The 57,671-nt window shown below is 41.0% G+C and carries 57 protein-coding genes; 46 read left to right on the top strand and 11 right to left on the bottom strand.

Going from position 1 to position 57,671, the window contains the following annotated elements; translation table 11 throughout:
• The first annotated feature begins 287 nt into the window (after positions 1-287).
• From AOG26_RS18265 to AOG26_RS18275, 3 genes are all read left to right on the top strand, one after another.
• Positions 288-896, top strand: a complete 609-nt coding sequence (locus AOG26_RS18265) for a potassium channel family protein (RefSeq protein WP_054563789.1) — start codon at positions 288-290, stop codon at positions 894-896.
• A 115-nt stretch (positions 897-1,011) separates the two neighbouring features.
• A complete protein-coding gene (locus AOG26_RS18270; RefSeq protein WP_054563790.1) occupies positions 1,012-1,473 on the top strand; it encodes a hypothetical protein in 462 nt (153 codons plus the stop codon).
• A 121-nt stretch (positions 1,474-1,594) separates the two neighbouring features.
• Positions 1,595-2,422, top strand: coding sequence for a hypothetical protein (locus tag AOG26_RS18275; RefSeq protein WP_200907877.1), 828 nt, complete (start codon positions 1,595-1,597; stop codon positions 2,420-2,422).
• A 127-nt stretch (positions 2,423-2,549) separates the two neighbouring features.
• On the opposite strand, the gene AOG26_RS18280 is transcribed toward AOG26_RS18275, so the two are convergent.
• Positions 2,550-4,961 (bottom strand): TonB-dependent receptor, encoded by a 2,412-nt coding sequence (locus tag AOG26_RS18280; RefSeq protein WP_054563791.1) that lies wholly within the window; start codon positions 4,959-4,961, stop codon positions 2,550-2,552.
• 195 nt (positions 4,962-5,156) lie between these two features.
• Positions 5,157-6,425: a Xaa-Pro dipeptidase gene (locus AOG26_RS18285; protein ID WP_054563792.1), complete on the bottom strand. Its 1,269-nt coding sequence runs from the start codon at positions 6,423-6,425 to the stop codon at positions 5,157-5,159.
• A 147-nt stretch (positions 6,426-6,572) separates the two neighbouring features.
• On the opposite strand from AOG26_RS18285, the gene AOG26_RS18290 reads away from it, so the two are divergent.
• The 3 genes from AOG26_RS18290 (at position 6,573) to AOG26_RS18300 (ending at position 9,482) form a co-directional block, all read left to right on the top strand.
• Positions 6,573-8,396, top strand: coding sequence for a DUF885 domain-containing protein (locus tag AOG26_RS18290; RefSeq protein ID WP_054563793.1), 1,824 nt, complete (start codon positions 6,573-6,575; stop codon positions 8,394-8,396).
• A gap of 64 nt (positions 8,397-8,460) precedes the next feature.
• Positions 8,461-8,958 carry a YcgN family cysteine cluster protein gene (locus tag AOG26_RS18295; RefSeq protein ID WP_054552059.1) on the top strand — a complete coding sequence of 166 codons (498 nt, stop codon included), beginning with the start codon at positions 8,461-8,463 and terminating at the stop codon, positions 8,956-8,958.
• Complete coding sequence (locus AOG26_RS18300; RefSeq protein WP_054563794.1) at positions 8,958-9,482, top strand: RNA methyltransferase; 525 nt, start codon at positions 8,958-8,960, stop codon at positions 9,480-9,482. Before AOG26_RS18295 ends, AOG26_RS18300 begins: the two co-directional genes overlap by 1 nt.
• Before the next feature lie 27 nt (positions 9,483-9,509).
• Here AOG26_RS18300 and AOG26_RS18305 read toward each other — a convergent pair whose 3' ends face one another.
• The 3 genes from AOG26_RS18305 to AOG26_RS18315 all read right to left on the bottom strand — a co-directional run bounded on the left by AOG26_RS18305 (position 9,510) and on the right by AOG26_RS18315 (position 13,517).
• Entirely contained in the window at positions 9,510-11,246 is a 1,737-nt protein-coding gene (locus AOG26_RS18305) for a hypothetical protein (RefSeq protein WP_054563795.1), read from the bottom strand.
• A gap of 100 nt (positions 11,247-11,346) precedes the next feature.
• Positions 11,347-12,300 carry a carbohydrate kinase family protein gene (locus tag AOG26_RS18310; protein WP_054563796.1) on the bottom strand — a complete coding sequence of 318 codons (954 nt, stop codon included), beginning with the start codon at positions 12,298-12,300 and terminating at the stop codon, positions 11,347-11,349.
• Positions 12,300-13,517, bottom strand: coding sequence for an AGE family epimerase/isomerase (locus AOG26_RS18315; protein WP_054563797.1), 1,218 nt, complete (start codon positions 13,515-13,517; stop codon positions 12,300-12,302). Before AOG26_RS18315 ends, AOG26_RS18310 begins: the two co-directional genes overlap by 1 nt.
• A gap of 137 nt (positions 13,518-13,654) precedes the next feature.
• Between AOG26_RS18315 and fucP the strand changes: the two genes are divergently transcribed.
• The 21 genes from fucP to AOG26_RS20805 all read left to right on the top strand — a co-directional run bounded on the left by fucP (position 13,655) and on the right by AOG26_RS20805 (position 38,666).
• Positions 13,655-14,926, top strand: a complete 1,272-nt coding sequence (gene fucP, locus AOG26_RS18320) for an L-fucose:H+ symporter permease (RefSeq protein WP_054563798.1) — start codon at positions 13,655-13,657, stop codon at positions 14,924-14,926.
• 346 nt (positions 14,927-15,272) lie between these two features.
• A complete protein-coding gene (locus tag AOG26_RS18325; protein WP_054563799.1) occupies positions 15,273-17,162 on the top strand; it encodes a methyl-accepting chemotaxis protein in 1,890 nt (629 codons plus the stop codon).
• A gap of 19 nt (positions 17,163-17,181) precedes the next feature.
• The gene (locus AOG26_RS18330; protein WP_235575516.1) at positions 17,182-18,261 is read left to right on the top strand and encodes a diguanylate cyclase; all 1,080 of its coding nucleotides are present in this window, start codon (positions 17,182-17,184) and stop codon (positions 18,259-18,261) included.
• The gene (locus AOG26_RS18335; protein WP_054563801.1) at positions 18,262-18,867 is read left to right on the top strand and encodes a DsbA family protein; all 606 of its coding nucleotides are present in this window, start codon (positions 18,262-18,264) and stop codon (positions 18,865-18,867) included. It begins immediately after the preceding gene.
• Positions 18,868-19,043: 176 nt separating this feature from the next.
• The gene (locus tag AOG26_RS18340) at positions 19,044-19,796 is read left to right on the top strand and encodes a DUF3450 domain-containing protein (RefSeq protein WP_054552068.1); all 753 of its coding nucleotides are present in this window, start codon (positions 19,044-19,046) and stop codon (positions 19,794-19,796) included.
• A 10-nt stretch (positions 19,797-19,806) separates the two neighbouring features.
• On the top strand, positions 19,807-21,174 hold the full coding sequence (locus AOG26_RS18345; RefSeq protein ID WP_054563802.1) for a MotA/TolQ/ExbB proton channel family protein: 1,368 nt from the start codon (positions 19,807-19,809) through the stop codon (positions 21,172-21,174).
• Positions 21,175-21,177: 3 nt separating this feature from the next.
• Positions 21,178-21,705: a MotA/TolQ/ExbB proton channel family protein gene (locus tag AOG26_RS18350; protein WP_054563803.1), complete on the top strand. Its 528-nt coding sequence runs from the start codon at positions 21,178-21,180 to the stop codon at positions 21,703-21,705.
• Between the two features lie 45 nt (positions 21,706-21,750).
• Positions 21,751-22,164, top strand: a complete 414-nt coding sequence (locus AOG26_RS18355; RefSeq protein ID WP_036971869.1) for an ExbD/TolR family protein — start codon at positions 21,751-21,753, stop codon at positions 22,162-22,164.
• A 12-nt stretch (positions 22,165-22,176) separates the two neighbouring features.
• Entirely contained in the window at positions 22,177-22,782 is a 606-nt protein-coding gene (locus tag AOG26_RS18360) for an energy transducer TonB (protein WP_054552071.1), read from the top strand.
• Between the two features lie 17 nt (positions 22,783-22,799).
• Complete coding sequence (locus AOG26_RS18365) at positions 22,800-24,107, top strand: tetratricopeptide repeat protein (protein ID WP_054563804.1); 1,308 nt, start codon at positions 22,800-22,802, stop codon at positions 24,105-24,107.
• Between the two features lie 290 nt (positions 24,108-24,397).
• The gene (locus AOG26_RS18370) at positions 24,398-27,151 is read left to right on the top strand and encodes a hypothetical protein (protein WP_054563805.1); all 2,754 of its coding nucleotides are present in this window, start codon (positions 24,398-24,400) and stop codon (positions 27,149-27,151) included.
• A gap of 78 nt (positions 27,152-27,229) precedes the next feature.
• A complete protein-coding gene (locus tag AOG26_RS18375; protein WP_054563806.1) occupies positions 27,230-29,863 on the top strand; it encodes a TonB-dependent receptor domain-containing protein in 2,634 nt (877 codons plus the stop codon).
• A gap of 137 nt (positions 29,864-30,000) precedes the next feature.
• On the top strand, positions 30,001-30,897 hold the full coding sequence (gene yegS / locus AOG26_RS18380; RefSeq protein ID WP_054563807.1) for a lipid kinase YegS: 897 nt from the start codon (positions 30,001-30,003) through the stop codon (positions 30,895-30,897).
• 119 nt (positions 30,898-31,016) lie between these two features.
• On the top strand, positions 31,017-32,159 hold the full coding sequence (asd, locus tag AOG26_RS18385; RefSeq protein WP_054563808.1) for an aspartate-semialdehyde dehydrogenase: 1,143 nt from the start codon (positions 31,017-31,019) through the stop codon (positions 32,157-32,159).
• Between the two features lie 61 nt (positions 32,160-32,220).
• On the top strand, positions 32,221-32,832 hold the full coding sequence (locus tag AOG26_RS18390) for an FMN-binding negative transcriptional regulator (protein ID WP_054563809.1): 612 nt from the start codon (positions 32,221-32,223) through the stop codon (positions 32,830-32,832).
• Positions 32,833-33,117: 285 nt separating this feature from the next.
• On the top strand, positions 33,118-35,076 hold the full coding sequence (locus AOG26_RS18395) for a methyl-accepting chemotaxis protein (protein ID WP_054563810.1): 1,959 nt from the start codon (positions 33,118-33,120) through the stop codon (positions 35,074-35,076).
• A gap of 123 nt (positions 35,077-35,199) precedes the next feature.
• On the top strand, positions 35,200-35,634 hold the full coding sequence (locus AOG26_RS18400) for a GNAT family N-acetyltransferase (RefSeq protein ID WP_054563811.1): 435 nt from the start codon (positions 35,200-35,202) through the stop codon (positions 35,632-35,634).
• Positions 35,635-36,333: 699 nt separating this feature from the next.
• Positions 36,334-37,017 carry a hypothetical protein gene (locus AOG26_RS18405; RefSeq protein ID WP_054563812.1) on the top strand — a complete coding sequence of 228 codons (684 nt, stop codon included), beginning with the start codon at positions 36,334-36,336 and terminating at the stop codon, positions 37,015-37,017.
• 476 nt (positions 37,018-37,493) lie between these two features.
• Positions 37,494-37,874 carry a VOC family protein gene (locus AOG26_RS18410; protein WP_054563813.1) on the top strand — a complete coding sequence of 127 codons (381 nt, stop codon included), beginning with the start codon at positions 37,494-37,496 and terminating at the stop codon, positions 37,872-37,874.
• 6 nt (positions 37,875-37,880) lie between these two features.
• Positions 37,881-38,168, top strand: coding sequence for a hypothetical protein (locus AOG26_RS18415; RefSeq protein ID WP_054563814.1), 288 nt, complete (start codon positions 37,881-37,883; stop codon positions 38,166-38,168).
• 324 nt (positions 38,169-38,492) lie between these two features.
• On the top strand, positions 38,493-38,666 hold the full coding sequence (locus tag AOG26_RS20805) for a hypothetical protein (protein ID WP_160316776.1): 174 nt from the start codon (positions 38,493-38,495) through the stop codon (positions 38,664-38,666).
• 103 nt (positions 38,667-38,769) lie between these two features.
• Here AOG26_RS20805 and AOG26_RS18425 read toward each other — a convergent pair whose 3' ends face one another.
• On the bottom strand, positions 38,770-39,573 hold the full coding sequence (locus AOG26_RS18425) for an ion transporter (protein ID WP_200907879.1): 804 nt from the start codon (positions 39,571-39,573) through the stop codon (positions 38,770-38,772).
• An 88-nt stretch (positions 39,574-39,661) separates the two neighbouring features.
• Here AOG26_RS18425 and AOG26_RS18430 point away from each other — a divergent pair, with 88 nt between their 5' ends.
• The 10 genes from AOG26_RS18430 (at position 39,662) to AOG26_RS18475 (ending at position 43,659) form a co-directional block, all read left to right on the top strand.
• A complete protein-coding gene (locus AOG26_RS18430) occupies positions 39,662-39,868 on the top strand; it encodes a hypothetical protein (protein WP_054563817.1) in 207 nt (68 codons plus the stop codon).
• Positions 39,861-40,133: a hypothetical protein gene (locus AOG26_RS18435; protein WP_054563818.1), complete on the top strand. Its 273-nt coding sequence runs from the start codon at positions 39,861-39,863 to the stop codon at positions 40,131-40,133. Before AOG26_RS18430 ends, AOG26_RS18435 begins: the two co-directional genes overlap by 8 nt.
• A gap of 2 nt (positions 40,134-40,135) precedes the next feature.
• Complete coding sequence (locus AOG26_RS18440) at positions 40,136-40,582, top strand: hypothetical protein (protein ID WP_054563819.1); 447 nt, start codon at positions 40,136-40,138, stop codon at positions 40,580-40,582.
• A 59-nt stretch (positions 40,583-40,641) separates the two neighbouring features.
• Complete coding sequence (locus AOG26_RS18445) at positions 40,642-40,836, top strand: YwbE family protein (RefSeq protein ID WP_036971837.1); 195 nt, start codon at positions 40,642-40,644, stop codon at positions 40,834-40,836.
• Positions 40,833-41,360: a DUF4240 domain-containing protein gene (locus tag AOG26_RS18450; RefSeq protein ID WP_054563820.1), complete on the top strand. Its 528-nt coding sequence runs from the start codon at positions 40,833-40,835 to the stop codon at positions 41,358-41,360. Before AOG26_RS18445 ends, AOG26_RS18450 begins: the two co-directional genes overlap by 4 nt.
• 102 nt (positions 41,361-41,462) lie before the next feature.
• Complete coding sequence (locus AOG26_RS18455) at positions 41,463-41,705, top strand: hypothetical protein (protein WP_054563821.1); 243 nt, start codon at positions 41,463-41,465, stop codon at positions 41,703-41,705.
• A 15-nt stretch (positions 41,706-41,720) separates the two neighbouring features.
• On the top strand, positions 41,721-42,179 hold the full coding sequence (locus AOG26_RS18460) for a hypothetical protein (protein ID WP_054563822.1): 459 nt from the start codon (positions 41,721-41,723) through the stop codon (positions 42,177-42,179).
• Positions 42,180-42,316: 137 nt separating this feature from the next.
• Complete coding sequence (locus AOG26_RS18465) at positions 42,317-42,733, top strand: DUF805 domain-containing protein (RefSeq protein WP_082401739.1); 417 nt, start codon at positions 42,317-42,319, stop codon at positions 42,731-42,733.
• Positions 42,734-42,780: 47 nt separating this feature from the next.
• Positions 42,781-43,170, top strand: a complete 390-nt coding sequence (locus AOG26_RS18470) for a DoxX-like family protein (protein ID WP_054563824.1) — start codon at positions 42,781-42,783, stop codon at positions 43,168-43,170.
• Between the two features lie 210 nt (positions 43,171-43,380).
• Positions 43,381-43,659, top strand: coding sequence for a hypothetical protein (locus AOG26_RS18475; protein WP_152966988.1), 279 nt, complete (start codon positions 43,381-43,383; stop codon positions 43,657-43,659).
• On the opposite strand, the gene AOG26_RS18480 is transcribed toward AOG26_RS18475, so the two are convergent.
• Complete coding sequence (locus AOG26_RS18480) at positions 43,637-44,533, bottom strand: LysR family transcriptional regulator (RefSeq protein WP_054563826.1); 897 nt, start codon at positions 44,531-44,533, stop codon at positions 43,637-43,639. The two genes, AOG26_RS18475 and AOG26_RS18480, sit on opposite strands and share 23 nt — an antisense overlap.
• A gap of 120 nt (positions 44,534-44,653) precedes the next feature.
• Here AOG26_RS18480 and hutH point away from each other — a divergent pair, with 120 nt between their 5' ends.
• From hutH to AOG26_RS18520, 8 genes are all read left to right on the top strand, one after another.
• Positions 44,654-46,147: a histidine ammonia-lyase gene (hutH, locus tag AOG26_RS18485; RefSeq protein WP_054563827.1), complete on the top strand. Its 1,494-nt coding sequence runs from the start codon at positions 44,654-44,656 to the stop codon at positions 46,145-46,147.
• Between the two features lie 11 nt (positions 46,148-46,158).
• Entirely contained in the window at positions 46,159-48,159 is a 2,001-nt protein-coding gene (locus AOG26_RS18490) for a urocanate hydratase (protein WP_054563828.1), read from the top strand.
• Between the two features lie 121 nt (positions 48,160-48,280).
• Positions 48,281-48,691 carry a GFA family protein gene (locus tag AOG26_RS18495; RefSeq protein ID WP_054563829.1) on the top strand — a complete coding sequence of 137 codons (411 nt, stop codon included), beginning with the start codon at positions 48,281-48,283 and terminating at the stop codon, positions 48,689-48,691.
• Between the two features lie 513 nt (positions 48,692-49,204).
• The gene (locus tag AOG26_RS18500) at positions 49,205-49,570 is read left to right on the top strand and encodes a hypothetical protein (RefSeq protein ID WP_054563830.1); all 366 of its coding nucleotides are present in this window, start codon (positions 49,205-49,207) and stop codon (positions 49,568-49,570) included.
• A gap of 58 nt (positions 49,571-49,628) precedes the next feature.
• The gene (locus AOG26_RS18505) at positions 49,629-50,099 is read left to right on the top strand and encodes a DUF4262 domain-containing protein (RefSeq protein WP_054563831.1); all 471 of its coding nucleotides are present in this window, start codon (positions 49,629-49,631) and stop codon (positions 50,097-50,099) included.
• A gap of 227 nt (positions 50,100-50,326) precedes the next feature.
• Positions 50,327-50,713, top strand: a complete 387-nt coding sequence (locus tag AOG26_RS18510) for a hypothetical protein (RefSeq protein WP_054563832.1) — start codon at positions 50,327-50,329, stop codon at positions 50,711-50,713.
• Between the two features lie 248 nt (positions 50,714-50,961).
• Positions 50,962-51,750, top strand: a complete 789-nt coding sequence (locus tag AOG26_RS18515) for a helix-turn-helix transcriptional regulator (protein ID WP_235575518.1) — start codon at positions 50,962-50,964, stop codon at positions 51,748-51,750.
• 75 nt (positions 51,751-51,825) lie between these two features.
• The gene (locus AOG26_RS18520) at positions 51,826-52,383 is read left to right on the top strand and encodes a YbhB/YbcL family Raf kinase inhibitor-like protein (RefSeq protein ID WP_054563834.1); all 558 of its coding nucleotides are present in this window, start codon (positions 51,826-51,828) and stop codon (positions 52,381-52,383) included.
• A gap of 687 nt (positions 52,384-53,070) precedes the next feature.
• Here the strand turns inward: AOG26_RS18520 and AOG26_RS18525 are convergent.
• The gene (locus tag AOG26_RS18525; protein ID WP_054563835.1) at positions 53,071-53,502 is read right to left on the bottom strand and encodes a hypothetical protein; all 432 of its coding nucleotides are present in this window, start codon (positions 53,500-53,502) and stop codon (positions 53,071-53,073) included.
• Positions 53,503-53,686: 184 nt separating this feature from the next.
• On the opposite strand from AOG26_RS18525, the gene AOG26_RS18530 reads away from it, so the two are divergent.
• On the top strand, positions 53,687-54,142 hold the full coding sequence (locus tag AOG26_RS18530; RefSeq protein WP_152966989.1) for a hypothetical protein: 456 nt from the start codon (positions 53,687-53,689) through the stop codon (positions 54,140-54,142).
• Between the two features lie 105 nt (positions 54,143-54,247).
• On the opposite strand, the gene bfr (AOG26_RS18535) is transcribed toward AOG26_RS18530, so the two are convergent.
• From bfr (AOG26_RS18535) to AOG26_RS18545, 3 genes are all read right to left on the bottom strand, one after another.
• Positions 54,248-54,712, bottom strand: coding sequence for a bacterioferritin (gene bfr, locus AOG26_RS18535; RefSeq protein WP_054552095.1), 465 nt, complete (start codon positions 54,710-54,712; stop codon positions 54,248-54,250).
• A gap of 11 nt (positions 54,713-54,723) precedes the next feature.
• Positions 54,724-55,197: a bacterioferritin gene (gene bfr / locus AOG26_RS18540; protein ID WP_054552096.1), complete on the bottom strand. Its 474-nt coding sequence runs from the start codon at positions 55,195-55,197 to the stop codon at positions 54,724-54,726.
• 210 nt (positions 55,198-55,407) lie between these two features.
• On the bottom strand, positions 55,408-57,543 hold the full coding sequence (locus AOG26_RS18545; protein ID WP_054563837.1) for a TonB-dependent receptor: 2,136 nt from the start codon (positions 57,541-57,543) through the stop codon (positions 55,408-55,410).
• Positions 57,544-57,671: the final 128 nt, after the last annotated feature.

The raw sequence follows: 57,671 nt of genomic DNA on the forward strand, positions 1-57,671 counted from the left end.
CGTAAAAATATAATTGCTTCTTAAGGCAAATTTAGGTGTAATGGAAGCATAATAAACGCTGAGTAAAGCAGGGATAGCTTAGATGCGATAGGCTCGCCAGTAACGTTGGCTTGATATCGCTTAGGCCAGAAAAAGCAAATTCCCATAGCATAAACAACACCAACTCTGACACACCGAGCAGGTAGCGGCTCAGTCCAACAAGCGATTATGCAACACAAACTGCGTGTCGCATAAATACTAAAATGTTAGGGCTATTGAACATCGATGGTGCATGAGTTAAGGAATATATGAAAGCGATGATGTTGCTATCTCCAACACTTGGGATAGCTAGATTTTTCAAAACAAAATACGATAGAACCAAAGTAATTAAATCGTTGAATTCAATTTACCTAGGTATTGCGATTGTAAGCTTTATTGGTTTGCTCATTTATCAAGAGTACACCACGCCAATTGGCAAACTTGAACTGAATAACGAGTTGAGTTATTCGCTCATATTCCTTTGGTCTTATTTTTTACTGTCTCGGTGTAATGAGATTTTCTGGGCGTTTCTAAAAGATGCTTTCGATAAAATGGATAAGGATAAAGAATCTGATAGTAATTTATCTCCAAGCGACAGAATAAAGTTATCCCTTAAAAGCTATCTGGAGTTAATTGTAAATTTTGCAGTGCTCTTTTTGTTACTTCCTCAGACAGAGAAAGTATGGAATTCGGGAAACGCCCCAAGCAATATAGCTGAGGCACTGTACTTCAGTGGCGTGACAATCACAACTCTTGGATATGGGGATATTAGCCCAAGTCATTGGTGGCCTCAATTTTTAACGGTTTATGAAGTGTTTTGCGGCTTTATATTATTAATAGTGTGCTTTGCAATTTACGCAGGCAGATTGGATAAATAGCCCTAACAAGCGAATCAACGAAAGGACTAAAAAAGCTTGGCTTAGTTCGTTCCTCACTAATTATAGCCAAGCTCTTTTAGCTTGTTATTCGGGCGTTAGGTGAAAGGAAGATTCAGTGGATAATCAAATAGCATTTGCACTAAATGATGGAGCATTTTGGCTTTCGATATTTTTCGGGGTTCTTGGAATTATTGTAATTGCAGGCGTCATTTGGTTTGGAAAACAAATCTATACCGCTACATTGTGGGATGCGTTAAGAGTTAAAGAAAGCAGACTTATAGATATGCTGTTGGGAAACTCCCAGCATAACAGTGCAAACGAACTTAAAGCACTAGTTGACTCATATGCAGATCATCGTGATAAAAGAAATGAATTTTGGTCTATCTATGGGCAAACAGTTTTAGCTGTTTTTATCGTTATTACTCTGGCTATTTTGATGATTACTAAAACAATTAGCGCAGAAGCTGGATTACCAATACTTTCAGCTGTTTCAGGCTTTGCAATTGCTAAAGGCACTAGTTCAGGTAAAGGTTCAACCAATAACATTTCACCAGATGATAATGAGCAAAGACGCTAATTTCACCTAACAAGCCATTAAAGCGGGACTGCTAAAGCTTGGCTCGATTCCGCTTCGCTTAACATTTTAGCCAAGCATTTATCAGCCCCTTAATGGGGCGTTATATCTCTAAAGGGAATTCATGAGCAAAGTTAAGATTAAGCTAGTTTCTATTGGTCATTTACCTTTGGAGTTTGATCCAAAGAAACTCAAAAATTTTTCTTCTTCATTATTTGAAGTAGTTGGGAACGTTGATAATCACGAGTTGCGGTGCAATTCTGATGGCATTGATTGGGAGTTTTCTGATGACTTAGTTATAAAACAAATGCCTCATCTAAATAACGCAGACTTTATGATTGCAATTGTAAATGTCCCACTGGAAGGCAATTGGTATTCTCGAAGACTAGGCAATAATCAAGTTGTTTTCACATTTTACGAAATTAAAGACGTCTTAAACTTTTCTAATATTCCTTTGGAAAACGTTATATACCGACTGCTAACTGCTTATACCTTTGCTTACAAAAGAAACAGTAACAAAATTCCAGAATTTCATGAAATGACCGATTTTACTCACGACGAAACGCGTGGCTGTATTTTCGATATGAACGGCATTAAATCCGATTTAGTCGCTTCATGCCATAATCCTATTATCTGTGGTGAATGCAAAGAAAAACTTAGGCGAGATCGTGTGTCAAACGATGACATAGAGTCAGCGGAAAAAGATATTAAAAAGATCCGAAAAGACCTTTATTTTCGCATCTTGGAAAAGGTAAAGCGTCACCCAATTTGGGCTCTATTTCTTTCAAGTTTATTTGCGTTCTTGCTAGGAGTTGCTGGCTCAATTACTGGTTCTTTTGTATTCGAATATTTAAAAAGTGACGAAAGTCAGCAACGAGATATAACAAGTGGTTCAATAGGACAGCCTGCTGCTACGGTTGAAAAAACACCTTCGCAACAGTCTGCCAATTAACCAAGCGTTACTGACTAAATACTCTAACTTGCTTTTGTCCAAAAACAAGTTACTAATCAAAATCTCGCACTAAAAAAACAAAAAAGCGCGACCCAACTAAGCCGCGCTTTTTGCTATCAATTCACAATTAAAGTGTGTAGCTAAAAGTTAATTTAGCATTACGCTCTTCACCTGGCATACCGCCTAAGAACATTGCTTTTGAGTAATAGGTTTTGTTAAACAAGTTATTTAGGTTTAACTGTAGTTTCCAATCATCTGTTTGGTATTGAATTGCGGCGTCGTAAACCGTGTAACTCGGTACGTAGCCATCAGGAATACCAAACGAGGTTGAGTTTGTGCTGCGGTCATCAACATATTGTACGCCTGCGCTAATTGTCAGTGACTCGGCTAAATCAAACCATTTAGCGTCATAGCTTAACCAGCTGCTTGCTGTTACATAAGGCACACCTTTTTGGCGAGTATCGAAAGATGATGAGTTAGGGTTTTTCTTATCGCGGGCGTCTTGATAAACCGCGTTTACGTTAAGTTTCCACTGCTCATTTAAATCGGCATTTAAATCAAGTTCAACACCTTTGGTTTGCTCTTCACCATCGTAAAAGCTTTTTGGTACTGAGGCATCAGATACACCGGCTTCGTAATCTGGGTTGGCATACTCAAGGTTTGTACGAGCACTATCAAATACCACAAGTGATGCTAGTAGTTGATCATCAAAGGCTTTTACACGCATACCAATGTCGTTACTGACTGACTCGGCGTCATCGCGGTCTGCTTCGTTACCCGACACACTACCAAGTACGCTGTAGGCTGTGCGACCTTTGGAGTGGTTTACAAAGAACGAAATATCATCGCTAAGTTTGTATGTTGCACCTAGGTTGTAGGTCATACCGCTGTCTGATGTATCTGCTTCTGGCGTTGGCTCGGCGGCACTAGCGCGGTAGCGCGCATCAACGCCAAAGTGTTCGTAGCTTTGTTTAATACGATTAAAGGCAACACCTACTCGGGTTGTGAAAGTGTCGTGAATATAGGCAACATGTTGAATACCTACACCCCAAGCTTGAACTTTTTTGTTGTAATCGCTGGTTTTTAGCGGGTCGTAATCAAAAAAGCTGCCTTCGCCCCAGTTCGGCTTACGAATATCAAAAATGTAAGGTAATTGACCTTGGTAAATAACCTCTCCATCTTTGTTTTTAATAACCTTGTCGGCATCGTAAATTGAGTATTGTTTAAAACGAATATCGCGGTCTTCGTAGTTGGCGTTTACCAGTAGTTCGTTATCGATTCCGGCAAAGCTAAAGTCATAACGCAAGTCAGCAAAGTATTGCCATGATTTTTCGTCAGCTTCTACTTGGCGGTACTCTTGGCGACGAGCAGCAAATGGGTAAAGTACGTCATCAACCACTAAAGGAGCGCGCGGATCAGCATTGATCACGCCTCTGCGGTTCCAATAAACATAGTTATAAGCACCCGTTTGGCGGGCAAAGCTTGATTCGTAATTACGGTATTGTAGTTGCTGATTTAAAAATAAATTATCAGTAATAAAATAGTTATGGGTTAACTTAAAGCGCAGCTCTTCGCCTTCGTTATCATTCGCCATTGGCGAGATAATACCGTTATGACCAAAGGTATAAGGTGTTAAACCATCATTTGCTGCCAGTGAATCTGCTAATTGCTGACGTTGCTGATCGGTTAGTTGCAGGCCTTTTGCCGTTGCATCGTTAATTAAATCGGCAGCGGTTACTTCACCTGCGGTTTTACCATTCACTGAGTCGCTGTTAAAAATACGAATAGGGTGGCCAATTGAATCAACGGCAATGGCATCTTTGATATAAGCGGCCGAAATCATGATGTCTTGTTTGTCGCTTAATACGTATTTTAACGCACCATAAATTTCATCACGGTCGTCTTTTAAGTCGCGGTAACCATCGCTGCGAGCGGTTTTTGCGTTAACGCGATAAGCAAGGTTGTCGGTTAATGCTGCTGTGCTATCAAAGCCTAATGAGTAGCTATCCCATTGACCAAGCTCGGCATTAACAGTGTGTTTTTCAGTAAATTGTGGTTTCTTTTCAATAAGGTTGATAACACCACCTGCGCTACCCATACCATATAAGCCTGTAGCAGGGCCTTTAAGTACTTCTACAGATTCAACATTGGTCATTGAGCGTGTTGGGTTAAAGGTGTTACCTAGGCCTGCACCGCCGTACATGCCATCGTAAGTATAGTTTGCACCTAAACCGCGGATCACTAAGTTATCGCCAATACCGTAGTTATTACCGGCTTGGGTTACACCACTGATGTTGCGTACTAAGTCTTGTAAGTTTGTTGCGCCTTGCGAGTTGATAAGCTCTTGATCAACAACTACAACCGGGGCTGGCGTTTCCATTAGGGTCATATTTGATTTAGTGGCAAGGCCAGATTCAAGTACTACACGGTTTTGTTTGTCGTAAACGGTAATACGTTCAACTGAATCTAAATCGTTGGCGGTTGCATTGAATGCGCTTAAGCAGGCTAGGGCTAAAATTGAGTATTTATGTGTCGTCATTATAGGTAATTTGTCGAGATTTTTCGGCAATGATAATGCGAGCCATTTTCATTTCAAGTTTTATTTATCTATTTTGGGTAATTTCTTTATTTAGATACAAGTTGCTAACAACTGATTTGTGATTGGTAATTTTGTTTACGATATAGATACAAAGAAGGGTTGCTGACTTCACTCATGCAAAGCCAGCATAATAGCTTATTTAAAAACTTTACCGTCTTTCATAACAAATTGTACATCTTCTAGTACTGCAATGTTTTCAAGCGGGTTGCCTTTAACGGCGATAATATCGGCTAAGAAACCGCTTTTGATTTGGCCAAGTTGATCATCAGCTTTAAGTAGTTTGGCACTATTGATGGTGGCAGACTGCAATGCTTGCAGCGGTGTCATACCAAACTCAACCATACGCGAAAACTGCTTCGCGTTATCGCCATGAGGGTAAATCGCTGCATCAGTACCAAACACCATGTTTACGCCTGCTTTTACTGCACGGCTAAAGCTATCGCGTTGCTTTTTAGATACTTGGCGTTCTTTATTTAGGTTTTCTTCTGCAACCCCGTTTTGTTCGCCAAAGGCAAGGGTGTACTCAGTATTGTAAATATCCATTGAGAACCAAGTACCGTGTTTTTTCGCAAGTTTAATGGCTTCGTCATCGACAAAACTAACGTGCTCAACACTGTCTACACCAGCAACAATGGCTGCTTTAATACCACTGGTACCGTGCGCATGGGCTGCAACGGTGAGGCCACGTAAATGAGCCTCGTCAACGATGGCGTTCATTTCGTCTTGGCTATATTGTTGAATACCGACTTTTGTGCCTTTTGAAAATACCCCGCCTGTAGCGCAAAACTTAATGGCATTAGCACCGTACTTAATGTTTTCACGTACTTTAGCGCGCACAGCCCATGGGCCATCAGCAACGCCTTCGGCGGTGTATTTCATTTCTGGTGGTAAACGGTTGTTATCGCAGTGACCGCCAGTAACACCTAAAGACGGGCCAGCCGCCCAAATACGTGGGCCAACAATATCGCCTGCGTTAATGCCATCTCGTACTGCAATCACGCTGTAGCCTTCTGCGCCTAAGTTACGCAGCGTTGTAAAACCTGCATACAGTGTTTTTTCGGCAAAATGCGCCGCTTTAATTGCTTTGCGCGGAATCGATTGACCAATTCGCTCACTGCGCGGCACGGTAGGGTCGCTCGTTAAATGCACATGCATATCCATTAAACCTGGCACCAGAGTCAATTCTGGTAATTGAATATGCTTATCGCCACCTTTTAAGCTAGGCTGTTTATTGCTTTGTACAGCTGTAATTTGACCATTATCTATACTAACAAGTGGCGATTTAATCAGTTTACCTGAATTTACATCTACCATGGATTTTGCCGATAAGTAGGTGGTTGCGTAGGTATTTAAAGAGGTTAGGCAGGCTAGGCCTAAGCTAATAGCAAGAGCTGTCTTTTTCATTTTTATTCAAAATTGGTAAGTCGAGCCGCCACTCTAGCAATCAGCTTACAAAGTGTAAATAAACTGCGATAAGTTGCAGCGATACTTGCTAAATAGGGAACTAAACCCTCATAATTTACGCGTACTTAATATAAGGGCAGGGAAAGAATGAAAAACGTAAAACTAGCACTACTTAGTTCAGCGGTGATGTTTGCATTACTTGGTTGTAATGAATCAACGCCAAGCAACGAAAAACCAACTCAAGAAGTAAGCAAACAAGCACCAAGCGCAACGTCAGCCACAGAGCAACTTGATACATTACTAGCAGACTACTTTGAAGTAGGCTTAAAGTTTAATCCAATTGGTGGTACTTACATTGGCCGTAGCGAATATAACGACCAATTTATTGCACCTATTAGTAAAGCAAACCGCGATGAGCAGCTTAACTTTGTTAAAGAATACAAAAACAAACTAGCAAATATCGACAAGGCGCAATTAACAGGTCAATCATTATTGAGCTACGAAATTCTAGCCCGCGATTTAGACCTTGCGATTGAAGGCGCTCAGTTTCCAAGTTACTTAATGCCAATTAACCAAATGGGCGGGGCGCACAATACCTTTGCTGCGTTAGGTTCTGGGCAAAGTGCACAGCCTTTTAACACGGTTGAAGATTATCAAGCATTTGAAAAACGTGCTGATGGTTTCATCGCGTGGTTAGACAGTGTTGAGCAATCAATGCGCCAAGGCATGAAAGACAAAGTGGTTCTTCCTAAGCCGCTTGCTGAAAAATTATTACCGCAATTTCAAACTCATATCGTAGAAAAACCAGAAGAGTCATTATTCTGGGGGCCAATTGCTCAGTTACCTGAGTCTTTCAGCGACAAGCAAAAAGCACAGCTAACAAGCGCGTACACGGCGATGATCAGCGAGCGTTTAGTGCCTGCGTATCAAAAAATGGCTGACTTTTTAGCGAATGAATACATTCCAAATGCCCGTGAAAGCATTGGTTACAGCGACCTGCCAAATGGTAAAGCATGGTATGAGTATCAAATTAAACAGCATACTACGCTGAGCCTAAACGCCGATGAAATTCATGACATTGGCTTAAGCGAAGTATCGCGCATCTTATCTGAGATGAAAAAAGTCAAAGAGACAGTCGGTTTTGAAGGCGATTTAAAAGCGTTTTTTGAACACCTAAGAACCTCAGATGAGTTTTACTACGATACGCCTGAAGAGCTAATTGCTGCGTACGAAGCAGTAAAAGAAAAGATTGATGCTAAGCTGCCGCAAATGTTCGATATTGCGCCAAAAGCGCCATACGTTGTAAAAGCAGTTGAAGATTTCCGCGCTGAATCTGCTGCGGGTGCATCTTACCAGTCGCCAGCGCCAGATGGCTCACGCCCAGGTATTTTCTATATCAATACCTTTAATCTAAAAGCGCAGCCTAAGTTTTTACTTGAAACCTTATCTATTCACGAAGCCGCGCCGGGTCATCACTTTCAAATTGCCTTGCAGCAAGAAATTGAAGGATTACCGCTGTTCCGTAAATTCGGTGGCTACACGGTATTTGCAGAAGGTTGGGCATTGTATGCAGAAAGCTTAGGTAAAGAGCTTGGCTTATTTACCGACCCTTACATGTGGTACGGCCGTTTATCAGATGAGCAATTACGTGCAATGCGCTTAGTGCTTGATACTGGTTTCCACGCAAAAGGCTGGACACGTCAACAAGGTATTGATTACATGTTGGCTAACTCATCAATGGCCGAAAGCGACATTATTGCTGAAGTTGAGCGTTACATTGCATGGCCGGGCCAAGCGCTGTCGTACAAGTTAGGTCAGTTCAAAATTCAAGAACTACGTGACTTCGCGAGCAAAGAGCTAGGCGATAAGTTCGACATTAAAGCTTTCCATACGCAAGTTCTGATTGATGGCGCATTACCTATGCCAATTCTTGAAGAGAAAATTAAGCGTTGGGTTAACGAGCAAAAATAGCACCTTTGCGCGCATGCTGGCTTTACGCTAGAATGCGCGCTGTTTAGGGGCTTTGAGTAATACCATGTTAGAAGATCAATTTTGGCTTAAGCGCTCGCTTGAGCAAATGTCACAACCCGAATGGGAAGCCATTTGTGACGGCTGTGGTAAATGTTGTTTAAACACATTTATCGACAGTGAAGACGAAGATGAATTTACCGCAACGGATCAACTTCGCGAGGGTGAAGAACTGATCTTCACTAATATTGTTTGCCAATACCTAGACAACGACACCTGTGGGTGCAGCGAATATGCGAACCGCCAAACCTTGGTGCCTTCATGTGTAAAGCTCACTAAAGAAAACCTCAAAGATATCTTTTTTATGCCGCAAAGCTGTAGCTACCGCCGCCTTTACGAAGGCCGTGGCCTTGCGTCTTGGCACCCGCTACTGAACGGTGGCAGTAAAGATATGATGCATGAGTTAGGTATTTCTGTGCGTGACAAAACAGTGAAAGACTGTGATGTAGACCTTGATGACTTTGATCTGTACGTGGCCGAATGGCCAACCAGAGACATTGATTAATGAGCACACTTAAAGCAAGCATTGGCTTATTAAACCCAAAAAGCCCAACGAATGTGGGTGGGGTATTACGTGCCGCGGGTTGTTACAATGCTAAGCAGGTGTTTTTTACTGGTAGCCGCTATTTACGCGCTAATAAGTATCACACCGATACCAAAAATGTACTTGAGCATATTCCGCTAACGCAAGTCGAAAGCCTAGAGCAAGCAAAGCCTGAGGGTGCCACAACGGTGGTGATTGAGCTTGTTGAAGGTGCAACGCCGCTGCCTGAATTTAAGCACCCTGAAAACGCATTTTATGTATTTGGCCCTGAAGATGGTTCGGTCAGTAAAGACGTGCTGAAATGGTGTGATGAAGTAGTGTATGTGCCAACTATAGGCTGTATGAACCTAGCCGCAACCTGCAATGTGGTGCTATACGACCGACTTGCCAAACTCGGTGGTATTGAGAGTTCAAACGACACCATTTGTAATAGCCGTGACACCAACAACTCACTAAAATGGCAACAAAAAAAGAGCGCTAAATAGCGCTCTTTTTAGATTCAAATTCAAAAGCTACTTTTTAGTAATTTGTACGTTACTTTCAAGGCCAATGCCGTTGTCAGTAATGTCTGTGGCAAAATAAACACCGACAGGTTGCTCGCGTAGGGAATCAAGCTCAGCCATTTCTTCATCACTTAATTGACCCGTTGATGCAATCGTATCAAGTAAAGGTAATAAGATTTTTTGAACGTCGAATGCCATGTTCACAAAACCATTTTTAGTGACACTTTGCGACTCTAAAGTCTCGGCAATCTGCGCTGACTTATCACCCGTAAAAATCACAATATGATTGCCTTTAAGGGCCATTTTAATATCAAAGTTAAGTGGCACAGGCGATGGAATGTATTCATTGATCAACACTGCATCACCATTGGCTGGTAGTTTTATGTTAGCAAGCGGCGGTACAAAACCTTGCGCAATTGAATACAAGCCATGGGCATCGGTCGCCGATAGAGTAACAATGGCATCAAGCTTATCAATTTGTGGGCCGTTGTAGTCATCAATGGTCAATGCAGCATCTTGAACGCTTACACTCATGCCTTGTACGCCATTTGCAAAACCCGACACCATAGCAAGGCCAGCAGTGCTCACTTCTTGCATTTCATTTTGTAGTGCGACAATTGGGCCACAGTTAAACTCAGCTGATTTAATTGCACCCGTTAATGTGTTGGCTAGCGGCAGGACTTTTGCTACATCAATACCATAAGCAACACTCATCATTTGCCCGTCAAGCCCAGTGGTATGTTTTGGTACAAAGCCACGTACGGCTTGAAGAGTATTAAGTAAGTCTTGATCTGTGCTTTGCAGTACTGCTTTTACGTCAAAGTCAGCGTAGTCGGCTGTAATACGTGTTTTTGTTGTGCCTGATACAGTCGCAGGCCATTTAGCGGCAATGGCAGCAATATCATCTTGGCACTCAGGAGTTGAAATCATTGCTAACGCATTTGCTTGCTGGGCTTTATCAAGTAGCTCTTTGAGCATCTGGTGTAAGCGAGAGTCTTCTTTGCCTGTTACAGCATTGGCGATACGTTGGTGATCAACAAAGCCAACCGAGTTACCATCAAGCGAGAAAGTTTTAATAAGCTCAGGTAGCTTTTTAGTTTCAGCTAGTGATTGAGCCGGTTTTTCTACGCCAAGGGCAATACGTAAATCTTGTTCATTAGAAAGCGCAGTGGTTAGCGTGATGGTAGCCCAATTGTTGTGAGTTGATGCAATTAGGTTGAAGTTATCTAAGCCTTCAAGCTCAATCGCAAAGCGCGTGTAACTTACGCCTTCAAGGCTTTCAGTTGTATAAGCAATACCGGCTTCATCAGCTGATTGTTTAATGCTATTGATAATGCTGCTTTGATCTGCGACCTGAAAGCGCACAATCGGCATTAAACCTTGCGCATACATCATGCCTTTGTAGTCATCACCAAAACCCCAAACCGATTTAAAGGCATCGTAAGAGCTCAGTGATTGCTGGTATTTTTCCATCAGTGATGCAAGGAATAGGGCATTCTTATCATCAACAGTTTTAAGCTCAGCAATGATGGGCGTTAAATCGCTAGTACCTTTCATTGCATCTGGCATAAGCGCAAAATACTTGCTATACGGAAAGGGTTTAAGTTGACCATAAAAAACCGCCGTATCGGCAGGTACGTATGCAAGCTCTGGTAAATCTACATCAACACTGGCTTTATTTTGTGAGTACAACAACGCACCTGCAACAATGGCAATCGCGCCCCCAGCAAGAAGCTTATTATTCATAGGATGAATTCCTTTTTCTTTAATTAGTTAAAAAACATACCATGAAATTTAAGCACTCTCCACTAGAGTGCTTAATAGATTTGTAAGCAATTATGAGCTGTTATAAAAGATCTTCGGCGCTAGGTAATGATGCAAATGCACCATAACGGCTTACAGCAAAAGCGCCGGCCTTCGCTGCGTAAGCAATGGTTTGTTCGATATTATCTGGAGTTTGACAAAACGCTTTAAAGCTTTGTTTGTTTTCACAGTGCTGACCAATCTTTGAGAGCATGCCGCCAATGAACGCATCGCCTGCGGCTGTGGTATCAACCACTTTTGTAGCTGGTGGGCTAACTTGGCCTTTAAAGTCTGCGTGGTAAAAGCTGATTGCTTCGCCGCCATTAGTAACTAGCAAACAGGTTACACCCGCCTTTAAAATGGCATCAATAGTATGCTCAAGTGGCATTTCTTGATGGCTTTTTTGATTTAAAAACTCAAGCTCTTCAAATGACAGTTTCACGATATCTGAAAGTGATATAACGTGCCACATTCTATCAAGCGTATGGCGCATACTTGGCCAAAGGTTTTCGCGCAGATTCATATCAAAGCTACAAATTGCACCGGCTTTTTTCGCCTGAGTTAAACCATAAATTGTGGTTTGATAGATGTTGTGCTCAGTTAAACTGTTGCTGCATACATGCATGATGGCGTGATTTGCAAACATTGCATGGTCAAAGTCGTCCACTCGATACAGTAAATCTGCGGCTGGTGGGCGATAAAAGCTAAATGAGCGTTCGCCACTGTCATCAAGTGATACAAACGCCAATGCTGTTTTAGCCGCATCGGTGAATGTACAGTACTGGGTGTTTACTGCATGCTGGTCAAGCTCTTGTTTAATAAAGTGACCGAACATATCATCGCCTAACATACCGCAAAAACTGGTGTTTAGGCCTAGTTTTGCTGCTGCAACAGCCACATTAGCTGGTGCGCCACCTGCGTATTTGGTAAATGATTCTGGTTGTTTACCATCAGATAAAAAGTCGATTAATGCTTCGCCAAAACACACTAAACTCATTATGCATTCCTCAAGGTTAAGGTTCTTAATACTTCGTAGCAGGCACCCATAGTATGGTAGTCGGTTTTGCCTGCTGGCGATTTTTCGTCACTGTATGGTTGGTTTTGTGCTGATAAAATGCGATACCACGCACCATATTGGTGATCTACCATATGTTGCCAACTGTACTGCCAAATTTTTTCGTACCACTGCCAATAGCTTTCGTCATTTGTGGCATCAGCGAGTAGGGCTGCTGCGGCTAATGATTCGGCCTGCACCCAAAAGTATTTATCGCTATCACAAATTTGTTTATTTGGTGCAAAGCCATAGAAAATGCCCCCATGTTGCTGATCCCACGCGATGCTCAGGGTTTCATCAAACAGGCTTTTAGCGCGCGTTACCAGCCAAGGTTCATCAATATGGCGGTTTAAAATAAGTAATAGTTTTGCCCACTCAGTTTGATGACCTGGTTGAAATCCCCAAGGTCTAAATAAATGCTGCGGGTCATCTTTGTTGTAATCTAAATCGATTTGCCAATTTTTAGAGTAGTGCTCCCACACCAACTGCTGGCTGTGGGCTGCCAGTTTTACGGTAAAAGTTTCGGCAAGTTGTTTAGCGCGTTTTAAATAACGGGTCTCGTTAGTTGCTTCAAAACACATGAGTAAGGCTTCGCATAAATGCATATTGGCATTTTGGCCGCGATAGTCATCTGCACAGCTAAAATCGGCATTTTGCTCATCTAAATAGGCATTATGCTGTGGTTCAAAGTAGTGCTGCTCTAATAAATCCCATACCTGTGAAATAGTTTTTTTGCAGTCGTTCACCCCTGCTTTTAAAGCAACCGCGTTTGCAAGCATAACAAAGGCAAGCCCATAGCAATGGTTGGTGTCGTCTAACACTGTTACTGTGCCGTTATCATCTTGCTCAATAAGCCAAGCATAACCACCAGATGCTTGTTTATGCGCATGTTCAAGGTGGGCTAAACCATGTTTAGTGAGGCTTAAATATTCTGGATCTTTAAACTCGATATACGCCATCGCGTAATTAAAAACAAAGCGGGTACTCGATACTAAATGGCGAGTGTGTTTATCGTAAACCGCGCCATTATTTTTAAAGAACTGATAAAAGCCCGCTAAGCCATGGGCTGAATGATCAACACAATGGGGGTGATAAAAAGCAAGAGTATCTTGGATATGCTGCTTAAGAAAATCAGGGCTTTTAAAGTCAGCTGTGGCCATGGGTTATTAATAAATCTGTGTTCATCTTGCAACTATAGCAGGAAATAAAAATATTGGAACGTTCCTAGTAAATCTTTGTGCTATTTTTACTTCAATGTGTAGAATCAAAGGTAACTTGTTAACGGAGTGAAAACCACGTGAGTGAAATAAATACAAACCAATCGTTTGTCGCCGATGGTTCGCAGCAAAATAAAAACTACCTGCTACCACTGACAGCAATGACAACCTTGTTCTTTTTATGGGGTTTCATTACAGTTTTAAATGACGTGTTGATCCCGCGCTTAAAAGGGGTATTCGATTTAACCTACACAGAGGCAATGCTTGTTCAGTTTTGTTTCTTTGGTGCTTACTTTATTGTTTCGCTACCTGCGGGTATGTTGGTTAAAAAAATGGGCTACAAAAATGGCGTACTAACCGGCTTAGTCGTAGCATCAATTGGCTGTATGTTATTCTACCCAGCAGTTGTTGTGCATGAGTACTGGTTATTCTTAGGTGCGTTATTTGTTCTAGCCGCTGGTATTACCGTATTACAGGTATCTGCTAACCCTTATGTTGTAGCGTTAGGTCCTGAAAAAACGGCGTCGTCACGTTTAAATTTAGCACAAGCACTTAACTCACTAGGTACCACAGTTGGTCCATATGTGGGTGGTATTTTATTCTTTGGTACAGCAAGCACATTAGCTGCAAACGCAGCAACTGCAGAATCTGTAAAAGTGCCTTACCTTATGCTTGCAGCAGCACTACTGACCATTGCTGTAGTATTTGCTTTCTTTAAATTACCAGTGATTGCAGAGCATACAGAAGAGCAAGACTGTAAAGCGAAAGGCCACAGCCTTGCCGAAGCACCTCATTTAATGATGGGTGTTATAGGTATCTTCTGTTACGTAGGTGCAGAGGTTTCAATTGGTAGCTTCTTAGTAAACTATTTTGGTGAAGAACACATCGCTGGCCTTGAAGAGCATGCGGCTGCAAGCCTAATTGCTTATTACTGGGGCGGTGCAATGGTGGGTCGTTTCATTGGCTCTGCAGCTCTGCAAAAGATTGCGCCTTCAAAAGCGTTATTCTTTAATGCCATGATGGTTATTGTATTGCTGTTAGTGACTATTTTCACTGAAGGTGATGTGGCGCTTTACTCTGTACTTGCGATTGGTTTATTTAACTCAATTATGTTCCCGACTATTTTCTCTGTTGCTATTGAAGGTTTAGGCTCACTAACTAGTAAAGGTTCGGGTTGGTTATGTTTAGCAATCGTTGGTGGTGCCTTAGTACCATTAGTACAAGGTGTAGTCGCTGATACAGTAAACATCCAACAAAGCTTCTTCGTACCAGTGATTTGTTATGCATTTATCGCTTGGTATGGCTTAAATGTTGTACGTTTAGCTGATAGCTGGAAAAAACGCATCGGCTAAAAATAACAATTAATAAAAACCCCGCACTGAGTTGCGGGGTTTTTTTGTGCCATTTTTTTGCTATACCGAAAAAACTAGATGACAAAATGATTTAATGAATACGTATTCAGGGACGGTTTAAGTAATAATTAACAGGAACGTTCCAATTGGTTTTTGCTGCTTTTTTATTAATGTGACTTAAGAAGTGGAATTGGCTGCCGTTAACAAAGTAATTGAATTTCAAAGAAAGCGTACTTTAATAAAAGGAACGTTTTTCTAGTTTTAGCTTAATTTTATAAGACAAAGAGCTTTAAATTTGTTAAATATAATGAGGCTAACAACGAAAAAAATAACAAACAGGTTTGTCATGCAAAGCACTCTTAAATTTACCACCAAGGTAACTGTGGCTGCATCACTGGTTTTAGTGATAGTGCTCGGTTTATTCACCATTAATAACTTCATCTCTATGCGCAGCCAAACGCAGGAGCAGCTTTCGCTCGTTCTTCAAGAGATTTCTCAGTCAGTGTCGCAAAACATAGCTAACTGGTTAAATGCTAAATTAGCGATTGTTTCGTCAGTTGCTGATACCTATCAACTTGGTGATAGCAAAGAACTTACACTTACGCAGCTGAATACAGCCGACAAAGCGGGGAGTTTTAAGAATACCTATATTGGTATCACGGATGGCACCTTTGTATTGAATGACCAATCTGTTGTCTTACCGCCAGACTACGATGCAACAACACGCCCGTGGTACAAGCTTGTTGAAAACAAAACAAACACTGCCTTTACTGCTCCTTATATTGACGTAACCACCAATGAACTGACTATTTCAGCTGTAGCGCCTATGCAAGCCAACGGTGTGTTTAGTGGGGTTGCAGGTGCCGACATCGACATGAAAACCATTACTAAAATCGTCAACGAAATTGACTTTTTAGGCTTTGGTTATGGTTTTTTACTAGATAGTGAAGGCCGCATTTTAAGCCACCCAGAAACTAAATTTAACGACAAAAACATGAGTGACTTATTTGGTAAAAGCTTGTCGTTACAATCTGAGTTTGTTGAAGTACAGGTAGGTGGCTTAGACAAATTGGTATCGTTTACCAAAATCAAAGGAATTCAAAACGTTGATTGGTATTTAGGTGTGGTGATCAACGAAGAAATTGCTTACTCATCAGTTGCCTCATTTAGAAATATGGCGGCTATTTACATGCTAATGGGTATAGTGGCGATTGTATTAATGATGCAGTTTTTACTTCGCTATTTAATGCGTCCAATGCAGCGCTTAAACGATGCAATTAAAGATATTGCCCAAGGTGAGGGGGATTTAACTCGCCGTCTTGAGGTTGAAAACAATGACGAGTTTGGCGAGTTAAGCCATTACTTTAATGCGTTCATCGAGAAAATTCATACATCAATCGAGCAAGTTAAAAATACCACCGTTGAGCTTGAACGCTTAGTTGAGAGTTTAGTTAACCAAACTCAAGGCACGCTCGACATGTATGCTGACCAAACAAAACGTACTGATAACGTGGCAACGGCAATCAATGAACTGACATCGAGTGCGGTAGAAATCTCAAATAGTGCAAGTAATGCGTCAACGTTAGCAACCAGTGCTAACAGCCAATCGTTACAAAGCCAATCTGCATTAGCTGACAACTTATCCGCGATTAATGCTTTATCTCGTAATATGGAGCAGGCGCAAAAAACCATTAATAGTTTAGATGCACACACTGTAAGCATTGGCCAAGTGCTTGAAGTGATCAAAGGTGTGAGTGAACAAACTAACTTGCTCGCTCTTAATGCGGCGATAGAGGCGGCCCGTGCCGGTGAAGCAGGTCGTGGTTTTGCGGTTGTAGCTGACGAAGTACGCCAACTTGCGCACCGTACACAACAATCAACACAAGAAATCGAAGACACCATTTCTCAGTTACAACAAGGTTCTGCGACTGCCGTTGAAGTTATGACGGCCAGTATTCGCGACAGTGAAAAGAGTGTTGAGCAAGCTCATGTAGCAGGCGATAAAATGGCTGAGGTAACCCGTGCCATTGAGTCAATCGATGAGGTGAACCACAGTGTTGCTAATGCCACGACTGAGCAAAACCAAGTGATTCAAAGCCTAGACAGTGATATACACTCAATTAGTGAGCTTTCAAATCAAGGTCAAAGCAATCTTAATAATACATTGAATGAGTGCACTAAATTGAAAGCCCAGTTCTATGAGCTTGAGCAATTGGTACTTAAATTTAAAGTTTAGTTGTTAAGAGACTGCAATTTTGGATCAAAATTGGCTTAATGCCATTACGTTAAACAGTGTCGACACGGCGGATAAACAGCGTCGTGCCTTCACGTTATTTGCCATGGCTTTTTTTGCCATCGTATTAATCACTTCGTTAGTGTTATCTAACTATCAAATTTACGCCTTACCGCTCACTATTATGTTAGTGGTGAGCGATATAACTATTGTGCTGTGCATGCTCTATTACTTTCGCACTGGTGCTTTAGTCTCTGTAAGCTGCATTATTTTATCGATTATTTTGCTTCTCTGTGTGGCCTTGGTGTACACCGGCGGCAAAGAAAACACCGCTTTATATTGGCTCATGTTTTACCCTATTGTGGCTTATGTCACTTTAGGGTTAAAAGTGGGCAGTGTGTTGGTTGGTATTATGTACGCTAGTGCAGTTGCACTGCTGTTCAGCCCCAACTTTGGGCAAGCGCATTACGGGCAAGTTGAAACCTCACGGTTTTTAGCCTCTTTCACTATGGTAATTTTGTTTTCTGGGATCAGTGAATACTTTAGGCAAAAAAGCCATCAAAAAATTGCTGATATTACCTTAATAGAAAAACGCGATGCATTAACAGACCCACTAACAGGCCTTGCCAATCGTCGTTACATTTATGAGCATATTCAGCCGCGCCTTGAAGCTGAAGCGGCTAATTATTTACCTATGTCGGTATTATTAATTGATTTAGATAACTTTAAATCACTTAACGATACTTATGGTCATGACTTTGGCGATCAGGCATTAATAGCCTTTACCTCTATGCTGCACGATAAATTACGTGGCACAGATATAAAAGCCCGTTATGGCGGCGAAGAGTTTATTATTTTGCTGCCAAAAGCCGGGCTTAACATTGCCCATGCGGTGGCTGAAAAACTGCGTAGTTATGTCGCCGAAAAACAGATCCCTTATGATGTTGGGCAGTCTGTAACCATTACCTGTAGTATTGGCATTGCCAGCCTAGAACGTGGTAGCCAATTTAGTAAAGCGATTAAACAAGCCGACGACAACCTCTATAAAGCCAAAGCGAAAGGGCGTAATGTAGTGGTCTCTGATTTAACTGAGATAAGCTAAATGGCCAAGCTAATTTATGTATACGACCCAATGTGTAGTTGGTGCTGGGGCTACAGAGAAACCTGGTTAAAACTAAAAGCTGCCCTTGACGATAAACTGGCTATTGAATATAAAGTGGGTGGCCTTGCGCCTGATTCAGATGAGCTAATGCCAATAGATATGCAGCAGTTTTTACAGCAAACATGGCAACGTATAGAACAGCAGCTTGGCACTCCATTTAATCATGAGTTTTGGCATACCGCGCAACCACGTCGCTCTACTTACCCTGCATGCCGTGCTGTGCTTGTTGCAAGGCAGCACAATAAAGAATGTGAAATGCTTTACGCCATTCAAAAAGCCTACTACTTAAATGCACAAAATCCATCTGACATCAGCACTCTTGCAAGCCTTGCTGAGCAAATAGGGTTAGAAAAAAACGCATTTATAAACGAAATTGAAAGTGAAAAAATAAATTCATTACTCATGGCCGAAATAAACCAAGCCAGAAGCTTACCTATTCAAGGATTTCCATCTTTAGTCCTTGAAAATAAAGGGCTATACACTGCTATCCCGGTTAATTATCAAGACTGGCAAAGCACTTATCAGCAAATAACATCTCATATTTAGTTCCCGAAACCCTCCAACTTTTGCCTTATCTTTGCGCAATATAAACTAATTGTTACAGCTGTCATATTTTTGTATTTTTTGCGCAACATGCTTGTCATTTTTCATCGTTATCCTTTCGCACAATAAAACAACCCAACTAGCAAATTAAGCTAACTTAACGAGTAAAGGTGTATGCGATGAAAGGCGTTAAACCACTGATTTTAGCAGGTATTGTAGCGGCATCTGCAGCAGTACATGCAAACGATCTAGATAAAGTAATTGATAAAAGCAGCGAGATAAACAAATCTGCAGCGCAATCACAAACTAAAATCGACAAGATTGCAGATTCAATGCAAGGTCGTTTACAACAATTCAAAGCCCTTAATAAAGAAATTGACGGCTTAACTGTTTATAACGCGCAACTTACTAAGCAATTGAATAACCAAATTGCAGAAATGGACGCGTTAAACGAGTCAATGGATCAGGTATCGGTTATCGAGCGTCAAATTACGCCGTTAATGATGCGTATGATCACAGGTCTTGAACAATTCGTTGCACTAGACGTGCCTTTCTTAACTGAAGAACGTAGCAAGCGTATTGCATCATTAAAAGAAATGATGGATCGCGCAGACATCACTTCAAGTGAAAAATTCCGCCGCTTACTTGAAGCTTACCAAGTAGAAGTTGATTACGGTCGCACTATCGAAGCGTATACATCATTACTGAATGTAGATGGCCAAGAGCGCGAAGTAGATTTCTTACGCATCGGTCGTTTAGAACTTATTTATTTAACACGCGATGGCAAAAAAGCAGGCAGCTGGGATAAAGAAACAAAATCGTTTGTTGAATTACCAGATTCTGCAATCAGCCAAATCAACAAAGGCTTACGCATTGCACGTAAGCAACTTGCCCCAGATATGTTAACACTGCCAGTCCACGCTGCTGAATAAGAGGTTTGAGATGAAATTATTTACGAAAATGACAAAAATGGCCGTGTTTGCAGCTGGCCTTGGTTTTGCTGGTAGCAGCCTAGCGGCTGAGCCAATGGATTTAGACTCATTACTAAAAACATTAGAGCAAGGTAAAGCACAGCAAAGCGCCGAAAATAAACAACGTGAACAAGAGTTCATGGCACGTCAAAACGAACAAGTACAAATGCTTAAAGATACACAAGCAAAACGTACTGCAATGCTTAACGAATCAGAGCGTTTAGAAACTCAGTTTGAAGAAAACGAAGTAAAGCTAGCTAACTTAACAGACACACTTTCTAACCGCATGGGTTCACTTAAAGAACTATTCGGTGTGTTACAACAAGTTGCGGGCGATTCAAGCAACAAATTCATGACGTCAGTTGTTTCTGCAGAGCTTCCTGGTCGTAGTAACTTCATGGATGAACTAGCACAAAAAATGGGTTCAACGTCAAAGCTTGCTTCTATCGATGATATCGAAAAAGTTTGGTTTGAATTACAACGCGAAATGACTGAGCAAGGTAAAGTATCTCGCTTTACAACAGATGTAATCGTTGAAGGTGGCAGCAAAGCACAAAAAGAAGTGGTGCGTGTTGGTGCATTTAACTTAATCGCAGACGGTAAATACCTTGAGTACACACCGGCTACAAATACAATCAGCCAGCTTACGCGTCAGCCTAGCAGCCGTTACACAGCAACTGCAGCTGATTTACAGCAAGCAAATTCAGGTGTTGTACCGTTCGCACTTGACCCTACAGGTGGTTCAATCTTAGGCCTTTTAGTACAAGCACCAGATACTGAAGAGCAAGTTCACCAAGGTGGTACGGTTGGTTACATCATCTTAGGTGTTGGTTTAATCGCTTTACTAATTGCACTTGAGCGTTTTGTATCTCTGATGATTATGGGTAGCAAAATCCGTCGTCAGCTTAAAGACACAGTGGCACGTGATGACAATCCACTTGGTCGCGTAATGAAAGTGAAAGATCAGTACCCAGATGTAGCGTACGACACGCTTGAGCTTAAATTAAGCGAAGCAATCATTCGTGAAATGCCAAAAATTACTCGTAACCTGACGCTAATTAAGATTATCTCTGTGGTAGCACCACTACTTGGTCTACTAGGTACGGTAACCGGTATGATTAACACCTTCCAAGCAATTACCTTGTTCGGTACAGGTGACCCTAAACTAATGGCGGGTGGTATTTCTCAGGCACTTGTAACAACGGTACTTGGTCTGGTTGTGGCTATCCCAACAGTATTCTTATACACACTTCTTAACACGCGTTCTAAAAATATGCTGTTGATTTTACAAGAGCAAAGCGCAGGTATCATCGCAGAGCGAAGCGAGAAAGGAGCATAAATCATGGTGCTATTGATTGATGCAATCAATGCTCTACGTGATTTCCTCGACACAGGTGGCCAAGTTCTCTTGGTCATCGGTGTCCTCATCTTCGCGATGTGGTTATTGATACTTGAGCGTTTTATGTATTTCTTTGGTGGCTTTAAACGCTACAAGAAAGACGTAAAAAGTACTTGGAGCAATAGAGCAGAGCGTAACAGCTGGAACGCAGAGCAAATTCGCCAAACGATGATTTCACGCGCTGGCATGCAACTAAATAATAACCTTGCGCTAATCAACGTAATGGTTGCGTTATGTCCACTTTTAGGTCTGTTAGGTACCGTAACCGGCATGATCGAAGTATTTGATGTAATGGCAATCACAGGCACAGGCAGTGCACGTTCGATGGCATCAGGGGTGTCTAAAGCCACTATCCCAACAATGGCCGGCATGGTGGGTGCACTTTCAGGGGTTTTCGCATCAACGTTCTTACAACGTCGTGCAAAACGCGAAGTGCAATTACTTGAAGACAACATGGTCTTAGACCACTAAACGAATTTTAGGGTGATGTGAGCATCACCCACTAGGAGACTAACAATGAGAGCGCCACTAGGTAACTTATTTCAAGAAGACGACGCTGAAGAAATCAACATGACGCCAATGCTAGACGTTGTTTTCATCATGCTTATCTTCTTTATCGTAACAGCATCATTCGTAAAAGAAGCCGGTATTGATGTAAACCGCCCAGAAGCGGCAACGGCAGTGAAAAAAGAGCGTGCCAACATCTTAGTTGCTATTTCTGACAAAGGTGAAATTTGGATCAACAAACGCCAAGTAGATGTTCGTGCAGTACAAGCAAATATCGAGCGCTTAAAAGCTGAAAATCCACAAGGTAGTGTGGTTATTCAAGCTGATAAGAAAGCCACAACCGATGTACTTATTAAAGTAATGGATGCATCACGTGCTGCAGGCGCATTTGATGTGTCGATTGCTGCGCAAGAAGCATCATAAGGAATGTGAGCGATGCGTTATATAGTTGCATTAATCATCGCTGGTATCGTGACTGTCATGCTGTTTTTAGGCATGCAGGCACTGATCACCGGTGGTGAAGGGGCCATGTCTGAGCCCGTAAAAGGAAACGTACTTGATTTTGTTCGTCTGAAAAAAGAAGAGACAGTGCAAAAGAAAGAACGTAAACCGCAAAAGCCACCAACGCCAAAAGAGCCACCTCCGCCAATGGAATCACCGCAAATGCAAAACAGTGATCCTAACGCGAGCAATGCCAACTTTGACTTTGGTGCCAGTGTTGAAGCCGACGTTAACTTAGCTGGCGGCTTAGCCCTTGAATCAAGCGACGGTGAATACTTACCGATTGTAAAAGTAGCGCCTGTTTATCCGCGCCGAGCTTTATCGCGTGGGATCGAAGGCTATGTGATTGTTGAGTTTACAGTAACCAAGCAAGGCACAGTACGTGACCCGAAAGTTATTAAAGCTGAACCAGAGTCTTTGTTTGACCGCGCTGCGATGGATGCAGCACTTAAATTTAAATATAAACCGCGCGTTGTTAACGGTGAAGCTGTTGAAGTAGCGGGCGTACAGAACAAAATTTCTTTCCAAATTAACGGTTAGAAAAGAGGAATGCGATTATGAAACCTTTAAAAGTTGCCGTGATTTGCGCGGCTGCTTTCACAAGCAGCCTTGTAGTCCCAAGCGTTGTTAGCATGTTACCAGGTGTCACACTGGCAACGGCTTACGCACAAGAACAAAAAACTAAACGGGTACCTGCACTGCGCGAAAAAGTGTATAGCCAATTAGCACGAGCACAAAAGCTGGCTGATGATGGAGATGCAAAAGCAGGGTTAGAAGCTCTTGATAGTATTCAAGAGCGCTCTTCGAGCATGAACTCGTATGAAATTGCCATGATGCATAATTTCTACGGTTTTATTTACTACAACGAAAACGACCTTGATAAAGCAATTGCATCGTTTGAAAAAGTAGTAAACGAAGATGCGATTCCAGAAACCTTACGTGTAAGCACCACGTTTAGTTTAGCGCAACTTGCAATGGCTAATAGCGATTACGAAAAGGTAATCAAATATTTAGCACAGTGGGATGTGATTAACGACAAGCCTAAAACAGATGCTTATTATGTATTGAAATCTCAAGCGTATTATCAGCTTAAAGATTACCAAAAAGGCATTGAAAACATTAACCTAGCTATCGCAGAAGCCGACAGCAAAGGTGAAATGCCAAAAGAAAACTGGTTAATCTTACAGCGTGCAATGTACTACTCACTTAATCAGTCTGACAAAGTGGTCGAGGTACTTGAACGTTTAGTTAAGCTTTACAACAAGCCAGAGTACTGGGTTCAGTTAGGCGGCATGTACGGTGAAACGGGCGCAGAGAAAAAGCAATTAGCGGTTTTAGAAGCGGCATATCAACAAGGTTTCATGAAATCTAAATCAGATCTACGTCAATTATCACAAGTGTATTTATACAACGGCCTGGCTTTTAAAGCGGCAAATGTTATGAGTAAAGCTATGCAAGACGGTGTCGCTGAAAAATCAGCGAAAAACTATGCCTTTGTTGCAGAAGCGATGGTACAAGCAAAAGAAGCTGAAAAGTCACTTGCTTACTTTGCAAAAGCCGCTGATTTAGTAACGCATGGTCAGTACGAACAACGTATTGCAGAGGTAAGCATCAATCTTGAAAAATACGAAGAAGCAGCGGATGCAGCACGTAAAGCCCTAGATAAAGGCGGCTTAGAGTTTGAATCGAATGTGTATGTTGCCTTAGGTATGGCGCAATACAATTTACAAAACTTTGATGCCTCGATTTTAGCGTTTGAACAAGCGGAAAAACACAAAAAGTCGCAGCGTTTAGCTGAGCAATGGATCAAGTATGTGAAGCGTGAAAAAGTGCACGCCGAAACATTACGTACCGCTTTACTCTAAATCGTATTCAACAGGTAAGCGTACAAAAGAACTAATTTATAATCGCAACACCAAAGCTGCCTTCGGGCGGCTTTTTTCAGTTCCTAAAATAAACTAACTTACTCTTTTTTATATAATTAATATTGTCATTTTATGTTTATTAAAGTGTAACTAGTTTGTCATACAGCTCCCGTAAGGTAGTCGCAGTTTAAAACTCAAGTGACCCAAAAGCATTAAGTTTCAGTGCTTTTTGGTGACTTGAGTTTATGCGCTAACACAATAATTAAATATCTATCTTAACGGAGTGAACAATGAAATTATCTGGCTTATTCAAGGTTAGTCTTGTAGCTACAGCAATCTCACTAGCAGGTTGTGGCGGTGGTGATATCAACATCAACGTAGAAGAAACAGTTGAGCAACCAACTACACCTACTAACCCAACTACACCACCAACAACTGAAGAGTTACCGGGTGTATACAGCCAAAGTCTTTCGAACGAAGTGTCTGCTGCATTAGGTCGTGATGTGACAGTACAAGTTCTTTCAGGCGTAATCACTGAAGATACAACATTATCAACAGACGCATTTTGGGCGCTTGATGGTGCTGTATTCGTTGGTAACGATAAAGCAGACAGTGCAACGTTAACAATTGAAGCGGGTGCGGTAGTATTCGGTAACAGCGGTTCTGATTACCTAGTTGTTAGCCGTGACTCTAAAATTGAAGCTACAGGTACTAAAAACGACCCTATCATCTTTACTTCTAAGCAAGACGTAGTTGGTGAAGAAACATCTGCAGGCCAATGGGGCGGTATGGTGCTTCTTGGTAACGGTATCTCTAATAAGTGTCCTGCTGAAGGCGATTGTGCTCTTCAAGTTGAAGGTGTTGAATCTGGTGCTGTATTCGGCGGTACAGACAATACAGATAGTTCTGGTACTTTAAAGTACGTTGTTGTTAAAAATGCTGGTTATGAAATTGCCCCAGATAATGAACTAAATGGTATTACATTTGGTGCTGTTGGTTCTGGTACAACGGTTGAGTACTTACAAGTTCACAACAACTCAGATGATGGTGTTGAATTCTTCGGTGGTGCGGTAAATCTGAAGCACGTTGTATTAACAAGCATCGACGACGATAGCATCGACTGGGACAATGGTTACCAAGGTAAAATGCAATTCGTTTACGTTGAACAAGATCCAGATTCAACAGATGCAAACCGTGGTATCGAAGCAGATAACGACGGTAGCACACCTTCTAAAGAACCAAAATCATTACCAATCATCTCTAACTTAACAATCATCGGCAACAACTTCGACGGTGAAGACGATGCTGAGGGTATCTACCTTCGTGAAGGTACAGGTTTACACCTTTACAACTCTGTGATCACTGGCTCTGACGAAATGGGTGAGTGTTTAGAAATTGAAGGTGCTGAAGACGGTGTAAGCGAAACAGTTAATAACGCTAACGATGGTACTATCTTAATTCAAAACACATTCATGTCGTGTACTAATGGCGAAAACTTCAAAAACCCAGTTGATGGTAGCGGCAATTCATTACTAGAGCTTGAAACGTGGTTTACAGCACAATCTGGTAACGTAATCAATGATAAGCCAATGCTTGGTGCAAACGGTCAACCAATTGCAGGTTCTCCATTACTAGGCGCGGGCCAAGATGTAGCAAATACTGTTGATGCGTTCTTCGATACAGTTGACTTTGTTGGTGCACTGAATGATTCAGATGACTGGCGTGAAGGTTGGGCATTTGGTTACGGTGGCGGTGAAGTAACTGCACCACCAGCAGTAGCAGGTTGTCCATCAGGTACAACGTCAATTTCTCCAGTTGATGGCAGCACAACAACATGTGAAGTGTCTGGTCGTATCACCGCTGATTTAACTCTTACTGCGGGTAACTACTACGCATTAAGCGGCGCAGTATTTGTAGGTGAAGATAATGCAGATTCAGCTACTTTAACAATCGAGCCAGGCGTAACAGTATATGGCCGTACAGGTGATGATTACTTAGTAATTAGCCGTGGTTCAAAAATTAATGCTAACGGTACTAAAGATGAGCCAATCTCGTTCACTTCAAGCCAAGATGTGATGGGTGGTACTACAGCCGCTGGTCAATGGGGTGGTTTAGTACTTCTTGGTAACGCACCATCAAACAAGTGTCCAGCAGAAGGTGATTGTGCACTTCAAGTTGAAGGTGTTGAGTCAGGTGCGGTGTTCGGTGGTACTGATACAACGGATAACTCAGGTACACTGCGTTATGTTCGTGTGATGAATGGTGGGTACGAAATCGCACCAGATAACGAATTAAACGGTATCACGTTCGGTGGTGTTGGTTCTGGTACAACTGTTGAGTATGTACAAGTACACCAAAATGCGGATGACGGTGTTGAGTTCTTCGGTGGTAACGTTCAAGCGAAGTACTTAGTACTAACAAGCATTCAAGATGACAGCATCGACTGGGACAATGGTTTCCAAGGTAAAATGCAGCACATTCTTGTTAAGCAAGCAGCTGATAACTCAGACGCGAACCGTGGTATTGAAGCAGACAACGATGGTTCTACACCGTCTAAAACACCTAAGTCAAACCCAACAATTGCTAACTTAACAATCATCGGTAATACCTTTGATGGTGAAGATGACTCAGAAGGTATGTACTTCCGTGAAGGTACGGGTGCGCAAATCTATAACGCAATCGTAACGGGCCCTGAAGGTATGGGCGAATGTCTAGAGATTGAAGGTGCTGCTTCAGGTGAAAGTGAAACAGTTAAGAATGCTCAAGATGGTACCTTAATGATTAAATCATCAGTGATTGCATGTTCTGAAAACTTCAAAGACCCAAGTGGTGTAGATTTCAGTGTTGAAAACTGGTGGACAAACACATTAGGTAACTTAGTTGCTACAGGTCAAACGCAAGTTGTAAATGGTATCTTCACTATCGATACAACAACAGCGACAGACGTTAAAGCAATCGACGGTTTCTTCGATACAACAACGCACATTGGTGCAGTATCTGCTGATAACAACTGGACTGAAGGTTGGACAGTAGGTCTGGAATAACACAGTAAGCGAGGTGCTAAACAACGTGTTTAGCACCTTTAAACAACTTTCTGTAACTTATTTCAGATAGAGGTAAACATGAAACAATATTCAAAACAGTTCAGCTTAACAGCACTAAGCGCAGCTATCTTATGCGGATTGAGTGTCTCAGCACACGCAGCTGAAGCAGACGAAGAAGCTGTTCTTGAAGAAGTTGTTGTAAGTGCAAGTCGTTTAAAAGGCACTGCAACAGCTGTTCTAGAAGAGCGTAAACAGCAAGCATTCGTTGCTGATATTATGGGTGCAGAGCAAATTTCACGTAGTGGTGATAGTGACGCTGCTGCAGCGCTACGCCGTGTAACAGGTTTAACACTTGTTGATGGTAAGTTTATTTATGTACGTGGTCTAGGTGAACGATATTCAAGTACACAGTTAAATAATTCTGCTGTACCAAGCCCAGATCCAACGCGTTCTGTATTACCACTGGATTTATTTCCATCAGGTATTATCGAAAGCTTATCAGTACAAAAATCATATTCACCGTCAATGCCAGCATCTTTTGGTGGTGGTAACGTTGATATTCGCTTGAAATCAATTCCTGATCAGTTTGTATTTGATGTGACGGGTCAGCTTGGTTATAACAACAATAACTTTGATGATGGTCTTGAATACAACGGTGGTTCGGATGACTGGTACGGTGTTGACGATGGCACACGCGAAATTCCGCGTCCTATCCTTGATGTATACCAAAGTGGTCAATCGCTTGATGATTTAACACCTGAGCAAAGCCGTGCTTTAGCACTGTCGTTAAATCGCGATTATGATCCAAAATCAGCAAAGGTTGATCCAAATACAAAGTTCACTGCCACGTTAGGTAACAGCTTTGAATCGGATAAATGGCGCTACGGTTTCTTATCGTCGCTTAGCTACGATAATAAACACGTTGTTTCAGATGAGTATCAAGGTCAAGGTTTCTTGATTGGTGAAAACTCAACAACCATGATCCGTGGTTATGACCAAGTACTAAGTACAGAACACACGGTTAAGACATCAGGAATGGTTACGGTTGGTGTTGAGTATGACAAAGCGCATAAAATTGACTACACAGCATTAATCCTACGTGATACTGAAGATAAAATTTCAGACCGTTTAGGTATTGACCAAAACAACAATACCTCAGACAACAAGCGTGTACGCTCGTACGATGTTCGTTATGAAGAGCGTGAGCTGATCGTTAATCAGTTAAAAGGTATGCATACTTTTGATTGGTTGAATTACGCGGGTTTTGACTGGAAGTATTCAATTGGTCGCTCAAACCGTTACGCACCAGGTAACATGGAAACTCGTTTCATTGTTACTGATGCTAACGAAGATGGGTTTTACGATACAGTAAACGAAAGCGCATTAACCAATGCAACAACAGCTGCACGTTACACTTTCCAAGATTTGGATGATGAAGTAGAGAACTACGGTTTTAACTTTACGTTGCCTATTATGCTAGATGGCGTGGATGTTGAGCTTAAATCAGGTGCCGACTTTATCTCTAAAGAGCGTTCAGCAACTAACCGTCGTTTTGATATCAATACACGTGCATTCTCAGATGTTGACTTAAACGGAAATGAGTTAAACACCATTTTATCTGATGATGTACTTACAAACGCGTCACTAACGCAGCCAATCTTAAACGACACAACGGTTTCAGGCGATGACTATAAGTCAGCGCAGAAAGTGGATGCATACTACTTCGAAGCTGATTTCTTCTTCAATAACACATGGCGTATTACCGGTGGTTTACGTTGGGAAGATTTCCGTCAAGTATCTGTTCCTCTTGACCCATTTACTGGTGGCCTTGCATCTTCTATCGATTATGATGAGTTAGATCAGCTCGCATTCCGTGAAGACGACGTTTATAGCGCACTTGCATTAACTTATGTACAAAGTGACGAAACGCAATGGCGCTTAAGCTATGGTGAAACTGTTGTTCGCCCAGATTTACGTGAGATTTCTGACGCAACTTACATCGATCCGCTTACAGAATACCCTGTAGGTGGTACGCCAGGTCTACGTACAACCCAAATCAAAAACTATGATTTCCGCTGGGAAAACTATTTTGATACGGGCGAGAACTTCTCTGTTGGTGTGTTCTATAAAGACATGGTTGACCCAATTGAGTCTGTTCAATCACCTGCACAAGATGGTCCACCTCTGGTACGTATTGCTAATGCAGAAGATGGCTATGTTGCTGGTGTTGAATTTGAATACCTGAAAGATTTCGCTTTCTTAGGTGGATTCTGGCAAGACGTATTCATGACAGGTAACGTGACTTTAAGTGACTCAGAAATCAACATGGACCGTCAGGCGATTGTTGAACAAACAGGGGTTTCTGCAGCGGTTACAAATACAACACGTCGCATGACGGGTCACTCAAAATATGTTGTAAACATGCAGTTAGGCTATGACGCACCTAGTGGGCAACATGCTTCAACGCTAATCTATAACGTATTTGGTGAGCGGATTATAATTCCTGGCATTGAAGGTCAAGAAGATTGGATGGAGCAACCTTTCCACTCTCTAGACTTTAACTACACCTATTTCCCTGATTTCAACTCAAGCTTGAAGTTTAAAGTGACGAATATTTTGGGCGCAAAATCTGAAATAGAGTCAGCGGGTACCTTAACTCGCTCTAAAGAGAAAGGCACTGAGTTCTCAATTGAGTACAAATATCAGTTTTAAATCTCTGACCAAGGAAGGATACAATAATAAATCCTAACGTTGATTTAGCCCTGCACTAGCAGGGCTTTTTTGTTTCTGTATTGTCTATAAACCATTGCGTGTTATGGTAGTTCTAAGTGTTAAAACAGGGATTTAAAATGGACTTACGGTTAATTATAAATGGCAAAAAAGCGGCTGATGAGCAGCTTCGTGACGCCATCGGTCAATTTCGAACTAGTCAGCAACTTGCGGTGCGTGTTACCTATGAAGGCGGTGACATTGAGCGCTTTATCAATGAAGCCGTGGCAGAGGGTGTAAAACGTGTTGTAGTAGCTGGTGGTGATGGCACCGTTAATGAAGCCGTTAATGCATTAATGAAACTGGAAAAGTCACAACGTTTAGAGCTTGCAATTTTACCTATGGGCACAGCAAATGATTTTGCAACAGCCGCTAATATTCCTCACGGGTACTTGCCAGCGCTGAAACTTGCCGCACAGGGTCAGCCGTATGCAATTGATACGGTAGAGGTTGATAAGCGCTATTTTGTGAATGTAGCCAGTGCTGGCTTTGGGGCAAAAATTACCGCAACCACACCGCCTGCACTGAAAAACTTACTCGGTGGTGGCGCGTATACCTTGGCTGGTCTTGTACAAGCGCTGAGTTTTGTACCTTACAGTGGCGAGTTAACGCTGCCTGATGGTGAACGTACTTCGGGAGATATTATTGCCGCCGCCGTATGTAATGGCCGCCAAGCGGGCGGTGGCCAGCCACTTGCGCCACATGCGTACATAAATGATGGCTTGGTTGATTTAGTGGCGTTTACATCATTTGCAATTTCAGATGTACCAGCGGTTATCGAAGAGCTCAGCAATTACCCTAATTCATCGCAACAATGGGTAAAACGCTTTCAAGTGCCTTGGCTTGAATGGCAAACACAAACAGAAATGCCAATAAACTTAGATGGCGAGCCAATCACCTCAAAACAACAGCGTTTTGAAGTGCATGCTGGCGCGCTAAACATGGTGCTACCAGACGCTTGCCCGATGCTAAGATGAAAAATTTTGATGTTACTCGGTTAGCGCTGGTTTTGCTAAGGCCGCAATGCTAGATTACTTCTGTAAAAATTAAACTCTCACGCAATGGACTTTAATTTTTAACAGTTTAGGTAATTTGAATGAATCAAACAGTGGAACAAACAATGAAAAAAGTAGGATTAGTCGGTTGGCGGGGCATGGTTGGCTCTGTGTTATTAGAACGTATGCAGCAAGAAAATGATTTTTCTAATATCGACACGACTTTTTTCACCACCTCACAAACCGGTCAATTAGGTCCTGATCTTGCGGGTCCTGCTAAACCGCTTTTAGATGCCAATGATATCGCTGAGCTTGCGAAGATGGATATTATTGTTACTTGCCAAGGCGGTGACTATACCAAAGCCGTTTACCCGCAATTACGCGAATCAGGTTGGCAAGGTTACTGGATTGATGCGGCATCGGCACTGCGTATGAGTGACGACAGTATTATTGTGCTAGACCCAGTAAACAAAGACGTTATCAGTGCAGGCTTAGAGCAAGGTGTTAAAACCTATGTGGGCGGCAACTGTACCGTATCACTTATGCTATTAGCGCTAGGCGGTTTATTTGAACAAGACTTGATTGAATGGGTAAGCCCAATGACATATCAAGCGGCTTCTGGTGCAGGCGCACGCAACATGAAAGAGTTAATTGCGCAAATGGGTGCAATTCACGAAACTGTGGCAGACAAGCTTGCAGATCCAAATGCTGCGATTCTTGAGATTGATAAGTTAGTCACCGAAAAAATTGCCTCAAGCGATTTACCGCAAGACCAGTTTGGTGTGCCTCTAGCTGGTAGCCTTATCCCTTGGATTGATGTACCAATGCCAAGCGGTCAAAGTAAAGAAGAGTGGAAAGCGCAAGTTGAAGCAAACAAAATTTTAGGTAGCAGCGAACAACCTGTCCCTGTTGATGGTTTATGTGTTCGCATTGGCGCAATGCGTTGTCACTCACAAGCGATGACAATTAAGCTGCGCAAAGACATTAGCGTTGAGAAAATTGAAGAAATTCTTGCTTCTCACAATGAGTGGGTAAAAGTGATCCCGAATGATCGTGACATTTCAGCTACAGATTTAACCCCTGTAAAAGTAACTGGCACGTTGTCTATTCCGGTAGGTCGTATTCGTAAATTAGCGATGGGCCCAGAGTATATCAGTGCGTTTACGGTTGGTGACCAATTGTTATGGGGTGCAGCTGAGCCACTTCGTCGCATGTTACGCATTATTGTTGATGGCCAACATTAATCACACATCTCAATATTAAGGCTAGCAGTTTGCTGGCCTTTTTTAGCACTAAAGGAAAGTAATGCACACCCCTAATAAATGGAAAATGACACCAGAGCGAGTATCGCAGTTTATCAAAACCTACAGCTTTGCTCTGATGGTTGATAGTGAGTTTGAGGCAACTCATTTACCTTTAGTTTATAAACCCGATGAGGGCGAGTTTGGTACTTTATATGGTCATGTGTCTCGGGCTAATCGTCACGGCAAAAGCTTGCAAGGTACCCGTGTATTAGTGGTTTTTAATGGGCCGCATAGTTATATTTCACCCACTTGGTATAGTGAGAAGCCAGCTGTATCGACCTGGAACTACGCTGCGGTGCATGCCAAGGGCAAAGTAGAATACCTCAATGATGAAAACACCTTAGCCTGCCTAGATGAGTTAATTAGCCAATACGAGCCAAGTATTTTAAACGACACCAGCTTATTGCCAGCTGATTATCAAGCCAAGTTACTTCGTGGCATTGTTGGTATTAAAATCGAACTTGATTCAATTCAGGCAAAAGAGAAGTTAGGCCAGCATAAATCGGCAGCGGATCAACAAGGTGTTGTAACAGGGTTAAAATCAGATAAACACCCAGATGCCCAAGCCTTACTTAGCTATATGCTTAAACATGAAGTAGGAATAGGCAGCTAATTTGCATCCCGCAAATGCTGCCAATTGGTTGGAAAGTATCAAGCACTGCTTTGTTAAAAGCATGTTAACTACTAAAGCTAAAGTTAGTACATTCCATGTATCTGTCAACTAAATGTCATATTTAGAGACGGTAAGTTTCGAGTTAAAGCAATCTTAGAAGATATGTAAAACTGATTGATTTTATTTATCCTAATCTACTTTGCACCGAAAAAATAAACACTTAATTATTTGCCGAACTTCCAAGCCCTCACTATATTTTCTTAAGTGCTTAGTTGGAAGTTGGCTATGAACATTTCAAAAAAATTAAAACTCGCCTTTGCGTCAGCCATTGCGCTGCCACTCATTATCATTGCTGTGCTTGTAATTACACAAACAAGACAGCAAGCCCTCGATAGTTTTGCCGAGCTTAGTGAAAGAGAAGCAAGACAAGTCGATAATGGTATCAGTATGTTTTTTGCCGAAATCGAAAAAAACGTCGATTACCTTGCTTCCCATGCCGCTATCTTAGATGCCAAGCAAGGTGTTAAAACCCATATGCAGTCACCTAGTGCAGAAAAGCTTGATCATTTAAGTGGTAGTAACATCGAACAAAACGCCTTTAGTTTGTTTGATCACTTTGGCGCCACCCACCCGGGACTTGCATATATTTATATGGGTAATGAGCAAGGCGGTTATATTCAATGGCCAGAGGGTGAAGTTACAGCGAATTATGACCCTAGAGTGAGGCCTTGGTACGAAACAGGCAAAGCAGCAGATGGTAAAACGGTAAGAACCAATGCCTATTATTGGGCAGCCGATGACATGGTAATTGTTTCTACTGTTAAAGCGATTAAACAAGCAGGAGAGTTTATTGGTGTGCAGGGCATGGATGTATCCTTGCAGGGCCTTACCGATATTATTGCGAACATTAAACTTGGTGAAACTGGCTATTTAATGTTGATTGAAGATAGTGGCAATGTACTCGTTGACGTTAAAAATGCTGATTACAGGTTTAAACAGTTAGCACAAGTCAATAACGGAAAATACAAACAGCTCGCTGAGAATAATCAGGGGCAATTTGAAATCGACATTAATGGCAAAGATTACTTAGCAAATATTTACACCTCGCAAAAACTAGGCTGGAAATTTATAGGTTTAGTTGAAAAATCTGAAGTGATGAGTGCTGCAAACGCAATGACGATTACCATTTTAGTCATCAGTGCAATCTTGATTGCTGTGTTCATTTTAGTTGCTAGCTATATTTCTAAATTAATTTCTGCACCTATTGTTGAAGTAAGTGATGGTCTTACCGAGATATCGCAAGGTGGTGGTGATTTAACTAAACGTTTAGTGATTAAAACACGCGATGAAACGGCCAAACTGGCTAACAGCTTTAACTTATTTTTGAATCTAATATCGGATTTAGTCACGCAAATTAATGATTGTGCGCAAAATGTTAGTGATACCTCAGCGCAAACATCATCACAGGCGGCGCAGTTATCTGGTTCAACATCACAGCAACAACAAGCCCTTGAAATGGCGGCCACTGCGATTAATGAAATGGCAGCGACTGCTAATGAAGTCTCTGCTAGTTGTGCCAATGCAGCCGAACTTGCATCGCAAACACAGCAGGCCTCTGAGCTTGGGCAAAGTGTTATATCTGAAACGGTTGATAGTGTTGTGTCTTTGTCTGAGGTGATCACCAAAGCAACCCAGGATATAAATCAACTCGACGCTGAAAGTGAAAATATCATGTCGATTTTAAGTGTCATAAGAGGCATTGCAGAGCAAACCAATTTGTTAGCCTTAAATGCAGCAATTGAAGCGGCGAGGGCAGGCGACCATGGTCGAGGTTTTGCGGTAGTTGCAGATGAGGTGCGTGCGTTATCACAAAGAACCTCAGAATCAACAGAAGAAATAGCAAGTCAGTTAGATACGTTACGTAAAATGTCTGATCAAGTGTCAAAAGAGATGACAACCAGCTTAAACCGTACAAACAAAACAGTTGATCTAGCTCATTCAGCACAGCAACAATTTAGCGAAATAACCGCGTCCATCGTCAATATTAGCGATTTAAATACACAAATTGCCACTGCAGCCGAAGAGCAACAGCATGTAGCCGAAGACATTAACCGCAATGTGGTTGAAATTAAAAATGCGGCAGATGATGTAAGCGAAATTGCCGATAGTGCAAGAGGTAATGGAGAGAAACTAAACCTGTTATCGAATACACTGACTGATTTAGTGGGTAAATTTAAAGTGTAAAATACACTTTGTTTCATATACTTTGCATGCTTTAATGGAATAAATAACTAAAGCGTGTAACGAATCATTTTGTTATTTGATTAGAGAACACAAGGCACGAAAACTCCTATAAAATGGCAAATAATGAAAATAGATAGTGTGAACGCCCAAGATTATCCAGAGCTACTCGCTGTATGGGAAAACTCAGTTCGATCAACCCATGATTTTATAACTGAAGACGACATCGCTTTTTTTAAGCCAATTATTATTGAACAGGCATTTCCTAATGTGACTTTAAAGTGCATTAAGGATGAGCATCAGGCAATTTTAGGCTTCGTTGGCGTACATGAGTGTAAAATAGAAATGTTGTTCATTTTAGATGCCGCAAGGGGTATGGGGATAGGTAAAACACTCTTGAACTATGCGGTTGAGCAATTAGCTGCCAACAAAGTAGATGTTAATGAGCAAAACCCACTTGCAGTGGGGTTTTATCAGCATATGGGGTTTAAAGTTGCCTCACGCTCGCCATTAGATGATATGGGCAAACCATTTCCAATATTGCATATGGAACTCGTGTAAGAACGGCTTCAGCCGTGTAGGTCGTCATTTATGGCGACAATAACCGTGAACGATGAATGTACTACGTTGAAACGCCTCCTACATACTTTCAGCTTGTGTCTCACTAACTTCTTTTTAACGCGCTAAAGCACGACCTACAACGCGCGAAACAAGTTTCACGCCTACGATAGAAAACATTAAGCACTAGGATTTAGGCTCTGGGACGCGATGTAAAATCGCTGCTACTTGTTCGGCGTTGAAACGCCTCCTAGAAACTTTCACCTTGTAGCTTGCTAACTTTCCCCTCAATCGCGCTAAAGCACGACCTACAAACGCGCGAAACAAGTTTCACGCCTACGAAAGAAAACATTAGGCGCTAGGATTCAGGGTCTGGGACGCGGTATAAAATCACTGCTACCTGTTCGCCGTTAAAACGCCTCCTAGAAACTTTCACCTTGTAGCTTGCTAACTTTCCCCTCAATCGCGCTAAAGCACGACTTACAACGCGCGAAACAAGTTTCACGCCTACAATAGAAAACATTAGGCGCTAGGATTCAGGCTCTAGGACGCGATGTAAAATCACTGCTACTTGTTCGGCGTTGAAACGCCTCCTACAAACTTTCCCCTTGTATCTTATAAAAAAAAAATCATTACTTGTCATACAAAATAATCTATTGTATTTTCAGGGAATTAAGGTTTAAAAATAAAAGGATTTTAGTAATGGTTAAACTAAATGGATTCACAGTTTTAATTTTGATTGCTATCAGTTCGCTAATAACTTATTTGGTTACTTCATCGAGCAACAATAGTGAGGTGACGGCTACCGTAATAGAGAGTCAAGTTAATAGTGATTCTAATAAAGAAGTGATCTCGGCGAATAACAAAGATATACATCAAAGCACTATTCAAGTTAAACAATTAGCCAATTCAGAGCCTGAAGGTAATAAGGTGAGTGAAGAGCGAGGTCAACAAACGAATTTAGCTGATAGACATTTTTCATCATCAGAATCTGTTACCAATTCATTCATCACTGATAATGGGCAAATTAAACAGCAAAGCGTATTTGGCGCAATCACAATTCCTGAATTTCATGACTTTTTGAATAATGTACGAGGTGCAGAAGAAACCGATAATTCAATAGTAAGAGAAGTTAAGCTGCTCGAGATGTTGAGTCAAATTCGCACAAACGACGTTTATGCTGAAGACTTTGCTTGTAGAGGTAAAGTCTGTGCTATGTCATTTCACCATGAGGCTAACTCTGATTTTGATCTTGATAAGTTGAGTACTTTTGATGAAAACTACCTTTTCACAAACACATCAAAAGATGAATCAGGTTCAACAGTGACAAGAGTCTTGTTTATTCAAACAGACAACCCATCTCAATTAGTTTTTACCAATGGATAGTCTTTGTAGATCGTCATTTATGGCGACAATAACCGTGAACATTCTTCAAATTACGTGCTATAGCACTATCTACAAGACAACGCGCGAAACAAGTTTCACGCCTACGAAAGAAAACATTAGGCGCTAGGATTCAGGCTCTGGGACGCGATATAAAATCGCTGCTACTTGTTCGGCGTTGAAACGTATCCTAGAAACTTTCACCTTGTAGCTTGCTAACTTTCCCCTCAATCGCGCTAAAGCACGACCTACAAGAGCACGAAACAAGTTTCACCCCTATACGATGAATCCCGTAGGAACGGCTTTAGCCGTGAATTTAGATGTTCGTCGTTGAAACGCCTCCTAGAAACTTTCACCTTGTGGCTTTCTAACTTGCTAACTTTACTCTCGCAACTCGCTAACTCATAACATATCTTTTGCTTAATTTAATGAACGCGATATGCTGAAGCAACGAATAAAGCATTACATGGGAGTAGCAAATGAATCTCAATCAGGTGACGTTACCTGTAAAGGATATGAATGAAGCGGTGGCTTTTTACTTAACACTGGGAATGATTCAGATTGTGGATACCCCGCATTACGCGCGCTTTCAATGCCCAGATGGTGATGCCACATTTTCGCTGTCATTAGAAACTGAAGAGTATAGTAATAGTGCGGTAATTTATTTTGAACATGAGCAGCTCGATGAGCTCTACGCAAGCCTTGTTGAAAAAGGCATTAGCTTTGAGCAGCCGCCAACCGCCCAGCGTTATTTATGGACAGAAGCAATTTTAAAAGACCCATCAGGGAATAAAATTAAATTGTATTGGGCGGGAGAAAACCGCTTAGACCCACCATGGAAGGTAGAAAAGAGAGGATGATATGTAATGAATATTACAGCAAAAGTTACTTTCTTAGTCATAGAACGCCCGGCTCATGCATTTAGATATACAGGAAGTGGTTGTTACCCTCGAATTTCATATTTGAACCGTGTCGATACCAGCTGTAGACTTATTTTTGAAGAGGGTAAAGAGTTCTTTGATGGAGAAACTGCTGATATATTTATAGAAGTGTTGGATTCATCCGCTCATCAGAGTATGTATATTGGTATGCCTTTTGAATTGTTTGTATGTCATACAAAAATAGCAGAAGGCCAGATATCAAGCTTATTTTGAGAGTAATTAATGAATTTAAATAAATGCTCTGAGGTTAAATGAAGGGCTTAATGACATTAAAAAGAATTGTTTGGTTGGTGCTTTTTTTATTACTCAGCTTCGAATCATTTTCAGCTTTTGCTTGTAATTGTGGGTATTCATTAGAACATTTTTGACGAAAAATCTAAGTCAGTTCACTTAATCAAGGTCACAAATCTAAAACTAATAAAAGCCTCTGAGACTAATAACGTTAAAGTTGATTTTGATTTAACTGAGACTCTATCAGCTAATAAATCTATAGCTAAAAATATATTGCTTAAACCAGGTGGTTGTAAACCAAGTTTGATGCCAGAGTTTGCATATGTAATTTTTATTCCGAAAAATAAATCAACTGAAACATTTATAAATAAATGCACAGGCATTATTGAATTGGGTTTGCTAGAGCATCCAGCTGCACAAGAGCAAGTGAAAGCTATAAAAGAAGAAATTATCGAGTTGGATCGTAAATTTTCAGGTTGAGTTCGATTGCAAAAAGCTGCTTCATATTTGTTGGTTTTAAAGTAGAAGCGCTAGAGTCTAGGTCCTAGCGCCTAATATCTAAAAGCTATTATCTAAAAACTTTCTACTTTTCTTTCAGTAATTGTTTTAGTTCAGCCATTTCAGCTTGAAGCTGAGCAATTTGCCCTTTGGTTGCTGGCATGTCGGCATCAGATGTTTGCTCTTCACGGGCGTTACGATGCTCTTCAGACATAACTTCTAATATTGCACCAACCATCATGTTTAAAAATACAAAGGCTGTTAAGAAGATAAACGTTAGGTAGAAAATCCAGCTGAGTTCATACACAGCCATAGTTTCATACATAACATCGGTCCAATCCTCGAACGTGGCAATCCTAAATAATGTGAGCATAGAAATAGACACATCACCCCACAGTACTGGGTTGATGTCAGCAAACAGCATGCTACCCATGGCGGCATAAATATAGAAGATCACGAACATGAGCAGGGCAATATAGCCCATTTGTGGAATGGCTTTTAAAAGCGAGTTAACTAGCAGTCTAAGCTCTGGGATCATAGATACAAGTCGCAACACGCGGAAAATACGCAGTAATCGAGCGATAAAAATCGTAGAGCCAGCTGCAGGGTAAAGGCTTCCCACCACGATTATAAAATCGAAAATATTCCAACCTTTGGTGAAAAAGTCTTTAAAACCACGGCTTGCGATAAACCGTATCACGAGCTCAACTAAAAAGAATACCGTGATACCTAAGTCCATCCAATGTAAGGCAAGCTCAGCAGTTGGATGTAAAGAGTAGGTGTGTGCACCCACTGTTAGCGCTGAAATAACAATGACAGCAATAACAAATGATTGAAAAATTTTACTTTTATCGATACGCTGAAACAGCTGTTGTAACTGCGACAACATCATATAGAACCCTTTGGTAATAATATTTAAACCCACGCAATATACAGGAAAACGCAGCACCAATGTATAACTACATAAAGGAAATTTAATGTTTTTAAATGCCTTAAAATTGGCCGTGATTGCGACCCTTGCAATACTTTTATCAGCTTGTAGCTCAGATGCCCGTTATCATGAAATTCAATCGGCGCGTTTAAGTGAATGCAATCATATGGCAGATAAAGAGTACCATGAGTGCGTAAAGCGCCAGCAAGACAGCTACGAAGAATTTAAAAAACAACAAGCAGAACATGACTAAAACTGAAAAACGTATAGATAAGGCTATTCGAGTTGCATTAACGCAAGCGTGCGAACAAGCAAAAGAACAAGTACAGGAATTTTCATGGTTAACGCATACTGCTGACCTAAAAAAGCTACCGCAATCACTAAAAGTAAGTTGTTATTGTAAAGAGCTGCCGATAACCGCTGAGCAAACCCAGTTAATTTCCAGTTTAATTATCAAAGAATTGAGCGCTATAGATTTAGCTATCAATGCAAAAGCAATTGCGTTTTTAAAGGAATAATAATGTACGTAAATTTAACCCCTAAACAGATGGTTAGCTTAAATCTAGCCCTTGCTATGTTATTTATTTGTATAGGTGTGTACAGCTTGCAATCAGACTCATTACCTATTTCAAGCTTTACCGGTTTTATATTTGCTATCGGTTTTATGGTGCAGGCCTACCGCTCAACAGAAAAATTTGCAGCCAAAACAGCGCTTAGTAAAACAATCACGGCAACAGACACGAGCTTAACGGTTAAGCAGGTTTATTATGGCGATAAAGAAGAGACTCTTGAATTAAGCCGTATTACGCAACTGAAAGTTGCTGATAACTATTTAGCCGTCATATTAGATGGCAACGGCCAAGGTTATGACTTTCAAATAAAAGGCAAAGCTGAAGCAATCACTAAACGTTTAAATGAGATATTGCCAAAGGCGCTGCTTAAAAACAGCCCAATCAAACAGGTTTAATTTGGTAAGCCAGCCGCAAATGGCTATAATCGGCAAAAATTATTGAAAGAGATATAGCAATGGCAGTGCCTACGCGTTCACAAATTTCAATTGGCTGCGAAGTCAACATTGTTTTAAAACAAGATCAACGAACAGGTCAGTTAACTCAAGGTGTGGTGTCACGTATATTAACTAAATCACCAAACCACCCGCATGGTATTAAAGTTCAACTTGATGATGGTCAAGTTGGGCGCGTGAAAGAGATTTTATCATGAGTGTTTTAAGCGAAAGTGAATTTTGGCAACTCGTGACCGCCGAAGACAAAACTGCCGAGCCTGAGTCTGTTTGTAACGCATTAAAAGCAAAGCTGACTGATTTATCTGACGAACAGCTGATGGAATTTGATAAGCAGTTTAACCTACGTATGCGTAAAGCCTATACCTGGGACTTATTTGGTGCCGCTTATGTAATGGCCGGTTGTAACGATGATTATGGTTTTTCTGAGTTTTTATGTTGGCTTATTTCACGTGGTGAACAGGCTTTTTTAAAGGCGCTTGAAAACCCGGACTCAATTGCCGAGTGTACGCCGGTTTATCATTTAAACGAACAGCCTTACCCGTATTTAGATGAGTACGATTTAATTGCCGGTATGCTTTACGAAGAACGTAATGATGACGAATTACCCTTTGTACCATCAGGCCTTGAGCAACCAAAAGGTAAACGTTTTAAAGATAAAGCTAAGTTTTTAAAACAAACCTACCCAAATTTATATGCTAAATATTGGCAGCAACCGAGTTAATTAAAAGCACCTAAGGGTGCTTTTTTTATGTCTTTAGGTTACTTGCTTTTACCATGACAACTCAGTAAGTTATTAAATAATATTAATAAAGTGAATGCTAACATGCGTCAGGAGCTTATTGAGCTAAAGCAGTATTTAATAAAAAAAGGCATTAAAAGAGAAACCTATGCGATTGATACTTTACCAAGAATTGAAGGGCATTGTATTTACGACGCAAAGAGTCATATTGAGGTCTTTTACTTCGAACGAGGGGTTAAGTTTCAGCAAAAAACATTCTCTGATGTTGAAGATGCGATAAGTTATTTTAAAGCAGAGTTACTTTCAGACCCCTTTGCAAAAAGTTAAGGACACGCTATGCGAATGGAAAATTTAGATATCAAATCAGAGCTTCACGGAGATGATGCCGCTAAAGTCGCATTTCAATGGTTAAAATGTTTTTGTCCGCATCTAACATCATTTTCCGAATTTGTTAAAGGGAAAAGCTATCTGTGGGATGAGCTCAAAGAGTTTACAAGCAATGATGAAGCATTGACTGACTTTAGCTCTCATCAGGCACTAAACTACTACATCATGCCTGACTACTTTAAACCAGGCGAAGATAGTATCTATGTCACAAATAAAAAACCACAAGGAAACTTGCATCGCCAAGACTTTCATGTTTTCCCAAAAAACTTTGCTTGGTCAATGGCTTTTACACATGAAGATGGTTGGCTCGGCCCAAAGTTTGTAAAATATACAAATTATCAACAGTTAAACAATTTAAATATAAAAGCGGTAAATGAAGTTGCTTCGTTAAAACAAAAATGGAGCGGTGGTTAGTTGCTTGCTTAATTTCTTAGTACCCAAATCCAATCATTTTGTGTTATCTTATTCATGCTTAATTCAGCACTATTAACAACATAAATCAGCAGACTAGATTAATTTGTTTGCTACAACACATATCAAAGGAAATGACAGTGTCAGAAAACGTATATCAAGCCCCAGAATCAAACCTTGCTACAGCATCAACAGAAACAACCACTTTAAGCATGAAAGAAATTTTGTTTTCTTTTAAAGGTCGTATTCCTCGTAAGACCTATTGGTATTCTTTCTTAGGTATTATTGTAGCTTCATTTGTTTTTATGTTCGTAGTTGCATTATTCACAGGTGGTAATGAAACAGCAATCTCTGTGATCACACTAATCTTTTATATCCCACTTATGTGGGTTTCGCTTGCGGTTCAAGTAAAGCGCTGGCATGACCGTAATAAATCAGGTTGGTGGGTATTGATTGGCTTAGTTCCAGTTATTGGTGGTATCTGGGCGTTAATCGAAAATGGCTTTTTAGCAGGTGATGAAGCTGAGAACCGTTTCGGTCAACCTACTAGCTTATAAGCTATACTGTGTGCTCTGAATATCAGAGCACACAGTAAACTTACCCAATGAAGCATTTCACTACGATTCAAATAGCTCGATTTATTATCAGCTTTAGTTGGCTTTATCATGGGCTGATGCCAAAACTTATTCACATAGCCCCCCTTGAACTAAAAATGACAGCCAGTTTTGGTTTTAATGCTGAAATTTCAACACTTATTACCCGAGCAGCTGGCATTGGTGAAATTATATTTGCCGTGCTGTTTTTTATTTTCTATCGTTCAATCTTAATCAATATTCTCAATATAGCTGCTTTAGTTGGGCTAATGCTGTTTGTTGCTGTTTTGCAGCCCGCACTGTTAGTCGAAGCGTTTAATCCTGTGACTACAAACATTGCTTTGATCGCCTTTAGCCTCGTATTAATTAAAGAACTCAAAGAACCACAGCTCAATGCTTAATACGCCGCACCAGTCACCAATAACTCAATTTACGAAAAAGAAGAAAAAAAATTTTTATCTTCTTATTTATTTTTTATAGGGTTAGTACAGATTATTGCCGCATTCTATTTTTTGGATTTGCCTATAAAAGAACAACTAATAGATGAGCCGGGCGTAGTACAACGCTTTTATGATTCACATAGAAATTGTGGCAAATTTAAATGTAAACTCATGACAGTTGTTGGTACTGAGAAGACGACTACATTCCTTAGACCAACTAACTTACCAATTAGCTTAAATGATAACGTTCATATTTTGGCTTCGTATGATAAAAGTGCCGAAGCGTATAAAGTCCATCAATTAAAACTTAATGGTAAGATGATTCAAAGTTATGAACAGGCGCTATTTAAAAGCAACATAGCTCGTATATTGCTTGGTATTTTTGGTCTGATTTTGATTGCTTTTAGTTTAATCAACAAGTTTAAAGCTAAACCGAATAACAACGCTTAATTTCATCAATCATGGCATTTGCTAAAGGCGAGCTGGCATTTGTTTTTGAGGTGATCAATACCACTGGAATATCGTAGTGATATTTGTTTGGCTGGATAGCTTTAAAAATTCCTTTTTCGACCCAGAACTGTGCGTAGTGATCGGGTAAATAACCAATAAACTCACCCGATAAAATCAAATGTGCAATACCTTCATCGTGATAAGCAACAGCACTATTTTGATAGTTTAAACCGTCGTTTCGGCTTTCTTTATCGCGCATGTAGTTACTGGTAATGACTTCGGCTTCTTTAATGAGCTCATTGATTTGTTTGTCATCACACTCAAATAATGGGTGACCGACTGCGCAATACAAAAAGTTAGTTTCGTTATGTAGGGCGGTGTAATTAAGTCCGCGAATATGATGGCGGCTAACGCCAATCCCCACTAATGAGCGGCCATTGGCTACTGAGGTTTCTACCTCTCGTGCCTCGCACACATTAATATCAAACTGAATGTTTTTACCTTTGCCTTTTAATCTTGCTATCGCGCGGGGAATGGCACAGCGTGGGTCGCTGACCATGGTATCTATCATGGCAATACTTAAACGTCCCGATAACTCGTTTTTAGAGCTGGCTACGGTATTAGCAAAGGCTTCGCATTGCTGAAGCAGTTCAATTGATGCCTGATAAGTGATGGCGCCAGCGTCTGTAATTTCAAAACCACTGCGGCCACGTTTACATAATTTAATACCAAGCCTTACTTCTAAATCAGATAAATGCGCACTGATGGTTGAGCGGCCAATATTCAAACGTGACTCTGCGGCTGAAAGCCCGCCACACTCAACAATTGCTACAAAAACGCGCAATAAGCGCAGGTCTACGTCATGAACTTGCATAGCTCTTCTTTTAGTTCGATAAATCTGGAATGAATAACGATAATTATGCATTTGTAAAACAACTAGAGCAAGCTAGACTCCATCTAAATAAAACTTAATCCTGTTCTTTAGGAGTTATAAATGACATTTAAGTATGGTGTTGACCAATTAACGTTAGACAGCGTTAATGCTATTGCAGCCGGTACGTTACAGGCAGAGCTTTGCCAAGAAGCAATTGATAAAATTAATAAAAGCCGCCAAAACGTAGACAAAATGGCTGCCTCAGATAAAGCCATTTATGGTATCAATACGGGCTTTGGCCCATTGTGTGATACACAAATTTCTCCAGAAGAAACCAACTTATTACAAAAGAACTTATTGATCACACACGCTGTTGGTGTGGGTGAGCCAATCGCTAAACCTATTTCAAAGCTGATGCTTATCACCAAAGTACATGCATTAAGCCAAGGTTTTTCGGGTATTCGTTTAACCGTTGTTGAGCGTATGCTTAAGTTTATTGAACTTGATATTATCCCTGTTGTACCAGAGCAAGGCTCAGTTGGCGCGTCGGGCGACTTAGCACCGTTATCGCACTTATTCTTACCTCTTTTAGGTGAAGGTGAGTTTTGGGTAAACGACACAATCAAGCCAGCAGCAGACGTATTAAAAGAGCACGGTTTAGCGCCTTTAGATTTACATGCTAAAGAAGGCCTAGCATTAATTAACGGTACTCAATTTATTTTATCGCATGCCATTACTGCGCTTACTAAAATGCGTTACTTATTAGACCTTGCAGATATCGCAGGTGCTATGAGTATTGAAGGTATGCAGGGTAGCGAATCGCCGTTCCGTGAAGAGTTACACGCAATTCGTGCTTTTAAAGGTAACGTTGAAGTTGCAGCACGTATGCGTAGCTTTTTTGCAGGCTCTGAAAACATGGCTTCACACACTGATTGTGACCGTGTTCAAGACCCTTACTCATTACGTTGTATTCCACAAGTTCATGGTGCATCACGTAACGCGTATTACCACTTAAAAGAGCTTGCTGAAACAGAAATGAACTCTGTTACAGATAACCCAATTGTGATCAGTGAAGAAGAAGCAATTTCGGGTGGTGGCTTCCACGGCCAACCACTTGCTATGGTTTTAGATTACGCTTCAATCGCAGCGGCAGAGCTTGGTAACATTGCTGATCGTCGTTGTTACTTACTGCTTGAGGGCTTACACGGCTTACCACGTTTGTTAACGACATCGGGCGGCCTAAACTCTGGCATGATGATCCCGCAGTATGTGACTGCGGCATTGGTAACAGAAAATAAATCATTGTGTTTCCCGCCATCAGCAGACAGCGTACCAACATCAATGGGCCAAGAAGATCACGTATCTATGGGTAGTATCTCTGGTCGTAAGTTAAACCAGATTTTAGGTAACCTTGATAAAATCTTTGCTATTGAGTTGATGTATGCAGCGCAAGCAATCGAATTTAGACGTCCTAACAAGTGTTCAGACATCATTGAAGAAAACTTTGCGCTAATTCGCAGCAAAGTTACCAAACTAGAAGAAGACCGCTTACTTAAGCCAGACATCGACGCTATGGTAGAACTTGTTAAATCGCAAGCGTTTAAAGTTAACTAAGGGAGCAAATAATGACTTTTCAAGAACAAATTAAGCAAGGTATCCCAAGCGTATTGCCAGAGCCAAAACCGTATCCAAGTGATGCAAACCGTGCTCCAAAACGTAAAGACATTTTATCGGCTGACGAAAAGCAATTAGCTATTCGTAACGCATTGCGTTATTTCCCTAAAGAATGGCACAAAGAATTAGCCGCTGAATTTGCCGCTGAGCTTAAGCAATTTGGCCGTATTTACATGTATCGCTTTAAGCCTAACTATGAACTTAAAGCGCGCTCAATTAGCGATTACCCGGCTAAATGCGAACAAGCTGCCGCTATCATGTTAATGATCGACAATAACCTTGATCCTGCAGTAGCACAGCACCCTGAAGAGCTAATCACTTACGGTGGTAACGGTGCGGTATTCCAAAACTGGGCGCAGTACTTATTAACTATGAAGTACTTAAGCGAAATGGAAGAAGACCAAACGCTACACATGTACTCGGGTCACCCTATGGGGTTATTTCCATCATCAGTTGAAGCACCGCGCGTGGTTGTAACAAACGGTATGATGATCCCGAACTATTCAAAGCCGGATGACTGGGAAAAATTCAATGCACTAGGTGTAACTCAATACGGTCAAATGACTGCAGGTTCATTTATGTACATTGGCCCACAAGGTATTGTTCACGGTACAACTATTACGGTAATGAATGCATTCCGTAAAGTACTGGAAAAAGGCGAATCACCAAAAGGTAAGATCTTCTTAACTGCTGGTTTAGGCGGTATGAGTGGTGCTCAGCCTAAAGCGGGTAATATTGCTAACTGTATTACCGTATGTGCCGAGGTTAACCCTAAAGCAGCTATTAAGCGTCATCAACAAGGCTGGGTTGATGAGCTAATCGATAACATGCCAGAGCTTGTTGAGCGTGTACGTACGGCTCAGCAAAATGAAGAAGTGGTTTCAATTGCCTTTATCGGTAACGTGGTTGATGTTTGGGAAAGCTTCTTAGCAGAAGATATTTTCATTCACTTAGGTTCAGACCAAACTTCACTTCATAACCCTTGGTCAGGCGGTTACTATCCGGTTGATATCAGCTATGAAGAGTCAAATCGTTTAATTCGTGAAGAGCCAGAAGTATTTAAAGAAAAAGTACAAGCGACGCTTAAACGCCACGCCGATGCTGTTAACAAGCACACGGCAAAAGGTACTTACTTCTTTGATTACGGTAATGCGTTCTTGCTAGAAGCATCACGCGCTGGTGGCGATGTAATGGCTGAAAACGGTATTGATTTTAAATACCCATCGTACGTACAAGATATTCTTGGCCCAATGTGTTTTGACTACGGTTTTGGCCCGTTCCGCTGGGTATGTACGTCAGGTAAACCAGAAGATCTTGATAAAACAGATGCGATTGCTGCAGACGTTTTAAATAAAATCATGGCGGACTCGCCTGAAGAGATCCAACAGCAAATGCAAGACAACATCACGTGGATCAAAGATGCGAAGCAAAACAAACTGGTTGTTGGTTCGCAAGCTCGTATTCTTTATGCAGACGCACAAGGCCGCGCTGAAATCGCTAAAGCCTTTAATGATGCCATTAATCGTGGTGAAATTGGTCCGGTTGTACTTGGGCGTGACCACCATGACGTAAGTGGTACGGATTCACCTTTCCGTGAAACATCAAACATTTATGATGGTAGCCGCTTCACCGCAGACATGGCGATTCACAATGTAATTGGTGATGGTTTCCGTGGTGCTACTTGGGTATCTATCCACAACGGTGGCGGTGTTGGCTGGGGTGAAGTGATCAACGGTGGTTTTGGTATGCTACTAGATGGTAGTGAAGCTGCCGAGCGTCGTTTGAAATCTATGCTATTATTTGATGTAAACAACGGTATTGCTCGTCGTAGTTGGGCGCGTAACGAAGAAGCTAATTTTGCGATTAAACGTGAAATGGCTCGTACCCCTAAACTTAAAGTGACCTTGTCTAATAACGTTGATGATGAAGTTTTATCAAACTTAGATTTCTAAGTTGTGTCAATGCAAAAAGGCCATGTTGTAAGCGCAACATGGCCTTTTTTATTGCCAAAAATTATTAAATAGCGCATCGTTTAGGGAATAAATTTTTAGCTTAGCGAATAAGGAGATAGATATGACTAAAACACTTACTGGTGGATGCTGCTGCGGTGAAGTGAGTTTTAAAGTCGCTGATAACTTTAGGCGTTTTTTCTTCTGTCATTGCGAACAATGCCGCAAACTAACTGGCACTGCTCACGCTGCAAATTTGTTTACCTCGCCTGATGCTATCGAATGGATTAAAGGTCAACATCACATCACGCGGTTTAATTACCCTGGTCGTGCATTATCTAGGGCGTTTTGTAAAACCTGTGGCTCAGCGCTGCCATTTGAATCACAAGACAGTAAATACCTACTTGTACCCGCAGGCAGTTTAAATGAAGAGCCAAGTAAAGAATTAGACGCGCAAATTTTCTGCGAAGAGCAAACCGAATGGCATAAAAAAGGTTTAAATGGCAAAAAGTTGATTGGTTTTGGTCGCGATTAAGTCTGATAAAAGAGTAAAGTTAGCAAGGTACGAGAGTAAAGGTAGCGAGGTACGAGAGTAAAGGTAGCGAGGTACGAGAGTAAAGGTAGCGAGATACGAGAGTAAAGGTAGCGAGATACGAGAGTAAAGGTAGCGAGGTACGAGAGTAAAGGTAGCGAGGTACGAGAGTAAAGTTAGCGTGATACGAGAGTAAAGTTTGCGAGGTACGAGAGTAAAGTTTGCGAGGTACGAGAGTAAAGTTAGCGACATGCAAGGGTAAAGTTAGCGAGATACGAGAGTAAAGTTAGCGAGATACGAGAGTAAAGTTAGCGAGATACGAGAGTAAAGTTAGCGAGTTACAAGTTTGTAGGAGGCGTTTTAACGCCGAACAAGTAGCAGCGATTTTACATCGCGTCCCAGAGCCTAGATCCTAGTGTCTTATGTTTTCAATCTTAGGCTTGAAACTTGTTTCGCGCGATATTATGTAGGTCGTGCTTTAGCGCGTAAGGTATAAATTTAAAGGTTAATGCACAAATGGATTTAGATGAATTAAATGCTTACCTCGCAAGGTTGCATGGGCTGGCAACAGTTGAAAAAATTAATGTACCAACAGAACAAGCTTCTGGTTCCTTAAAAATAAAGTTTAATGGTGATATTGGTACTAGAGACAACGGGGAAATAGAAGTAGAGTTTTTAGATGTTGATTCTTTAAGTTTAGCATTTAGTTTAGTTGGGCCTATTAAAATTGTTATCGCAAATGAGCTTGTATCAAGCTACCTAAATGAGAATTACCTAGAAACAAATTTTAACTTTTATCAATTAATTGATGATGTAGGAGTTAAATGGTGGATATACGCTAAAAACTTTAGAGCAAAGAAATTGCCTGCTTTTTACAAATAATGTTTAAATTTTATAGTTTATTTTCGACCGTAAAAAATTACTTAAATCAAAGGTTATCATGAACGAACAAGATCAGGTTGCTTTAAACAACATTGAACACTTTGGATGCCATGTATTGAAAGTTATGGAAGGGGAAGATGCGCCTGAATTTACTTACTCAATTGGTATTAATAAAAAACAGAAGAAACCGGACTTAATCATTCTAGGTTTAGATAATTCATTGGCTCACTCAATGATTAATAACTACAAAGATAGATTACTTAAAGGTGAGGTTTTTGAAGTAGGTAAATTTTATAGTGATTTTCTTGAAGGCTTCGATGTGACTTTCATCGATGTAGATAGTTCACATTATAAAGAATACTTAGGTTATGGCCTGTGGTTACATAATGGAAGTAATTTTAAGATGCTTCAAATGGTATGGCCAACAACAAAAGGTTTATGGCCATGGGATGAAGGTACTTCTGATTATTATCAATGGGCACAACCTATATTAAATAAGACAGGAATAATCGAAAAAGTTTGTTTGTAGGAGGCGTTTTAACGCCGAACAAGTAGCAGCGATTTTACATCGCGTCCCAGAGCCTAGATCCTAGTGCCTTATGCTTTCAATCTTAGGCGTGAAACTTGTTTCGCGCGATATTATGTAGGTCGTGCTTTAGCGCGAGAAAAGAGAATTTAGAGAGATACTAGAGTAAAGTTTGACCAGTTAGTCTAGTTTGATTAATCTGTAAAACACATTTTAAAAGGAGGTTTAATATGTTTAAAGTTTTAACCTTAGCTGCTTTAGTCTCGTTAGCTGTACCTACAAACGCAAATGAAATTACAGCTGAGTTTCTTAAAAAAGAGCTTGAACTTGCTCATTCTCAGTACATCAAAGGTTCGAGTGATAGTGCGCTTTATGCGTTAAATGCACTTACAAGAATTCTTGAGCTTGATAGCGCTAAAGCGCTGCATACAGAGGTAGGCCCTAACAATCTTGCTTTTACTTATCTTCGCATTGGTCTCATTTATGAGCATGAAGGTGATCAGCAGCAAGCCAACAGCTACTATGCAAAAGCGATTAATGCTCAACAAGGCGAAAAACTTCAGCTTGCAGAGCTTAAAGCTTATGTAACTAAATTAGATAAATCAGTGAAAAGCTAGCGAGTTACAAGTTTCTAGGAGGCGTTTCAACGCCGAACAAGTAGCAGCGATTTTATATCGCGTCCCAGAGCCTGAATCCTAGTGCCTAATATTTTTTCACGCTTTTGTAGGTCGTGCTCTAGCGCGTTTAAAGTGTAAAGTTAGCCGGTAGCGTTTTAGCGCCGAATAACTAAGAATCACGGTCCAATCCGTTCCTTCGAGTCCAATAAAAAACACTGTAAATTATGAATGAATTGATAGAGATAGGTTTGAGCACAGTAAAGCAATATCCGTCTTTACCGTTTTCGATTTACTGCGCTAATGATGAACAGCACATTGTTAATGTGCCTATCGCAAACCCGTTACTTGTCGTTGTATTATCTGGTAGCAAAACGCTAATAGATACAGAAGAAGTTAACTGCTATGCAGGTGATTTTGTTTTTATGGCAAATACACCACAGGTTGCAATGCGCAATATTCCACAAAACTTTGGCTATATTGCGCTATTGATTGAATTTGATTACACCGACTTTGAGTGTTTGAAATATCGAGCCGGCGCAAAGAAAAAGTTTATTAAAGGGCAAGTTGATCCGCTGTTTAAAATGACCTTAAAACAATTTATTGAATGGGCTGCAGTAACACCACCACAATTATGGCCAATTAGAAGACAAGAGCTGCTGCAAGTGCTATTTTCTCAGGGCTTTAAAGATTTAGGGGCAATTATTGAGCCGCCAACACTGACTCACAAAGTACATACTATCATCGCTAGTGATTTAACGCGTGATTGGGATGCAAGCAGTATTGCAGCTACGTTAGCGATGAGCGAATCGACACTCAGAAGAAAGTTAACCGCAGAAGACAGTAGTTTTCAGTTAATTAAAGATAACGCGCGTTTAAGCCATGGACTACACCTGATTCAAAGTAGCTCACAGTCTATTGGCACCATTGCACAGCAATGTGGTTTTTCGTCGCAATCTAGATTCACCGATAAGTTTAAACTTTTGTTTAATACGACTCCAACAGCCCTTCGTAAAACAATAATGAGCGAAGCAGGCTAATAATTGACAGTTTTAGTACTAATTTGATCTGTCTTTGCTAGGTATTATGATTATTCTTATTAGTCGGAGAGTATTATGAAATCATCAACATTGAAAATTGCTACACCGTTATTTCTGCTATGTTTATCTGGCACCACATTCGCTGAGACATTTACTCTAACAAGCAAAGACATTGCCCATGGTGACTTTATGGAGAGTGCGCAAGAGTTTAAAGGGTTTGGTTGCAATGGCGATAACCTTTCTCCACAACTCGCGTGGCAAAATGCACCTAAAGGAACTGAAGCATTCGCATTGACCGTTTATGATCCTGATGCGCCTACAGGCAGTGGCTGGTGGCATTGGCAAGTTGTGAATATCCCTAAGTCGGTATCAAGTTTAGCAAGCGGTGCAGGCAGTGCAGAGAAGAACGCAATGCCAAAAGGCAGTGTGCAGATCACAAATGATTATGGTTTCAAAGGCTTTGGCGGCGCTTGCCCTCCAGAAGGCCATGGCGCTCACAGATATCAATTTACACTACATGCGTTATCACAAAAGCTTGAATTACCAGAGAACGCATCAGGCGCGTTGGCAGGCTATATGATTAATGCCTATTCGCTTGATTCAGCAACAATTGAAGCGCTTTATAAGCGTTGAGAGAGTTAACGAGATACGAGAGTAAAGTTAGCGAGATACAAGTTTGTAGGTCGTGCTTTAGCGCGTTAAAAGGGTAAGGTTAGCCAGTTTCGAGGGTAAAGCTTGTAGGAGGCGTTTCAACGCCGAACATCTAGGGTTCACGGCTGAAGCCGCTCCTACGTGAAAATTTCCACAGTTTTTGTCGCCATAAATGGCGACCTACAAGGGCACCATCGTAGGCGTGAGACTTGTTTCGCGCGTTTTCATGTAGGTCGTGCTTTAGCGCGTTAAAAGGGTAAGGTTAGCCAGTTTCGAGGGTAAAGCTTGTAGGAGGCGTTTTAACGCCGAACATCTAAGGTTCACGGCTGAAGCCGTTCCTACGTGAAAATTTCCACGGTTTTTGTCGCCATAAATGGCGACCTACAAGGGCACTCGAAGGCGTGAAATTTGTTTAGCGCGTTAAAAGGCTAAAGCTAGCGAGTTACAAGTTTCTAGGATACGTTTCAACACCGAACAAGTAGCAGCGATTTTACATCGCGTCCTAGAGCCTAAATCCTAGTGCCTAATGTTTTCTAAAGTAGGCGTGAAACTTGTTTCGCGCGTTTGTTTTTAAATAGTTGCGTCGGAAAGACGCCGCTGCTTGTGAAACTGTATAGGCTCTAACATCTTGACTCGCATCTCGCATCTCGCATCTCGCATCTCGCAACTTTAATCTTCTTTCTTTGCTTTTTTTGCGAGAATTTCAACTTCGGCTTTTTCGGTTACGCCTGCCATACTAAGGGCTGTGCTGCCTACTGATTCATATTCAAGTTTGATTTTATCAAGTTTAGCGTCGTTTTTGTCTGGCAAATTTAAGCTACGTGATGACATTCCTTTGGTTAAAACACCTAGGTTATCAAATACTTTTTCTTCACCGTTGTTCATAACGACTTTAATTTTCTTAAGATTCACAGTGCCATGGGTGCACTTAACTTTAATATGGCTGTAGTGGCTGCTGGTGATAGGGTTAACGGTATCGGTTTCGCTTTTGTAGCTGACCTTTTTCTCTGCGATTGTTTTCCAATCGTTATCACTAGCTAGGCTTTGAGTACTGGTTAAGGCCAAAAATGTGGTTAAAGCGATGAGTTTGACTATTTTCATTTGATTCCCTCCAAAAATTATCATCATTAAAATTTATAGCATATAAACAGATTGGTTGCCTATGCAAAGTTCATAAAATAGAACCAAAAGCATTTTTTAATCGTATTAACTAATACGTTATAAATTCACCAACCTTAATCAGCATGCTATGCTAGTAAAGTGTCTATAAGTTTATGGATTTTCAATGAGATATTACTTTTGTTTAATGGCTTTTTTACTATCGACCTCGTCAATTGCCAGCGCTCTGCTGGATGTAAAGCCGAGCAATAAAACACAGTTTTTGGCTCTGATAAAAGACAAACAAGGTGATTACAAAACAAAAGAAGGCAGTGATGCGGTTTGTCAAAACGCATCTTTTTCATTGATAAAAGAACCAACGCAAGGCTTTACCTTAGGGACGTTAATCGATTTTAGTGACTTACACAACGGCACGCAGGTAAAGAAGATACCTAACTTTTGCGTTGTCAGTTCGAAGTTAAAATACTTTGTAGATGGCATTGTTAGAACCAAGCGATATTTTCGCTGTGATAATGAAGACGACAACGGTTCAACAACTGAAGATCTGCGTTTTAAAGAGAACGGCAGTATTACTTACACGCTGAATAAACCTGAAGTCTCATGTGTGTTCGAGAAGCAATGAAATTCCATCTAACTAATGAATTTTAAAAGCCAAATTCGAAGGCAACTTGTCATATCCGTAGACATAAAAAAAGCAGCCTAGGCTGCTTTTTTAAGTTTTAGCAAATTACATTTGAGATTGCAGGTAATTCTCAAGCCCTGCGGTTTTGATTAACTGCTGCTGTGTTTCAAGCCAATCAATCTGTTCTTCTTGCTCATTTAAGATGTTATCTAGCGCTTCACGGCTGATGTAATCTTTTTTCTCTTCAGCAAGTTTAATTGCCGCTTTAAGATCAGGTAGAGAATCAAGTTCAAAGCTCATGTTAGCCTCGATCATTTCTTCAGAGTTTTCACCAATACGTAGGCGACCTAAATCTTGTAGGTTTGGTAAACCTTCTAAAAACAAAATACGCTCAATTAAACGGTCGGCGTTTTTCATTTTTTGAATAGATACTTTGTAATCAGCTTTGTCTAGTTTTGAAAAGCCAAAATCTTTAAACATACGAGCGTGTAAAAAGTATTGGTTAATACCTACTAATTCATTCGCTAATACTTTATTAAGTGCAGCAATGACGCTTTTATCGCCTTTCATACAATTAGCCTCTATTCGCCCATTTGAGATTGATGGTAGTTTTGGCTACCAATTTTGTCGATTAGACCAAGCTGTTGTTCTAACCAGTAAACATGATCTTCTTCTGTATCAAACAATAGCTTTTCAAGCACTTCGCGTGATTGATAGTCTTTTTCTTGTTCACAGATAGCAATTGCTTCTTTAACACAATCAACCACTTCTAGTTCAAGTGTTAAATCGTTTTGCATCATGCTTTTCACGTCTGAGCCAATTAATAGATCACGACGCTTAGTCATGTTTGGTACGCCTTCTAAAAACAGAATACGTTTGATCAACCAATCAGCGTGATCTTTTTCTTCTTCCATTTCGTGGTTAAGACGCTCATACAGCTTATTTAGGCCCCAATCATCATACATACGAGAATGAATAAAGTATTGATCTATAGCGGCTAATTCGTTTGCGAGTAGTTTGTTAAAACTATCGATGACTTTTTGGTTACCTTTCATAATGCTGTCCTCGAATTCCAAGTTGCGGTAATTGTAGTATATAAAAACAAGATTGCAAACTTTTTCCTTTGTAAATCAGTTGTTTACTATTGAGTGTGATTCTCGTTTAAGTTTGCGTTAATGGTTGATAAATGAACAATTTATCGTTTCTATTCTTAAATAAAAAAAGCCCTTACTAAGAAGGGCTTGTTGTTCTAAACAAAATTTAACTTAGAAACTATAGGTTGCACCAAGTGTAACAGTGGTACCTAAACCTTTAATGTTATAGCCACCGTAGGTGTATGACTGGGCACGGGCAGGGTAGTAATCATTGTTAAATAGGTTTTCTACGCCCATAAACGCTTGCCAGTTCTCGCTAAAGTTATAACGACCGCTTAGGTTAAATAGGTTGTAACTGCTAATTGGCCCTTGGTCGCCAACATAGTCGCCGTCTGCATTTGGTTCAAAGCGTTTGCGTGAACCCACATATAAATAACTCACCGTAAGTGATAACTCATCATTAGGCTGCCAGTTTAAGTTAGCAGTGCCTTTTGGTGGGCTTATTTGGCGCGAACCTAAGTAAATGTCGTCTTCGGTGTTTTTACCTTCAACATAGCTGTAAGTTGCAACCAGTTTTAGAGTTGGGTTAATTTTATAATCAACTAATGTTTCGTAACCCCAAATCTCTTGCGGTGCACGTACCGGCTCATAAACACCGGTTACTTCATTAAAGCTATTCGTGGTGCCAAACTCTGATGTACTGCGGTAAGCTGCAAATTCAAAACGTAAGTCATCAAACTGTGAGGTAAAACCAATTTCATAGTTATCGATGATTGATGCTTCTGTTTGAATTAGACCAATATCATTCACCGTTGCTGAACGTAGTAGGCGGCCAATATCTGAGATATCAGACCCTTGTGAATAATTGGCAAATGGGCTGAAAGCCTCAAGTAAATTGTATTTAACACCTACATTATAGGTGGTTGCATCGTAATCAATGGTGTCGCCTTTTACGCTAAGTGGCACAGAGCACTGGGTTTCTGAACGGCAAAGCTTTAAGGTATTGTAATCATCAACGGTTAAATCAATGCTCTCTTGGCGCACACCCGCTTTAATGACTAAATCATTATCGATTACCCATTTTGTTTGTAAAAAGCCAGCAAGGCTTTCCATATCCATTTCTGGTACCCAAACACGACCATCAACAAGTGGCTGTGAAGTCACGTCATTTAGAGCATCTAGGCCATAAATAAAGGTCGCTTCAACATTGTCAAAATCAACAAGAGTATTAAAGGTAGCCCGTGCACCTTTCTTTTCAGAGCGAATAATTGATTGGCCGCCTTCATAGCCTTCGTCTGGGTTAGCTAGGTTTGTAGAAAAGAAAAACACATTCTCGATATCTTGCATGTAAAGGTCGAGCGTCATTTGTGTATTAGTAAACAGGGCGTAGTCTGTGTACTTTAAGGTAATGTTTTCGTTACCATCTGGGCCTTGTGGTTTACCTTGCTTTTGCAGCTCTTTAGGTACATGAATAGCATACGTTTTTTCGCCATCATTTAGGTTACCAACTACGTCACCTAAATCGGTTTTTTGTTGAGAGCTAAAGTAGTTATAGCTAAATTGCAGTTGCTTCTCATCGTCAAAGTCATAACCAAGTTTGGTGAAGTAGTTTTCTGTTACTGCATCAGATAAACCATACTGTAAGCCAAGAATATCGCCTTCGGCATCACGTTGAACGCCATTTTCTTCGTAACTTGCAGTAAATAAATAGCTGAGTTTATCTGCTCGGCCATTAACCGCAGCAGAGACTCGCGCACCAGCGCTTTCTTCTAACTTAACTGCACTAAAGCGTGAAGATAGGCTGATCTCACCTTCTGGCTGACCATCACTTGTAGCCTGCTTTGTGATGTAGTTAATAATACCGCCCGATGCACCATTACCATAAACAGAGGTAGCACCTTTGATCACTTCGATACGCGCAATGGCACTTGGGTCGAGTGTTTTAACTCCTAATGAGCCGTTTCTGAGTGGTGTAGATTGTGGCACACCATCAATCATCACAAGTGGTGCACGGCCACGTAAACTCTGGCCTGTATTACTCGAACTACCTGTATCTGGTGCAAGGCCTGGTACCATTTGCGCAAGTAAGCTTTGTAGTTCTGGATTAACTTTTAAATGCTCTTCAATTTGCTTTTGGCTAATAATCGTGACAGAAGCGGGTACTTCATCAATGCTTTCAAATACACGGCTGCCTGACACAACAACGTGTTCCATTTCTTCTGCGGTAAGTTTTTTATTGATGGCATCATCAGCAAATGCCTGGCTGCTAATTGCAATAGCGACCAGAGTCAGTGAAGTTTTTAACATGTTTATCCTTGTTAAATCGGTATTTATTATGTGATTGTGCGGCAGTCTAAATGTAAAGAAGTGTAAAGGCAAGGCTAATGATAATTATTTGCAATAAATTGTTGTGTTGTTTTGTACCTACTTATTTG

The sequence above is a fragment of the Pseudoalteromonas sp. UCD-33C genome, assembly GCF_001306895.1.
In the GTDB taxonomy this organism is placed as follows: domain Bacteria; phylum Pseudomonadota; class Gammaproteobacteria; order Enterobacterales; family Alteromonadaceae; genus Pseudoalteromonas.

Bases quoted from the DNA above. Each gene is read 5' to 3' on its own strand.
- AOG26_RS18510 (WP_054563832.1), top strand. From the start codon at position 50,327: ATGTTTAAAGTTTTAACCTTAGCTGCTTTAGTCTCGTTAGCTGTACCT.
- AOG26_RS18295 (WP_054552059.1), top strand. From the start codon at position 8,461: ATGTTAGAAGATCAATTTTGGCTTAAGCGCTCGCTTGAGCAAATGTCA.
- hutH (WP_054563827.1), top strand. From the start codon at position 44,654: ATGACATTTAAGTATGGTGTTGACCAATTAACGTTAGACAGCGTTAAT.
- AOG26_RS18345 (WP_054563802.1), top strand. From the start codon at position 19,807: ATGAAATTATTTACGAAAATGACAAAAATGGCCGTGTTTGCAGCTGGC.
- yegS (WP_054563807.1), top strand. From the start codon at position 30,001: ATGGACTTACGGTTAATTATAAATGGCAAAAAAGCGGCTGATGAGCAG.
- AOG26_RS18525 (WP_054563835.1), bottom strand. From the start codon at position 53,502: ATGAAAATAGTCAAACTCATCGCTTTAACCACATTTTTGGCCTTAACC.
- AOG26_RS18530 (WP_152966989.1), top strand. From the start codon at position 53,687: ATGAGATATTACTTTTGTTTAATGGCTTTTTTACTATCGACCTCGTCA.
- AOG26_RS18275 (WP_200907877.1), top strand. From the start codon at position 1,595: ATGAGCAAAGTTAAGATTAAGCTAGTTTCTATTGGTCATTTACCTTTG.
- AOG26_RS18410 (WP_054563813.1), top strand. From the start codon at position 37,494: ATGAATCTCAATCAGGTGACGTTACCTGTAAAGGATATGAATGAAGCG.
- AOG26_RS18370 (WP_054563805.1), top strand. From the start codon at position 24,398: ATGAAATTATCTGGCTTATTCAAGGTTAGTCTTGTAGCTACAGCAATC.
- AOG26_RS18455 (WP_054563821.1), top strand. From the start codon at position 41,463: ATGCGTCAGGAGCTTATTGAGCTAAAGCAGTATTTAATAAAAAAAGGC.
- AOG26_RS18280 (WP_054563791.1), bottom strand. From the start codon at position 4,961: ATGACGACACATAAATACTCAATTTTAGCCCTAGCCTGCTTAAGCGCA.
- AOG26_RS18500 (WP_054563830.1), top strand. From the start codon at position 49,205: ATGGATTTAGATGAATTAAATGCTTACCTCGCAAGGTTGCATGGGCTG.
- AOG26_RS18445 (WP_036971837.1), top strand. From the start codon at position 40,642: ATGGCAGTGCCTACGCGTTCACAAATTTCAATTGGCTGCGAAGTCAAC.
- asd (WP_054563808.1), top strand. From the start codon at position 31,017: ATGAATCAAACAGTGGAACAAACAATGAAAAAAGTAGGATTAGTCGGT.
- AOG26_RS18415 (WP_054563814.1), top strand. From the start codon at position 37,881: ATGAATATTACAGCAAAAGTTACTTTCTTAGTCATAGAACGCCCGGCT.
- AOG26_RS18325 (WP_054563799.1), top strand. From the start codon at position 15,273: ATGCAAAGCACTCTTAAATTTACCACCAAGGTAACTGTGGCTGCATCA.
- bfr (WP_054552096.1), bottom strand. From the start codon at position 55,197: ATGAAAGGTAACCAAAAAGTCATCGATAGTTTTAACAAACTACTCGCA.
- AOG26_RS18450 (WP_054563820.1), top strand. From the start codon at position 40,833: ATGAGTGTTTTAAGCGAAAGTGAATTTTGGCAACTCGTGACCGCCGAA.
- AOG26_RS18480 (WP_054563826.1), bottom strand. From the start codon at position 44,533: ATGCAAGTTCATGACGTAGACCTGCGCTTATTGCGCGTTTTTGTAGCA.
- AOG26_RS18395 (WP_054563810.1), top strand. From the start codon at position 33,118: ATGAACATTTCAAAAAAATTAAAACTCGCCTTTGCGTCAGCCATTGCG.
- AOG26_RS18425 (WP_200907879.1), bottom strand. From the start codon at position 39,573: ATGTTGTCGCAGTTACAACAGCTGTTTCAGCGTATCGATAAAAGTAAA.
- AOG26_RS18355 (WP_036971869.1), top strand. From the start codon at position 21,751: ATGAGAGCGCCACTAGGTAACTTATTTCAAGAAGACGACGCTGAAGAA.
- AOG26_RS18435 (WP_054563818.1), top strand. From the start codon at position 39,861: ATGACTAAAACTGAAAAACGTATAGATAAGGCTATTCGAGTTGCATTA.
- AOG26_RS18360 (WP_054552071.1), top strand. From the start codon at position 22,177: ATGCGTTATATAGTTGCATTAATCATCGCTGGTATCGTGACTGTCATG.
- AOG26_RS18315 (WP_054563797.1), bottom strand. From the start codon at position 13,517: ATGGCCACAGCTGACTTTAAAAGCCCTGATTTTCTTAAGCAGCATATC.
- AOG26_RS18335 (WP_054563801.1), top strand. From the start codon at position 18,262: ATGGCCAAGCTAATTTATGTATACGACCCAATGTGTAGTTGGTGCTGG.
- AOG26_RS18390 (WP_054563809.1), top strand. From the start codon at position 32,221: ATGCACACCCCTAATAAATGGAAAATGACACCAGAGCGAGTATCGCAG.
- AOG26_RS18470 (WP_054563824.1), top strand. From the start codon at position 42,781: ATGAAGCATTTCACTACGATTCAAATAGCTCGATTTATTATCAGCTTT.
- bfr (WP_054552095.1), bottom strand. From the start codon at position 54,712: ATGAAAGGCGATAAAAGCGTCATTGCTGCACTTAATAAAGTATTAGCG.
- AOG26_RS18475 (WP_152966988.1), top strand. From the start codon at position 43,381: ATGACAGTTGTTGGTACTGAGAAGACGACTACATTCCTTAGACCAACT.
- AOG26_RS18490 (WP_054563828.1), top strand. From the start codon at position 46,159: ATGACTTTTCAAGAACAAATTAAGCAAGGTATCCCAAGCGTATTGCCA.
- AOG26_RS18520 (WP_054563834.1), top strand. From the start codon at position 51,826: ATGAAATCATCAACATTGAAAATTGCTACACCGTTATTTCTGCTATGT.
- AOG26_RS18495 (WP_054563829.1), top strand. From the start codon at position 48,281: ATGACTAAAACACTTACTGGTGGATGCTGCTGCGGTGAAGTGAGTTTT.
- AOG26_RS18340 (WP_054552068.1), top strand. From the start codon at position 19,044: ATGAAAGGCGTTAAACCACTGATTTTAGCAGGTATTGTAGCGGCATCT.
- AOG26_RS18400 (WP_054563811.1), top strand. From the start codon at position 35,200: ATGAAAATAGATAGTGTGAACGCCCAAGATTATCCAGAGCTACTCGCT.
- AOG26_RS18460 (WP_054563822.1), top strand. From the start codon at position 41,721: ATGGAAAATTTAGATATCAAATCAGAGCTTCACGGAGATGATGCCGCT.
- AOG26_RS18440 (WP_054563819.1), top strand. From the start codon at position 40,136: ATGTACGTAAATTTAACCCCTAAACAGATGGTTAGCTTAAATCTAGCC.
- AOG26_RS18265 (WP_054563789.1), top strand. From the start codon at position 288: ATGAAAGCGATGATGTTGCTATCTCCAACACTTGGGATAGCTAGATTT.
- AOG26_RS18430 (WP_054563817.1), top strand. From the start codon at position 39,662: ATGTTTTTAAATGCCTTAAAATTGGCCGTGATTGCGACCCTTGCAATA.
- AOG26_RS18350 (WP_054563803.1), top strand. From the start codon at position 21,178: ATGGTGCTATTGATTGATGCAATCAATGCTCTACGTGATTTCCTCGAC.
- AOG26_RS18290 (WP_054563793.1), top strand. From the start codon at position 6,573: ATGAAAAACGTAAAACTAGCACTACTTAGTTCAGCGGTGATGTTTGCA.
- AOG26_RS18300 (WP_054563794.1), top strand. From the start codon at position 8,958: ATGAGCACACTTAAAGCAAGCATTGGCTTATTAAACCCAAAAAGCCCA.
- AOG26_RS18405 (WP_054563812.1), top strand. From the start codon at position 36,334: ATGGTTAAACTAAATGGATTCACAGTTTTAATTTTGATTGCTATCAGT.
- AOG26_RS18305 (WP_054563795.1), bottom strand. From the start codon at position 11,246: ATGAATAATAAGCTTCTTGCTGGGGGCGCGATTGCCATTGTTGCAGGT.
- AOG26_RS20805 (WP_160316776.1), top strand. From the start codon at position 38,493: ATGCCAGAGTTTGCATATGTAATTTTTATTCCGAAAAATAAATCAACT.
- AOG26_RS18285 (WP_054563792.1), bottom strand. From the start codon at position 6,425: ATGAAAAAGACAGCTCTTGCTATTAGCTTAGGCCTAGCCTGCCTAACC.
- AOG26_RS18310 (WP_054563796.1), bottom strand. From the start codon at position 12,300: ATGAGTTTAGTGTGTTTTGGCGAAGCATTAATCGACTTTTTATCTGAT.
- AOG26_RS18365 (WP_054563804.1), top strand. From the start codon at position 22,800: ATGAAACCTTTAAAAGTTGCCGTGATTTGCGCGGCTGCTTTCACAAGC.
- AOG26_RS18375 (WP_054563806.1), top strand. From the start codon at position 27,230: ATGAAACAATATTCAAAACAGTTCAGCTTAACAGCACTAAGCGCAGCT.
- AOG26_RS18505 (WP_054563831.1), top strand. From the start codon at position 49,629: ATGAACGAACAAGATCAGGTTGCTTTAAACAACATTGAACACTTTGGA.
- AOG26_RS18545 (WP_054563837.1), bottom strand. From the start codon at position 57,543: ATGTTAAAAACTTCACTGACTCTGGTCGCTATTGCAATTAGCAGCCAG.